General features: G+C 67.4%; 46 protein-coding genes (2 of these 46 running past the window's edge). 26 read left to right on the plus strand and 20 right to left on the minus strand.

All coding sequences use genetic code 11. The features are described 5' to 3' along the window. The 3 genes from metG to nth form a co-directional block, all read left to right on the plus strand. A protein-coding gene (gene metG, locus DOM66_RS16715; RefSeq protein ID WP_110690936.1) for a methionine--tRNA ligase crosses the window boundary here: on the plus strand, positions 1-41 show its 3' portion. 2035 nt of this gene lie to the left of the window's left edge; only the last 41 of its 2076 coding nucleotides appear in the window; its start codon lies beyond the left edge, outside the window; it ends in the stop codon at positions 39-41. 143 nt (positions 42-184) lie between these two features. After that, positions 185-1153 carry an RnfABCDGE type electron transport complex subunit B gene (locus tag DOM66_RS20025; RefSeq protein WP_110690937.1) on the plus strand — a complete coding sequence of 323 codons (969 nt, stop codon included), beginning with the start codon at positions 185-187 and terminating at the stop codon, positions 1151-1153. Between the two features lie 112 nt (positions 1154-1265). Beyond that, the gene (gene nth / locus DOM66_RS16725) at positions 1266-1904 is read left to right on the plus strand and encodes an endonuclease III (RefSeq protein WP_110690938.1); all 639 of its coding nucleotides are present in this window, start codon (positions 1266-1268) and stop codon (positions 1902-1904) included. Between the two features lie 185 nt (positions 1905-2089). Here the strand turns inward: nth and DOM66_RS16730 are convergent, their stop codons facing one another. The 5 genes from DOM66_RS16730 to DOM66_RS16750 form a co-directional block, all read right to left on the minus strand. Next, positions 2090-2731, minus strand: coding sequence for a DUF1161 domain-containing protein (locus tag DOM66_RS16730; RefSeq protein ID WP_157959084.1), 642 nt, complete (start codon positions 2729-2731; stop codon positions 2090-2092). Positions 2732-2858: 127 nt separating this feature from the next. Further along, positions 2859-3521, minus strand: coding sequence for a glutathione S-transferase (locus DOM66_RS16735; RefSeq protein ID WP_110676813.1), 663 nt, complete (start codon positions 3519-3521; stop codon positions 2859-2861). Between the two features lie 86 nt (positions 3522-3607). Next, positions 3608-4669 carry a tRNA-queuosine alpha-mannosyltransferase domain-containing protein gene (locus DOM66_RS16740; protein ID WP_110690940.1) on the minus strand — a complete coding sequence of 354 codons (1062 nt, stop codon included), beginning with the start codon at positions 4667-4669 and terminating at the stop codon, positions 3608-3610. A gap of 189 nt (positions 4670-4858) precedes the next feature. Further along, positions 4859-5167, minus strand: a complete 309-nt coding sequence (locus tag DOM66_RS16745) for an HlyU family transcriptional regulator (protein ID WP_110690941.1) — start codon at positions 5165-5167, stop codon at positions 4859-4861. 51 nt (positions 5168-5218) lie between these two features. Beyond that, a complete protein-coding gene (locus tag DOM66_RS16750; protein WP_110676818.1) occupies positions 5219-6439 on the minus strand; it encodes an argininosuccinate synthase in 1221 nt (406 codons plus the stop codon). A 317-nt stretch (positions 6440-6756) separates the two neighbouring features. On the opposite strand from DOM66_RS16750, the gene rnt reads away from it, so the two are divergent. Beyond that, complete coding sequence (rnt, locus tag DOM66_RS16755; protein WP_110676820.1) at positions 6757-7422, plus strand: ribonuclease T; 666 nt, start codon at positions 6757-6759, stop codon at positions 7420-7422. A 173-nt stretch (positions 7423-7595) separates the two neighbouring features. On the opposite strand, the gene grxD is transcribed toward rnt, so the two are convergent. Continuing rightward, the gene (gene grxD, locus DOM66_RS16760) at positions 7596-7940 is read right to left on the minus strand and encodes a Grx4 family monothiol glutaredoxin (protein WP_110676822.1); all 345 of its coding nucleotides are present in this window, start codon (positions 7938-7940) and stop codon (positions 7596-7598) included. 582 nt (positions 7941-8522) lie between these two features. Here grxD and argF point away from each other — a divergent pair. Then, on the plus strand, positions 8523-9440 hold the full coding sequence (gene argF, locus DOM66_RS16765) for an ornithine carbamoyltransferase (protein WP_110676824.1): 918 nt from the start codon (positions 8523-8525) through the stop codon (positions 9438-9440). 127 nt (positions 9441-9567) lie between these two features. Here the strand turns inward: argF and DOM66_RS16770 are convergent, their stop codons facing one another. The 3 genes from DOM66_RS16770 to DOM66_RS16780 form a co-directional block, all read right to left on the minus strand. Further along, on the minus strand, positions 9568-10218 hold the full coding sequence (locus DOM66_RS16770; RefSeq protein ID WP_157959085.1) for a VTT domain-containing protein: 651 nt from the start codon (positions 10216-10218) through the stop codon (positions 9568-9570). A 120-nt stretch (positions 10219-10338) separates the two neighbouring features. Continuing rightward, positions 10339-11835, minus strand: a complete 1497-nt coding sequence (trpE, locus tag DOM66_RS16775; protein WP_110676958.1) for an anthranilate synthase component I — start codon at positions 11833-11835, stop codon at positions 10339-10341. A 220-nt stretch (positions 11836-12055) separates the two neighbouring features. Then, a complete protein-coding gene (locus DOM66_RS16780) occupies positions 12056-12721 on the minus strand; it encodes a phosphoglycolate phosphatase (RefSeq protein ID WP_110676960.1) in 666 nt (221 codons plus the stop codon). Positions 12722-13007: 286 nt separating this feature from the next. Between DOM66_RS16780 and DOM66_RS16785 the strand changes: the two genes are divergently transcribed. Further along, a complete protein-coding gene (locus tag DOM66_RS16785) occupies positions 13008-14306 on the plus strand; it encodes an NAD(P)/FAD-dependent oxidoreductase (protein WP_110676828.1) in 1299 nt (432 codons plus the stop codon). 21 nt (positions 14307-14327) lie between these two features. Here the strand turns inward: DOM66_RS16785 and DOM66_RS16790 are convergent, their stop codons facing one another. From DOM66_RS16790 to DOM66_RS16795, 3 genes are read right to left on the minus strand one after another with little or no spacing between them, the layout of a single operon-like run. After that, on the minus strand, positions 14328-16679 hold the full coding sequence (locus tag DOM66_RS16790) for an ATP-dependent DNA helicase (RefSeq protein WP_110690943.1): 2352 nt from the start codon (positions 16677-16679) through the stop codon (positions 14328-14330). Beyond that, complete coding sequence (locus tag DOM66_RS20045; protein WP_342588215.1) at positions 16676-17128, minus strand: VRR-NUC domain-containing protein; 453 nt, start codon at positions 17126-17128, stop codon at positions 16676-16678. Before DOM66_RS20045 ends, DOM66_RS16790 begins: the two co-directional genes overlap by 4 nt. A gap of 39 nt (positions 17129-17167) precedes the next feature. After that, positions 17168-18412, minus strand: coding sequence for a PDDEXK family nuclease (locus tag DOM66_RS16795; protein WP_342588212.1), 1245 nt, complete (start codon positions 18410-18412; stop codon positions 17168-17170). Between the two features lie 243 nt (positions 18413-18655). Between DOM66_RS16795 and DOM66_RS16800 the strand changes: the two genes are divergently transcribed. Continuing rightward, positions 18656-20299, plus strand: coding sequence for a dihydroxyacetone kinase subunit DhaK (locus DOM66_RS16800; protein ID WP_110690944.1), 1644 nt, complete (start codon positions 18656-18658; stop codon positions 20297-20299). Positions 20300-20476: 177 nt separating this feature from the next. On the opposite strand, the gene DOM66_RS16805 is transcribed toward DOM66_RS16800, so the two are convergent. The 3 genes from DOM66_RS16805 to rpe are packed head-to-tail and all read right to left on the minus strand — an operon-like array spanning position 20477 to position 22292. Next, the gene (locus DOM66_RS16805) at positions 20477-21223 is read right to left on the minus strand and encodes a ParA family protein (protein WP_110690945.1); all 747 of its coding nucleotides are present in this window, start codon (positions 21221-21223) and stop codon (positions 20477-20479) included. 36 nt (positions 21224-21259) lie between these two features. Then, positions 21260-21598: a GIY-YIG nuclease family protein gene (locus DOM66_RS16810; protein WP_342588213.1), complete on the minus strand. Its 339-nt coding sequence runs from the start codon at positions 21596-21598 to the stop codon at positions 21260-21262. Between the two features lie 4 nt (positions 21599-21602). Further along, complete coding sequence (gene rpe, locus DOM66_RS16815) at positions 21603-22292, minus strand: ribulose-phosphate 3-epimerase (protein ID WP_110676840.1); 690 nt, start codon at positions 22290-22292, stop codon at positions 21603-21605. Positions 22293-22548: 256 nt separating this feature from the next. On the opposite strand from rpe, the gene ggt reads away from it, so the two are divergent. The 7 genes from ggt to DOM66_RS16850 all read left to right on the plus strand — a co-directional run bounded on the left by ggt (position 22549) and on the right by DOM66_RS16850 (position 30097). Next, positions 22549-24291 carry a gamma-glutamyltransferase gene (ggt, locus tag DOM66_RS16820; protein WP_110676842.1) on the plus strand — a complete coding sequence of 581 codons (1743 nt, stop codon included), beginning with the start codon at positions 22549-22551 and terminating at the stop codon, positions 24289-24291. Between the two features lie 35 nt (positions 24292-24326). Further along, the gene (locus DOM66_RS16825; protein WP_110676844.1) at positions 24327-25481 is read left to right on the plus strand and encodes an MFS transporter; all 1155 of its coding nucleotides are present in this window, start codon (positions 24327-24329) and stop codon (positions 25479-25481) included. Positions 25482-25651: 170 nt separating this feature from the next. Further along, positions 25652-26677, plus strand: a complete 1026-nt coding sequence (gene cysP, locus DOM66_RS16830; RefSeq protein WP_110676846.1) for a thiosulfate ABC transporter substrate-binding protein CysP — start codon at positions 25652-25654, stop codon at positions 26675-26677. Next, positions 26674-27528 (plus strand): sulfate/thiosulfate ABC transporter permease CysT, encoded by an 855-nt coding sequence (cysT, locus tag DOM66_RS16835; RefSeq protein ID WP_110690947.1) that lies wholly within the window; start codon positions 26674-26676, stop codon positions 27526-27528. Before cysP ends, cysT begins: the two co-directional genes overlap by 4 nt. Then, positions 27528-28355, plus strand: coding sequence for a sulfate ABC transporter permease subunit CysW (gene cysW, locus DOM66_RS16840; protein ID WP_110676850.1), 828 nt, complete (start codon positions 27528-27530; stop codon positions 28353-28355). The genes cysT and cysW overlap by 1 nt, the downstream gene beginning before the upstream one ends. Further along, a complete protein-coding gene (locus DOM66_RS16845) occupies positions 28352-29434 on the plus strand; it encodes a sulfate/molybdate ABC transporter ATP-binding protein (protein ID WP_110676852.1) in 1083 nt (360 codons plus the stop codon). Before cysW ends, DOM66_RS16845 begins: the two co-directional genes overlap by 4 nt. A gap of 69 nt (positions 29435-29503) precedes the next feature. Then, on the plus strand, positions 29504-30097 hold the full coding sequence (locus DOM66_RS16850) for a YajG family lipoprotein (protein WP_110676854.1): 594 nt from the start codon (positions 29504-29506) through the stop codon (positions 30095-30097). 136 nt (positions 30098-30233) lie between these two features. Here DOM66_RS16850 and DOM66_RS16855 read toward each other — a convergent pair whose 3' ends face one another. The 3 genes from DOM66_RS16855 to DOM66_RS16865 form a co-directional block, all read right to left on the minus strand. Next, positions 30234-30869 carry a class I SAM-dependent methyltransferase gene (locus DOM66_RS16855; protein WP_110676856.1) on the minus strand — a complete coding sequence of 212 codons (636 nt, stop codon included), beginning with the start codon at positions 30867-30869 and terminating at the stop codon, positions 30234-30236. 85 nt (positions 30870-30954) lie between these two features. Further along, the gene (locus DOM66_RS16860; RefSeq protein ID WP_110676858.1) at positions 30955-31575 is read right to left on the minus strand and encodes a TIGR04211 family SH3 domain-containing protein; all 621 of its coding nucleotides are present in this window, start codon (positions 31573-31575) and stop codon (positions 30955-30957) included. 291 nt (positions 31576-31866) lie between these two features. Next, positions 31867-32196 (minus strand): DUF1820 family protein, encoded by a 330-nt coding sequence (locus tag DOM66_RS16865; RefSeq protein ID WP_110676860.1) that lies wholly within the window; start codon positions 32194-32196, stop codon positions 31867-31869. Between the two features lie 249 nt (positions 32197-32445). Between DOM66_RS16865 and miaB the strand changes: the two genes are divergently transcribed. From miaB to DOM66_RS16900, 7 genes are all read left to right on the plus strand, one after another. Further along, positions 32446-33795, plus strand: coding sequence for a tRNA (N6-isopentenyl adenosine(37)-C2)-methylthiotransferase MiaB (gene miaB, locus DOM66_RS16870; RefSeq protein ID WP_110690948.1), 1350 nt, complete (start codon positions 32446-32448; stop codon positions 33793-33795). A 239-nt stretch (positions 33796-34034) separates the two neighbouring features. Then, positions 34035-35039, plus strand: a complete 1005-nt coding sequence (locus tag DOM66_RS16875; RefSeq protein ID WP_110676961.1) for a PhoH family protein — start codon at positions 34035-34037, stop codon at positions 35037-35039. Next, positions 35036-35506 carry an rRNA maturation RNase YbeY gene (gene ybeY / locus DOM66_RS16880; protein WP_110690949.1) on the plus strand — a complete coding sequence of 157 codons (471 nt, stop codon included), beginning with the start codon at positions 35036-35038 and terminating at the stop codon, positions 35504-35506. Before DOM66_RS16875 ends, ybeY begins: the two co-directional genes overlap by 4 nt. A gap of 380 nt (positions 35507-35886) precedes the next feature. Beyond that, the gene (locus DOM66_RS16885) at positions 35887-36780 is read left to right on the plus strand and encodes an HlyC/CorC family transporter (RefSeq protein ID WP_110676866.1); all 894 of its coding nucleotides are present in this window, start codon (positions 35887-35889) and stop codon (positions 36778-36780) included. Positions 36781-36853: 73 nt separating this feature from the next. After that, complete coding sequence (gene lnt, locus DOM66_RS16890) at positions 36854-38338, plus strand: apolipoprotein N-acyltransferase (RefSeq protein ID WP_110690950.1); 1485 nt, start codon at positions 36854-36856, stop codon at positions 38336-38338. A 333-nt stretch (positions 38339-38671) separates the two neighbouring features. Then, positions 38672-40039: a 2-oxoadipate dioxygenase/decarboxylase HglS gene (gene hglS, locus DOM66_RS16895; RefSeq protein ID WP_110690951.1), complete on the plus strand. Its 1368-nt coding sequence runs from the start codon at positions 38672-38674 to the stop codon at positions 40037-40039. A gap of 137 nt (positions 40040-40176) precedes the next feature. Continuing rightward, positions 40177-41535 carry an MFS transporter gene (locus DOM66_RS16900; protein WP_188115209.1) on the plus strand — a complete coding sequence of 453 codons (1359 nt, stop codon included), beginning with the start codon at positions 40177-40179 and terminating at the stop codon, positions 41533-41535. Positions 41536-41711: 176 nt separating this feature from the next. Here the strand turns inward: DOM66_RS16900 and DOM66_RS16905 are convergent, their stop codons facing one another. After that, on the minus strand, positions 41712-42260 hold the full coding sequence (locus DOM66_RS16905; protein ID WP_110676872.1) for a zinc ribbon-containing protein: 549 nt from the start codon (positions 42258-42260) through the stop codon (positions 41712-41714). A gap of 290 nt (positions 42261-42550) precedes the next feature. Here DOM66_RS16905 and leuS point away from each other — a divergent pair, with 290 nt between their 5' ends. From leuS to holA, 3 genes are all read left to right on the plus strand, one after another. Next, positions 42551-45136 carry a leucine--tRNA ligase gene (leuS, locus tag DOM66_RS16910; RefSeq protein ID WP_110690952.1) on the plus strand — a complete coding sequence of 862 codons (2586 nt, stop codon included), beginning with the start codon at positions 42551-42553 and terminating at the stop codon, positions 45134-45136. Between the two features lie 94 nt (positions 45137-45230). Further along, positions 45231-45719, plus strand: a complete 489-nt coding sequence (locus tag DOM66_RS16915) for an LPS-assembly lipoprotein LptE (RefSeq protein WP_157958865.1) — start codon at positions 45231-45233, stop codon at positions 45717-45719. Between the two features lie 13 nt (positions 45720-45732). After that, positions 45733-46791, plus strand: a complete 1059-nt coding sequence (gene holA, locus DOM66_RS16920; protein WP_110676876.1) for a DNA polymerase III subunit delta — start codon at positions 45733-45735, stop codon at positions 46789-46791. A gap of 94 nt (positions 46792-46885) precedes the next feature. Here holA and DOM66_RS16925 read toward each other — a convergent pair whose 3' ends face one another. Then, on the minus strand, positions 46886-54280 hold the full coding sequence (locus tag DOM66_RS16925; RefSeq protein WP_245392474.1) for a carbohydrate-binding protein: 7395 nt from the start codon (positions 54278-54280) through the stop codon (positions 46886-46888). An 820-nt stretch (positions 54281-55100) separates the two neighbouring features. Between DOM66_RS16925 and DOM66_RS16930 the strand changes: the two genes are divergently transcribed. Together DOM66_RS16930 and DOM66_RS16935 are read left to right on the plus strand one after the other, a co-directional pair. Further along, positions 55101-56840: a type I secretion system permease/ATPase gene (locus DOM66_RS16930; RefSeq protein ID WP_110690954.1), complete on the plus strand. Its 1740-nt coding sequence runs from the start codon at positions 55101-55103 to the stop codon at positions 56838-56840. Next, on the plus strand, positions 56837-57671 hold the 5' portion of the coding sequence (locus tag DOM66_RS16935) for an HlyD family type I secretion periplasmic adaptor subunit (protein ID WP_110690955.1). Its footprint extends 503 nt past the window's final position; 835 of the gene's 1338 nt are visible here — the first part of the coding sequence; it begins with the start codon at positions 56837-56839; its stop codon lies off the right edge, out of view. Before DOM66_RS16930 ends, DOM66_RS16935 begins: the two co-directional genes overlap by 4 nt.

A 57671-nucleotide genomic window follows, 5' to 3' on the forward strand; every position in this document is an offset into this window, starting at 1 on the left:
CGCCGGATAGCGGCGCCCAGCCTGGCAGCCGCGTGACCTGAGCCCTGCGCTGACACGGCGCCACTCCCCGTCGCGCGCGGCCTTCCGGCCGCGCGCTGTCGTTTCAGGCCGGCGCCAGCGACGCCTCGAAGCGCCAGCAGCAAGGGGCTATAATGAGGCGCTTTTCCCGACCCGGAGCCTGCGCTTGTCCCTTGCCGAGATCAGCGTCGAACGTATCGACGCCGAACTGCCCCAGACCCAGTGCGGCAAGTGCGGCCACCCGGGTTGCCGCCCCTATGCCGAGGCGATCGTCGCCGGCGAAGCCGTCAACCGCTGCCCGCCCGGCGGCGAGGCGACCCGAGACCGCCTGGCAGCGCTCACCGGTCGCCCCGCGCTGGCGCTGATCGAGCCCGCCCAGACACCGCTGCTGGCGGTGATCCGCGAGGCCGAGTGCATCGGCTGCACCAAATGCATCCAGGCCTGCCCGGTGGATGCGATCCTCGGTGCGGCCAAACAGATGCACAGCGTGATCGCGTCCGAGTGCACCGGCTGCGAGCTGTGCGTGGCGCCCTGCCCGGTCGACTGCATCGATCTCGTCGCGCATCCGCAGTGGCAGAACGCCACCGATACGGCCGAGCGCCAGCGCTATCTCGACTGGCGTGCCGCCAACGGGCGCCGGCGCTTCGAGGCGCGCAATCGCCGCCTGGTGCACAAGGCCGAGGAGAAACGGCGCAAGCGCGAACGCCGCCTGGCCGCCACCCGCGCCCAGGCCGAGACGGCCGCGCCCAGCGCGGCGGTGGACGCCACCGCCCTTAAGGCGCAGCGCGCCACCCTCAGTGCCAAGGCCAGACGTCTACAGCGTCAGCGGGATCAGGCCAGCGGCGAGACGCGGGCCGCCCTCGACCAGCGCCTGGCGGCACTGGAAGCCCAGCGGGCAGACATCGAGCGCCAGCTGGGGAGCACGCCATCGGCACCCGCCGCCCCGACAGTGCCGCATATCGCCGTGGCCGCCGCCGAGCAGGCGCTGCGCAAGGCGCGGCAGACCGCGGCCCGGCTTGAGCGTGAGGGCAAGCACGCCGAGGCCGAACGCGCGCGGGCGCAGGTCAGCGAAGCCGAGACCCATCTGCGCCAGGCCCGCGGGGCCAAGCCGACGTCACACGAAACGGCCCCTTGAATCTGGCCGAGCGGTGCTGGCCCATGAACGTCAGCCAGCACATTCAGCCCAGAAAGCCCAGAAAGCCCAGGCCAGCGAATCCGGCCCGAGAGAGCCACAGCGAGATAGCCGCATGAACGCGAGCAAGCGTGAACAGATCTTCGCCCGTCTGAAGGCGCACAACCCCAACCCGACCACCGAGTTGAACTGGACCACACCGTTCGAGCTGCTGGCGGCGGTCCTGCTCTCGGCCCAGGCCACCGATGTCGGCGTCAACAAGGCCACCGCCAGGCTGTTCCCGGTGGCCAACACCCCGCAGGCGATCATCGATCTCGGACTCGACGGGCTCAAGGAGCACATCAAGACCATCGGCCTCTACAACACCAAGGCCGAGAACCTGATGAAGACCTGCCATATCCTGGCCGAACACTACGCGGGAGAGATCCCGCGCACCCGCGCCGAGCTGGAAGCGCTACCCGGCGTGGGGCGCAAGACCGCCAACGTGATTCTCAACACCGCCTTCGGTGAACTGACGATGGCGGTCGACACGCATATCTTTCGCGTCGCCAACCGCACCCGCATCGCCCAGGGCAAGAACGTGCTGGAGGTCGAGCAGAAGCTGCTGCGCCACGTACCCAAGGCGTATCTCAAGGATGCGCATCACTGGCTGATCCTGCACGGCCGCTACACCTGTCTGGCGCGCAAGCCGCGCTGCGGCAGCTGTGTGATCGAGGATCTGTGCGAGTATCCCGACAAGGTCGAGATCGCCTGAGCGCGGTGATGCCGGCGCCTCACCGCGCTAGGGTTTGTACGAAAAGTCGGCGAGCGAAGAGACGACAGCAATCGGCGAAAACGGACCGATCCGTCGCTCCAGTTCACGGGGTGTCAATGAGCGCTTCGAGCCGATGTCTAACGCCGTATTGCCAAGCACAGACTGCTTCCGTACGGAGCCTCGTCTCAGGGCGAGGTGGCCGGCTTCAGCGTATCCCGCACCCGCCCGTCCGCGTCCTGGCGACCCAGGCCATCGGCGGGTTGCCCTTCTGCCTTGGCGCTGCCCGTCTCGGGCGTCGGCGCCTCGGGCTGGGAGACCGCGCTATCGGCCGCCCCGGCGTTGGAGGACTCATCACCGGCAGTGTCAGTGTCGCCCATGGTCGCGGCGGAGGGCTCAGCCTGGGATGGCTCGGCACCCGCTGCCGGCCTGTCCGAGCCAGCCGCAGCAGCATCCGAGGCAGGCGCCTCCGGCGTCGAGACGGCAGCCGGCGCACTGCTCTCGGTCGCGCCGTGGCGGCTGTAGACGATCTTGCGTGTCCCCCCATCACAGCTGCCCACCACTTCGGCACCGGCATGCGGCTCACCGGCCCGTACCACGCCGCCCTCGACCTGCGCGTTATCGACGATCTCCAGCAGGAAGTGGCGCGCCCCATTGGCGCGAATCGTCTGCTCGATCTGCGTCTGCAGCTTGCTGCAGGCCAGGCGAGCCTCCGGCTGCTGGTCGAACGGCGAATCGCTCTGCTGCGCCTGGGCCCAGGCGAGCGACGACAACAGACTGATACTGCTCAACCCCGCCACGACGGCGAACTTCCAGGTAAAAATACGCATAGATACTCCTCGATCCATGGCAAGGCACGGAGGGCTGAGAGGGGAACACCCTCTGACAAGACCGGCAATTCGCGCAGACAAGACAGAGCCGATCATCCCGTCTCGCCCGACCGGGATGCGCAAGGCCTCACAGCCGCAGCTCCCCGCCTCTCTCGATCGCTCTCTGATAGGCCGGACGGTCGCGCATCTTCTGCAACACTTTTCTGATATGCGGACGCTTGGAGAGGTCGGCACGACTTTCCGCCGCCAGCAACGGGAAACTCATCTGAATGTCGGCCGCGCTGAAGGTCTCTCCTGCGAACCACGCATGCTGGCTCAGTTCACTCTCCCAGTAATCGAGATGCCTCTCGAGCTGGGGGTCGAGGAACTTCTGCCGGACCCCGTTGGCCAGCAGCTTGCCGATGGGCCGAATGACCGCGGGCACGGGCGGCTTGCCCAACTTCGAAAAAACCAGCCTCATCACCAGCAGTGGCATGGCCGAGCCTTCGGCGTAATGCATCCAGTAGGTGTAACGCAGCCGCTCCGGCGTATCCGCCTCCGGCACCAGGGCTTCGCCATGATAGCGGGAGACGAGATACTCGATGATCGCGCCGGATTCCGCGACCGTATGGGCGTCATCGGTAAGGACCGGCGACTTGCCGAGCGGATGGATCCGTTTCAGCGCCGCCGGTGCCAACATGGTCTCGGGGTCGCGTCGATAGACCTCGATCTCGTATTCGAGTTCCAGCTCTTCGAGCAACCAGAGAATCCGCTGGGAGCGGGAGTTTTCCAGGTGATGAACGACGATCATGGGCAGGGCATCCTTGGCCGGCAGCGCGAACTGAGCTTAACGATAGGGGGTTATCGGGTTCGCCGCCACCGGCATGATTCGCCCGGTCAGGCGCTGGCCCCCAGGCCCAGCACAGCGGCATAGGCATCACGCCAGTGCGGCCACTGCCAGGCGCGGGCGTCGGGCAGCGCCGGGCGCTGCTCGGGATGACGCAGCCACTGCCCCAGGCGCATGGCCAGCGCCTCGCTATCGCCGCGATAACGGTAGGCGTCATCGTAGTAGTCGGGGAAGCAGAGCCGGTCAGGCACCAGCGGCACGCATCCGCGGGTCACCGCCTCCATGATCGCCAGCCCCTGGAATTCATGATCGGTGGTGGAGACCACGATGGCGCTCGACTCGAGCATCCGGGCATAAACGTCGCTCGGCTGCTCGCCCCAGCACACCACGCGCTCACCCAGCCAGTCGCGGGCCTGATCGAAGATCGCCGGGCGGTTGCGGAACTGCTGGCCCATCACGGCGACCTCGAACGCCACCTCCTCCTCGATCAGCCGCGCCAGCGCGGCAAAGAACGCCTCCGGATTCTTGTCGTACTCCCAGCGGTGGTTCCACACGATCCGGTGGCCGCCGTTCGCCGGGCGCTGCGCCATCGTGGGCAGCGGTACCGGCAGCAGCTGCGCCCGCTCGGCCAGGCCGTCGAGCCACGTCGCCGGACACACCCGCCCCGGCATACGGGCGAGAAAGGCGCGCACGCCGTCACAGAAGCTATCGCGGTTGTAGCGGCTGTTGAACACCACGCTATCCGCCGCCAAGGCGGCATAGAGATTGACCATCATCGGCTCGGGGCGCGGCGTCTGGTGTGCGGAGGCGGGAAAGGCAAACTGGTTCTCGTGGAAGTAGACCACCTTGTGCGCCAGACCCAGCGCCGGGCAGAGCCCGACCAGAGTGGCCAGATCCACCATCGAGGTCGCCACCACCAGATCGTAGGTCTGTGCCAGCGCCGCCTCCTGGGTGACCTGCCAGATCAGCGGGTTGGCACGGATCGACCAGGCGAAGTGGCGCGGCGGCAGCTCCAGGCGCGTCCACTCGACCTCAGGGAAGGCGTTCATCAATCCATCGGCCCAGACCCGATGGCTCACCGCGGCGTAGGCGGACAACAGTAGCGCTTTCATGAGTCCATCTCGGGCAAAGGCTTTCTCCCGTCAAGGTTGTCTCGGGCCAAGGCTTCGACTCGCCAAGACGCTCACCCGCCAGGGACCTTGTCGAGCAGAGACGTGCACTCCCGTCGAGCGCGCCGGTTGGCACAAAAGACGACGGCGCCCGGAGGCGCCGTCATCGGTTGGCCAGGGGAATGGCCGGGCTCAGTGCGCCTGCTCGAACATCGCGTCACCGATATCATCGATATAGCGCTGGCTCTTGCTCACCATCAGCGCCACGCAGGCGTCTTCGCCGGGCACCACGTCGGAGCGTTCGAAGCGCCGCTCGCGCACCTGACCATCGTCGCCGGGCTTGCGAATCCAGCCGCTGACCCGGTACTGACCGTTGGCCGCCTGCGGCGCCGGCACGATCAAGAACCCCTTGTACTCGACCGCCTCGCGCTCCTTCTGCGGCTTGGCGCTATCCGCCGTGCGCTCGCCACCCAGCAAGCCGGAGAACAGTTTCTTGAGCATGGCAACCTCCCCTCGTGCGATGACCGGCGCGGTATCGCGCCGGTCTTGGCCTCAGCTGGCGGAACGGCCCTTGCCGGCGGCGATGCGCAGACGCAGGGCGTTGAGCTTGATGAAGCCCTCGGCGTCTTTCTGGTCGTAGGCGCCGGCATCATCCTCGAAGGTCGCGATCGACTCGTCGAACAGCGACTGCTCGGACTTGCGCCCCACCACTGTCGCGCTGCCCTTGTAGAGCTTGACCCGCACCACGCCGTTGACGAAGGTCTGGGTCTCGTCGATGGCGGCCTGCAGCATGCGACGCTCCGGGCTCCACCAGTAGCCGTTGTAGATGGTCTTGGCGTACTTCGGCATCAGCTCGTCTTTCAGATGGGCCGCTTCGCGATCCAGGGTGATCGACTCGATGGCGCGGTGGGCACGCAGCAGGATGGTGCCTCCCGGCGTTTCGTAGCAGCCCCGGGACTTCATGCCGACATAGCGGTTCTCGACGATATCGAGACGCCCGACACCGTTGTCGCCGCCGAGCTGGTTGAGCTTGGCCAGCACCTCGTGCGGCTTCAGACGCTCGCCGTCGATCGCCACCACGTCACCCTTCTCGAAGGTGAGTTCGAGATAGGTCGGGGTATCCGGCGCCTCTTCGGGCGACACGCTCCAGCGCCACATCTCCTCCTCGGCCTCGGCCCACGGATCCTCGAGAATGCCGCCCTCGTAGGAGATGTGCAGCAGGTTGGCATCCATCGAATAGGGCGACTTCTTCTTGCTCTTGGAGAAGTCCACCGGAATCTGGTGCTCTTCGCAGTAGTTCATCAGCTTCTCGCGGGAGGTGAGATCCCACTCGCGCCACGGCGCGATCACCTTGACCCCCGGCTTGAGCGCGTAGGCCCCCAGCTCGAAGCGCACCTGGTCGTTGCCCTTGCCGGTGGCGCCGTGGGAGATGGCGTCGGCGCCAGTCTCGTTGGCGATCTCGATCAGCCGCTTGGCGATCAGCGGACGCGCGATGGAGGTGCCCAGCAGGTACTCGCCCTCGTAGATGGTGTTGGCGCGGAACATCGGGTAGACGTAGTCGCGCACGAACTCCTCGCGCAGGTCCTCGATGTAGATCTCCTTGACCCCGAGCGCCTGCGCCTTGGCGCGAGCGGGCTCGACCTCTTCGCCCTGGCCGATATCGGCGGTGAAGGTGACTACTTCACAGGCATAGGTCTCCTGCAGCCACTTCACGATCACGGATGTATCAAGGCCGCCAGAATAGGCGAGGACGACCTTCTTGATATCGGACATGCGGCAACTCCTTGGGTGTGACGTCTCGAGGGGTATGACACCCCGAGCGCTCGAACGGCTCGCGCCGAGCGTGGCTGATGGTGGCACTGCAGCCCGCGGCGGGCGGCACGGGCTGCTGTACGCGTGAATCGATCCCGGATTATAACGCCCCCGCCCCCGCGCGAACACCGAGTGGCGGGACGCCGAGGCCCGAAACTGCTAGACTTTTCGCCACTAACGTCAGCGCCACGGCGGCCGTCTCACAAGAACGTGCCACGCGGCGCTGCTTCGATTCGGGCGGTGCCATCGCCGCCACCCCAGGCAACGGGAGTACTTGCATGTCGGACGCCAGCACGAGAGAGCTGATGGCGCAGCGTTTTCGTGGATATCTCCCGGTGGTGGTCGATATCGAGACCGGCGGCTTCAACGCCGCCACCGATGCCCTGCTCGAGGTCGCGGCGGTGCCGCTGACGATGGACGAACAGGGCAACCTGCTGCCACTGGAAACGCTCTCCTTCCATGTGGTGCCATTCGCGGGGGCCAACGTCGAGCAGTCGGCGCTGGACTTCACCGGCATCGATCTCGACAGCCCCTTCCGCCAGCAGATCGCGGTGAGCGAGAAAGAGGCGCTGGACGGTCTGTTCAAGCCGATCCGCAAGACGATCAAGTCCCATGGCTGCACGCGGGCGATTCTGGTCGGGCACAACGCCGCCTTCGATCACGGCTTCTTGAACGCCGCGATCCAGCGCTGCGGCATCAAGCGCAACCCGTTCCACCCCTTCTCGAGCTTCGACACCGCCACCCTGTCGGCGCTGGCCTACGGTCAGACCGTGCTCGCCCGCGCCTGCCAGGCCGCCGGCATCGAGTTCGACAACGCCGAGGCGCACTCGGCCAGCTACGATACCGAGCGCACCGCCGCGCTGTTCTGCGCCATTGTCAACCGCTTCAAGGATCTCGGCGGCTGGCACCTGGCGATGCGGGAGCAGGGCTTCGAGGATATTTGAGCCCAGCCCGCCCTGCCTCTCCATTACCCGCGCTCGCGGTCATCACCTCGAGCGCGCCTTGCATGTCTCGACTCGCCAGGCTGAAAACGCCTCTCTAAAAACGCCAACGCCGCCCCGAATCCGGGGCGGCGTTGGCGTTCGTACCTAGACTCGCGGCCGGTGGCCGCTTTTCCTCAGCTGTCGCTGGAAGCTTCCGCCGACTTCGCCGCCGCTTCCTTCACCATCGGCTCGAGCTCACCGCTCTGGTACATCTCGACGATGATGTCGCAGCCGCCGACCAGCTCGCCGTCGATCCACAGCTGCGGGAAGGTCGGCCAGCTGGCGTACTTGGGCAGCTCGGCACGGATGTCCGGGTTGTCCAGGATGTTGACGAAGGCGAAACGCTCGCCGCAGGCCATCAGCGCCTGCACCGCCTGGGCGGAGAAGCCGCACTGCGGCAGCTGCGGGGTGCCTTTCATATAGAGCAGAATCGCGTTGTCGCCGATCTGCTGCTTGATGGTGTCGAGGGTATCGCTCATGGGACGTCCTTTGACGGGACGAGCGCGAACACGGCGCCCGTCGCGTGGCTACAGATGAAGTTTGACCGTGAGGCTCATTCTACTGATGACGTGGCGCGAAAACACCCCTGCCCCGGCGATCGCCGCCCCACGCCTGCTCGGCGCCGCCACCGCGGGCCATTGCGCGGCTGCGGGGGGCTGGTTAGGATGAAGGATCTCGCACGAACCGGCAGGCAGCTCCGCCGGTGACGGCGCCGTTCAGCGAACCGTTCCGACGGCTTTTCGCTCACGGCGCTTTTTTTCTTTGCAGGGCTCTCCCCCCGCGGCCGCTACCGCGCGATGCTGGGTCTGCTCTGCAGCGAACCGGCCGCCGCCACCCGGCGACCGGCATTCGAGTTTGCCGCGCGGCGCGAGGGGCGCTGCCGCAGAATTAGTGAAACGCTGGATAAATCGCCGAACAGGATGAAGGGCAAGGCGCCCGGAACGCAGAAAGCGAGACATAACATGAGGTTAGGCGAGCTTTCTAGTACCGCGTAACGCAGCCATTCGCTTGTGCAGGCATTTATGCAGTGATTCCTTGGCCAAAACGAACGGGAACTGCCCATGAGCGCACGCCACTTTCTGACCCTGCTGGATCTCTCCCGCGACGAGCTCGCCTATCTGATTCAGCGCGCGATCAAGATCAAGAACACACTGAAGACCCAAGGGCCGACCTATACGCCCTTCAGCAATCGTACCCTGGCGATGATCTTCGAGAAGTCCTCGACCCGTACCCGGGTCTCGTTCGAGACCGCGATGGCCCAGTTCGGCGGGCACGCGCTGTTCCTGTCACCGCGCGATACCCAGCTCGGCCGCGGCGAGCCGATCGGCGATACCGCAAGGGTGCTTTCGGAGATGGTCGATGCGGTGATGATTCGCACCTTCTCCCACGATGGTCTCGAGACGTTTGCCGCCAGCAGCACGGTGCCGGTGATCAACGCCCTCACCGACGACTACCATCCGTGCCAGCTGCTCGCCGATGTCATGACCTGGACCGAGTGCCGAGGCCCGGTCAAGGGCAAGACCGCGGTGTGGATCGGCGACGGCAACAACATGTGCCACTCCTGGATCAACGCCGCCCGTCAGTTCGACTTCCAGCTGCGCATCTGCTGTCCGCAGGGCTATGAGCCGCGCCAGGACATCCTCGACGCCGCTGGTGATAACGCGCTGATCGTGCGCGACCCCGCCACGGCCGTACGCGGTGCCGACCTGGTGACCACCGACGTGTGGGCCTCGATGGGCCAGGAGGAGGAGCAGGCCAAGCGCGAGCGCGATTTCGACGGCTTCCAGGTCACCGAAGCGCTGCTCGACCAGGCCGCCGCCGACGCCATCTTCCTGCACTGCCTGCCCGCGCATCGCGGCGAAGAGATCAGCACTACCCTGCTCGACGACCCGCGCGCGGTGGTGTGGCAGGAAGCCGGCAACCGCCTGCACGCGCAGAAGGCACTGATCGAGTTCCTGCTGCTGGGCCAGGTCGACTGAACCAGGCCGACTAAACCAGGCCGACTGAGCCAACACGCCCCACATCACCGCCGGCCCCAACGCCGGCGGTGATGCCGGCTCCACAGCGAGCCGGGCCTTCAACGTTTCTTCGCCGTCTCTCTGCCATCTATTCGCCCTGCGCCGCCCGCCGTGTCAGGCGACGTCGACGTGCCTGACGCCAGGCCAGCAGCGACACCGCAATCAGCGCGAGCGCCGCCAGCGCCCCCAGGGCCTGCCCCAGATCCCCGCTCAGGGCGGACTCTCCCAGGACCACAAAGGCCACCCCGTAAGGGCCTGTGGTCAGCAGCGCCACCGTGAGATAGATCGAGCGCGGCACACCGGCCACACCGAGGGCGTAGTGCTTGATGAACATCGGCACGCCCGGCACCAGCTTGATCAGGAAGGTGACCCGCCAAGCGCTGCGGCGATCTACATCGAGCTCCGCCAGCGCGGGAAAGCGCCGCTGGAGCAGCTGACGTAGACGCGGGCGCAGGCGGCTGTGCGCGATGGCGTAGCAGAGCAGCAGATTGCACAGCGTCGCCAGCGCGGCCACGGCGAGGCCGCCGGCCACGCCGAAGCGCAGCCCGGCGACAATGAAGAAGGGGGTCATCGGCACGCCCAGCGCCGGCAGCACGATCATGGCAAGGGTGAACGGCAGCAGCTGCAGCTCCTCGAGCCAGCCGTGGGGCACGCCGCCGTGCGCCGCGAACAGCACGCACAGGGCGACGCCGAGCCCCGCCGCCAGGGCCACCCGCCACCAGCGCCAGGCAAGTTTCATGGCGCGCTGCCGCGCGGCGGCGACAGCGGATCGGGGATCATCGGGGAGAGCGGAATCGGCATGTGTCATGCCTCCCGATGGAAAGCGACAAGCATGACACGCAGATGACAGCCGATGGCATCACTCGAGGTTGTCGAGCCCCTTCTCCGCCATCGCCACGGCGCGGAACAGCGCGCGGCGCTTGTTGAGCGTCTCCTGCCACTCGTCGTCGGGGTCGGAGTCGGCGACGATGCCGCCACCCGCCTGCACGTGCAGCTCGCCATCCTTGAGCACGGCGGTACGGATGGCGATCGCCATGTCCATGTTGCCGTGCCAGGAGAGATAGCCCACCGCGCCGGAGTAGATGCCGCGCTTGACCGGTTCGAGCTCGTCGATCACCTCCAGCGCGCGGATCTTGGGCGCCCCGGAGAGCGTGCCCGCAGGGAAGGTGGCACGCAGCACGTCCATCGCCGACATGCCGCCACGCAGCTTGCCGGTGACGTTGGAGACGATGTGCATGACGTGGGAGTAGCGCTCGATCGCCATGCGATCGGTCACCTCCACCGTCCCGGTCTGACTGATGCGACCGATGTCGTTGCGCCCCAGATCGATCAGCATCAGATGCTCGGCGATCTCCTTGGGATCGGCCAGCAGCTCCTCCTCCAGCGCCTTGTCCTGGGCCGGCGTGGCGCCGCGCGGGCGGGTACCGGCGATCGGCCGCACCGTGACCTCGTCGCCCTCCAGCCGGGTCAGTATCTCCGGCGAGGCGCCGATCACGTGATGATCGCCCAGATGGAGGAAGAACATGTAGGGCGACGGGTTGAGGCTACGCAGCGCGCGGTAGAGATCCAGCGGCGGCGCCTGATAGGGGATCGACATGCGCTGGGAGGGCACGCACTGCATCAGATCGCCGGCCAGCACGTACTCCTTGATACGTGCCACCGCCTCCTTGTAGCCCTGCTCGCTGAAACTGGCGTGGAAGTCGTGCTCGGCCACGTCGTTGCGCCCGGTGCCCGGGCTCAGGGTGTTGAAGGTCGCACTACGCAGCTTGAGCTCGAGCGCTTCGAGCCGTTCCCAGGCCGAGGCCAGCGCATCGGCCTCCTCGGGGTCGGCGTGGGTCCACAGCTGCAGCCGGCCGGAGAGGTTATCGAACACCACCAGCTCGTCGCACACCATCAGCAGGATGTCCGGCACCCCGATCGGGTCGGGCTTCTCGGCGGCGCGCTCGCTGCGCAGACGCGGCTCGATGTAGCGAATGGTGTCATAGCCGAAGTAGCCCACCAGACCGCCGTCGAAGCGCGGCTGATCATCCAGGTGCGGCACCTTGAAGCGCGCCTGGAACTGCTCGATCCAGGCCAGCGGATCGGCCACCTCGGCGACCCCATGCTGCTCGCCGTCGACCAGGTGGCGCACGGTGAAGCCGCGCACCTCGACGCGCTCGCGGCTGGGCAGGCCGATGATCGAATAACGCCCCCACTTCTCCCCGCCCTGCACCGATTCGAGCAGGAAGGTCCAGGGGGCATCGGCCAGCTTGAGATAGGTCGACAGCGGCGTGTCCAGATCGGCGAGCACGTCGCGGGTCACGGGAATACGGTTGTAGCCGGCTTGCGCCAGCTCGGCAAAACGCTCGGGGGTCATCGTCATGAGACCGGGCTCCAACAGGGGAAATCAGCGACAGGCAGATACGGCAATCGGGCTGACAGTCACCATCGCCAACGCTTGACGTGGCGCATCAGGGCGCTGGAACACACGGGGCGTCGGCTATCCGGTTGCATGCGGGGCTCGGTCCAGAGAAAAGGGCGTGAAAATGGTGGCTAGCGGCCGGCGCCAAAGCGGGCGCGGGGCCGGTCGAAAAACCCTAAACGAGTTCCTGAAGCGATTCAACTAGACCGTCGGGGGCGCTCGCCGCCACCGGCTCGCCGTGATTGTAGCCGTAGGGCACCGCCAGGGTACGAAAGCCGGCACGCTTGCCCGCTTCGATATCGTGGCGCGAGTCCCCCACCATCAGGCAGTGATGCGGCGCGATCTCGAAGTGCGCGGCCAGATGCAGCAGCGGCGCCGGGTGCGGCTTCTTCTCGGGCAGCGAGTCGCCGCCCAGGGTCAGGCGGAAGTAGTCGCGCAGCGCCAGCGCCTCGAGGATCGGGTCGATGAAAGCCGCCGGCTTGTTGGTGACCAGCGCCAGCACCAGGCCGCGCGCGTCGAGCGCGTCGAGGGCCTCGCGGACCCCGGGGAACACCCGGGTACGCGCACAGGGGGCGGCACGGTAGTGCGCCAGGAAGCGCGCATGGGCGCGCGACAGCGTCGCCTCGTCGGCAGCGCTGCCGCCCGCGTCCGCGAGCGCCCGGGCCACCAGCAGGTGCGAACCATTGCCGACCCAGTCGCGCACCTTGGCCTCGCCCGCGGGCGGCCACGTCAGGTCGCCCAGCATGGCGTCCACCGCCGCGGCGAGATCGGGAACGGAGTCGATCAGGGTGCCGTCGAGATCGAAGGCGATGAGGCGGATGTCGTCGAGCAGGGGCAGCATCGTGTGCAGTCTCCAGAGGCGGCGCCGCAGCACCATTCGCGGGTGCCAAGCGGCAGCGATGGGCGTATCCTACCGGCTATACTTTCGTCGAGTCGACCGGCCTTTTCGTGACTGTGATCCCTGCTGTAGCCCTCCGCGTCATCTCATCTGCCACGGATCGCGTCATTCCACTTCATCCCGCGCTCGCTCACCGTATCGGCCGCGGCCGCCGGGCAGCGACGTCACTCGACGCCAGCGCAGACACTTTCCCCTTCGTTTTCATCGCTTCCGCAAGGAGTCTTCTGCCATGACCACACCGCGTATCGTGGTGGTCGGTGGAGGTGCCGGCGGCCTCGAGCTCGCGACCCGCCTGGGCCGCAAGCTGGGCAAACGCCAGCGCGCCGACATCGTGCTCGTCGACCGCAACCCCACCCACATCTGGAAACCGCTGCTGCACGAGGTCGCCACCGGCACCCTCGACTCGGGTCTCGACGAGGTCTCCTATCAGGGCCACTCGAAGCACAACGGCTACCGCTTTCAGCGCGGCACCCTGAGCGGCATCGACCGCGACGCCCGCACCATCACCCTGGAACCGATACACGACGCCGACGACGTCGTGGTGCTGCCGGCACGCCAGATCGCCTACGACTACCTGGTCCTATCGGTGGGCAGCGTCTCCAACGACTTCGGCACCCCCGGCGTGGCCAAGCACTGTCACTTCATCGACAGCCCGCAGCAGGCGGAGGAGTTCCGCCGCAACATGCTCAACACCTTCCTGCGCTACAGCGATCCGGAACGGCGCACCCACCCCAAGCTGACCGTCGGTCTGGTCGGCGCGGGGGCCACCGGGGTGGAGCTCGCGGCGGAGCTGTTCGGCGCTTCGAAGATGCTGCACAGCTACGGCTTCACCGCCCTCGACAGCGGCAAGCTCGAGGTGCACCTGATCGAGGCCGCCCCGCGTGTGCTGCCGGCGCTGCCCGAACGCATCAGCCGCGCGGTGCACGGCGAGCTCGAGCGCCTGGGGGTCAAGATCCATGTCGATACCCGGGTCACCGAAGCCAACGAGCACGGTTTCATCACCGCCGATGGCGAACCGCTGATGACCGACCTGAGCGTATGGGCGGCAGGTATCCGCGCCCCGGCCTTCCTCTCCGAGCTGGGCCTCGCCACCGAGCGCAATCATCAGCTCAAGGTGCACCAGACGCTGCAGAGTCTCGACGACGAACGCATCTTCGCCTTCGGCGACTGCGCCGCCTGCCCCCAGGACGACGACAAGCGGGTGCCGCCACGGGCCCAGGCGGCTCATCAGCAGGCGACCCACTGCTACCACAACCTGCGCGCGGCGATGGCCGGCAAGCCGCTCAAGCCGTTCGTCTACCATGACCGCGGCTCGCTGATCTCGCTGGCACACTTCGAGGCGGTCGGCAGCCTGATGCGCGGCACCTCGGCGCGCAGCCTGTTCATCGAGGGCCGGCTGGCGAAGCTGTTCTACGCCTCGCTCTATCGCATGCACCAGATGGCGATCCACGGCCTGTTCAAGACCGGCATGACGGTGGTCGTGGACGGGCTCAACCGTTACCTGCGCCCCAAGATGAAACTGCACTGAGAGGGGGTGCCCCGCGCTCGCTCAGTCGAGCCGGGGCTCGGGCCACCAGGCCGGCAGCAGCGCCCGCGCCCGCGGTTGGGCGAAACGGTCGTCGAGCAGTTCGATGACGCCGCGGTCGCTGGCGGTGCGGATCACTCGCCCGGCGGCCTGAATCACCTTCTGCATGCCAGGATAGAAGTAGGTGTAGTCGTAGCCGCTGCCGAGCAGTGCCTGCAGGCGTTCGCGCATCTGCTCGTTGACCGGGTTGACCTGGGGCAACCCCAGTGTCGCGACGAAGGCACCGATCAGCCGCTCGCCGGGCAGATCGATGCCCTCGCCGAAGATCCCCCCCAGCACGGCAAAGCCCACCCCTGCCCCACCACTCTCGAAACGCGCCAGAAAGCTGGTCCGGGCGGCGTCATCCATCCGCGCTGCCTGGCGCCACTGCGGCACCTCGGGGTGACGCTGGGCCAAACGATCGGCGACCTGCTCCAGATAGGCGAAGCTCGAGAAGAAGGCGAGATAGTTGCCGCGGCGCTGATGGAAACCCGCGGCGATGCGCGCCACCAGAGGTTCGAGCGAGGCCTCGCGATGGGCGTAGCGGGTCGACAGCCGGGTGGCGATGCGCACCTCGAGCTGGCCGGCGGCAAAGGGCGAGCCCAGCGCCAGCCAGGGTGCTGCGTCGGGCACCCCGAGCAGATCGCGGAAGTAGCCCTGGGGCGAGAGCGTGGCGGAGAACAGGGTACCGCCATGGGCGGCGGCGAAGCGCGCGGCCAGAAACGGCGCCGGCACCACGTTGCGCAGGGTCAGCATCGCCCCGGCCCGGCGCTGGCGTCCGCGCGGCGGCTGCCGGGTCAGGTCGCACAGGGAGTGGTTGCCGAACGTCTCGGCCACCCGGCACAGATGCTGCGCCTCGAAGGAGAAGCGCTGCAGCTCGCCGTCCAGCGCGATCGGCTGCTCGCTCTGATACTCGACGATCCGTGATACCGCGTGCTGCAGCGCGGCGATCAACTTGCCCGGCAGACGCTCGAGCACGCGGTAGTCGCGAGTCGTCCCCGCCTCGTCCAGTTGCTCCGCCAGATCCTGCCAGGCCGTGGCGACCCGTGCCAGCGGGCGCTTGAGCGGCGCCGGCAGCTGCGGCATCAGGCGTCGAAAGGCGGCGTGATCGAGGGTCGCGGTATACATCCCGCGGCCGCGCTCGACCAGGTTGTGCGCCTCGTCCACCAGAATGCCCACCTGCCACTGCTGCTGCAGGGTCAGCGCGTAGAGCTGGGCGTGCAGATCGAAGTAGTAATTGACGTCGGCGACCACCACATCGGCCCAGCGCGACATCTCCTGCCCCAGGTAGTAGGGGCAGACCTGGTGTTCGAGGGCCACCGCGCGCAGGCCGGCGCGGTCTAGCCAACCGCGCGCGGCCGCATCGGTCCGCGCCGCCGGCAGGCGGTCGTAGAAGCCCGCAGCGAGCGGGCAGGCTTCGCCATGGCACGCCTTGCCGGGGTGCTCGCAGGCCTTCTCCCGCGAGGTCAGCGTGAGCACCCGCAGCGGCAGCGCCGGTGTCGCCTCCCCCGCAGAAGACCCTGCGGGAGCTGGCGCCTCGGCGCAGGCCGCTGACACCCCGGGCGGACGCGCACCGAGCTGTTCCAGGGCTTCCAGCGCCAGCTGCTGGCCGGTGTTGCGCGCGGTGAGAAAGAACACCCGGTCGAGCGGTTCGCCGGGCATCGCCTTGAGCATCGGGAACAGCGTCCCCAGCGTCTTGCCGATGCCGGTGGGCGCCTGCAGCAGCAGCCAGCGCCGGGTGTGGGTGGCCTTGTAGACCGCCTCCGCGAGTTCGCGCTGGCCGGCGCGGAAGTCGGCGAACGGGAAGTTCAGCGCCACCAGCGCGGCGTCGCGCCGGCGGCGATGGGCCAGCTCCTGCTGGGCCCAGGCCAGAAAGCGCTGACAGTGGGTCTCGAACACCTCGCGCAGCTCAGACGCGCTGCAGCGCTGGCTGAGCGGCGTCTCGCGCTGGCTGGCGATATCGAAATAGACCAGGGTCACGTCGAGCTGATCGAGCCCCCGCGCCAGGCACAGCAAGTGACCGTAGACCTGAGCCTGGGCCCAATGCAGGGCGCGCTGGTTGGCCGGCTGGCGCGCCAGATCGCCGCGGTGGGTCTTGATCTCCTCGAGCCGGTTGGCATCGGGATCGTAGCCATCGGCGAGTCCGCGCACCTCGAGATGCGCATAGTGCCCGGCGAGCGCCACCTCACGCTCGTAGCGCTCGCCGCGGCGCTCGCTCACCACCCGGTGGCCGGCGATGCCCTCCTGGGCCGAAGGCGATGGCGTGAAGCGCAGATCGAGATCCCCCGCCTTGGCCGAGAACTCGCACAGGGCGCGCACCGCGATACGGTAACTCACGCCGAGCGACCACCCGGAGCGCGCGCCAGCGGCACGCCGCCATCCTCTGCCGTCGCGTCCGGCCCGCTCGCCGCGGCGTCCAGGCTCTGCTCCTCCCAGCTGACATAGCAGACGCTGACCGGCATGGCGTGCTCGGCGCAGAAAGCGAGCCAGCGCTTCTGGTTGTCCTGCAGGCGGTCCCCGGGTCCCTTCACCTCGATCATGCGGTAGCGCGCCTCACCCGGCCAGAACTGGATCAGATCCGGCATGCCGGCGCGGTTGGCACGAATATCGCCCAGCAGACGCTCGAACCACAGCCGCAGATGGCGCGCAGGAAGACACGTCAGTGCCAGCTCCAGCGTGGTTTCGTCGAGCGCCCCCCAGGCCACGAAAGGCGACTGTATGCCGTGCTTGGCGTGAAAGCGCTGACGCACGATGTCGCGATAGTCATCACGCGCCAGCGTCGCCAGGCAGGCCGCGAACTGCGCCTGGCGCCGGGTGTGGAAGTCCTAGTCGAAGAGGTCGGCGGGGCCGCTGTGGAACGGGTGGAAGAAGGCCCCCGGCAGCGGCGCGAAGATCGCCTCCCAGCAGAGCAGGCCGAAGAGCGCATTGATCAGGGTGTTCTCGACATAGATCACCGGCGCATCGTCGCGGCTCAGATGCGCCGCCACCGCGCCCTCGACCCAGCCGCTACGCGACAGCGTCAGTGTGATGCGCTCGGGCTCGGCCGGCACTGCGGTGTCGCGCCGCGGCAACCCCAGCTTGCGCCGCAGACGCGGTACGATGCGCCCCAGCGCCTGGGCCTCGGCGGCACTCACCGGCGCGGCCTCGGCACGCTGGGCCAGTTGCCAGGCATCGTCGAAGCGTGCCAGGCGTTCGAGCACCCGAACCCGGCGTAGACGCGCTTCCGGCGCGGCACTGTCGTGGTAGAGCGCCAGCGCCTGCTGCAGCTCGCCGTGGCGCTCACAGCGATAGGCGAGCTTGTAGAGCAGCCGGCCACGGCGCCGCTCCAGCCAGGGGTTGTCGAAGGGCTCACGCGGGATCGCGGCGAGCAGGTCAGCCAGCGGCTCGTCGGCGTCGAAGCGCTCGCGGCAGCGATGCAGATGGTGGTAAGCCTCAAGTTCACCGCGCCGCGAGAAGGCCCGTGACGATGCCGCCAGGGGAACGGACTCGAAGCGGTAGACGCCCAGATCCGCGAGCACGAACTCCGACCACTGCTGACGCAGGTTACCGAAGAACATCAGCCGGAAGCGCTCGCCGATGGCATCGACGGTCAACCGGTAGTGGGTATCGTCGAGGCTCGGCAACCATGCCGGCAACGCTCGCGGCGCCGGCGACTCGGCCGCCAGCGCCTCGCGCCAGGCCGTCTTGCCCGTGCTGCGCGAAAGCCCCAGCTCGGCCAGCCACGGCGCCAGGTCGGCGGCAAGCTCGCTTTTGGTCGTCAAGGCGAAGAGTGCCGGCAGCGCCAGCTCGGCATCGGTCTCGACCCAGCCGGCAGCGATCAGCGGCGCCGCCGCCGTTTCCGTGTCACCGATCTCGGCATAGCACAGCCGGCTGGCGCGGAAGTCGACGCCCTTGCGCATCACCATGCGCACCAACAGCGCCCGGGAGGGCCGCGGCAGCGCCTCGAAGGCGGCGATGAAGTCACGCTCCTCGACCGACAACAGGTCGGCGTAACGCGACCCGAGCCAGTCGAGCACGGTGTGGAAATTGGCCAGGTAGTAGAACGGGTCGTCGAGCGTGGGCAACGCCATAGGGGAGTATCGCATGGAGAGTGGCGAGTGAACTGGCTAAGCATACAGGTTCCGGCCTCGCCATCGAAGTCGCCTCGGCGCCATCCGGTTCGGCGGCGAGCGCTCGAAGCGCATGCCTATCTGGGCTAACCTCGGGGTCTGAGCGGGCCGACGCAATACCGCCATACCGGGTGGCGACGCCCTGCTCCTCTTCGTTCTCCACCTCGGCCATCGTCCCCGGGCCTGCCACTGCAGGAGTCCATCATGCAGCATTTCTACAACGCCGCCGACACCCTGATCGATGACGTCCTCGCCGGCGTCAGTGCGCTGACGGACGTGCGTATCGCCGAACCCAGCCAGCATCTGCGCATTCTGGTCCGCGCCGACTGGGATCGCGAGCACCACGGGCGTGACCAGGTCGCCCTGCTCTCCGGCGGTGGTGGCGGCCACGAGCCGGCCCACGCCGGCTTCATCGGCGAGGGCATGCTGACCGGCGCGGTGGTCGGTGGGCTGTTCGCCTCGCCCAGCGTCGATGCGGTACTCGCCGCGATTCGCGAAGTGTGCGGCGCGGCCGGCTGTCTGCTGATCGTCAAGAACTACACCGGCGACCGGCTCAATTTCGGCCTCGCCGCCGAGCAGGCGCGCCAGGAGGGCCTGGCGGTGTCGATGGTGATCGTCGGCGACGATATCGCCCTGCCCGATGCGCCCCAGCCCCGCGGCATCGCCGGCACCCTGATCGTGCACAAGCTGGCCGGCTGGCTGGCAACACAGCAGACCCCGCTGGAGACCTTGAGCGAACGCGTCGACGCCGCCCTGCCGCGGATCGCCTCGCTGGGGCTGGCGCTCTCCCACGCCGCTCGCCCGGGCGAAGCGAAGGCGCCCTGCGCCCCGGAGCTGGGCCTGGGCATTCACAACGAGAGCGGCGTGCGAAGAGTCGAGCCGGAGAGTGCCAGCGAGGCGGTGGAGACCCTGCTGGCGCCGCTCACCGAGACTCTCTCCGCGCGCGGTTACGCACCACCCTACGTGGCCCTGCTCAACAATCTGGGCGGCGCCGCCGAACAGGAGATGCAGGTGCTCGCCGCCAGCCTGTTGGTCAATCGCCGCGGGCTGGCGCTCTCTGGCGTGATCGGGCCGGCAGCGATGATGACGTCGCTCGATATGCAGGGCTTCTCGATCACGCTAGTGGCGGCCGACGACGATCTGGTCAGCGCGCTCGCCGCCCCGACCACCGCGCCCGCCTGGCCGGGGCTGAACACCCCTTGCGCGCCGGCCCGCTTCACGCCCCAGGTCAGTGAGACAACTGTGCCCGAGCATGTCGAGCGCGACGCCGCGGTGGAGACACGCCTGCATGCGGCAATCGAGATTCTGCGCGACTCACGCCAGGCGCTCGACGACCTGGATGCCCGCAGCGGCGATGGCGATGCCGGCACCAGCCTGGCCAGCGGCGCCGAGGCCGTCGCCAGACGGCTAGACGCCGGCCAGCTCGAAAGCGCCCGGCCGGGCGCGCTGTTCGGCGCCATCGGCGCCTGCCTCGCCCGTGACATGGGCGGCTCCAGCGGCGTGCTGCTGTCGATCCTGTTCACCGCAGCGGGGGCCGAGCTGGCCGAGAACGACGATCTCGCCGCGGCACTGGCGGTGGGCATCGAGCGCATGCAGCGCTACGGCGGTGCGGCACAGGGCGACCGCACCCTGCTCGATGCGCTGATACCGGCGGTGGAGACGCTGCGCGAGGGTGGCGATCTGGCGCTGGCGGCCGAGCGCGCGCGGGAAGGTGCCGATGCCACCGCGACGATGGCCCGTGCTGGCGCCGGGCGCTCCGCCTATCTGCCGGAGAGCGCCCTGCAGGGGGTGACAGATCCCGGTGCCGAGGCGGTGGCGCGGGTACTGGGCGCGCTGGCCGAAGCCTGAACGCGCGGGCTGTCTACGGTGCCCGATGCCGCACCCTGTCTATCTATGGCGCCCGATGTCGCGCCCTGTCTATCTATGGCGCCCGGTGCCGCGCCCTGGCTATCTATGGCGCCCGGTGCCGCACCCCGTCTATGGCGCCCGATACCGCGCCCTGTCTATGCCACCCATCGCTGCGCCTCAGGCGTCGAGATCGGCCTTGAGCTCGCGCCACAGCTGGCGGTACGCCAGGGTCGCGCGGCTGCGCGGTGCCAGGTCGGCCAGCGGCCGACACTCGAGGCTCATGCGTTCGACATCGCTGGCATAGGGAATCCAGCTGCGCATGGGCCGGCCGAGTGCCGCCGGGGGTGAATCGATCCAGTCGCGGTGCAGGGTGCGCCGCCGGTCGACCAGATTGAAGAAGGGCGAGAGCCGCTCGCGCTGACGCTTCTTGAGATCGAGATGATCGAGCATGCGCGAGAAGGCCTGCACCGAGAGCGGGCTGGGGATGGTCGGTACCAGGATACGGTCGGCGGCGCGGATCAGCTGCTCCGCCAGTGTCGAGAGCCCCGGCGGGCAGTCGAGGATCATCAGCCCGTACTCTTCGCCGAACGGTTCGATCAGCCGCTTGAGGTGCTTGTCACCATCGGCGCTGGCGTCGAGCAGGCGATCCAGCTCGCGCAGGCGGATATCCGCCGGCAGCAGGTCGAAGCGCTCCCAAGGGGTGTGCTGCACCTGCTCGCCGAGCGGTGACTTGCCGGCGAGCAGCTTGGAGACCTTCTTGCTCAGCCCGCTCTCGCCGCCCAGTACCCAGGTCGAGGCGCCCTGGGCGTCGAGATCCCACAGCAGCACCGGCACCCGATCGCGATTGGCTTCCCGGGCCAGATTGACCGCCGCCGAGGTCTTGCCCACTCCGCCCTTCAAGTTGTGCAGCGCCACGACCTTCATGCTCTCGACCACCCAACATTAACATATCGTTACAGTTTAGGGGCTTGGGCTCTCTGGCGTGATGACAATTCGATGACAATCGTTGTCACGCTGCGCCAGCCAGTGCCGCTTCTGTGCCGCGCCAAGACGCTTGATCGCCGCCTCCCGCTTGAGCGCCTCGCTCTGGCTACCCACTCGCTCGACGTGACGCAGCGTCAGTGGCCCGCGCCCACGCAGCGCACGTGCCCCCTTGCCTCGACTGTGCTCGGCGAAGCGCCGCGCGACGTCGGTGGTAATGCCGGTATAGAGCGCGCCGGCGGCGGTCTCGATCAGATAGAGATACCAGGGGCGGTCGGCGCCCCCCGCCTCGCGGCCGCACTCGCTCACTGCCGCCACGCCCTCAATCCAGGCTCGCGAGGGCGCTGCGCATCTCGCCGAGCACGCCATCGTAGCGATTCGGGTCGTCGAGGCTGCGCGCCTTGAAGATCGACGAGCCGGAGACGAAGGTATCCGCGCCGGCGCGGGCGATCTCGGCGATGTTCTGCGGCGAGACACCGCCATCGATCTCCAGCCGGATCGGCAGCCCGCTGGCATCGATCCGGCGCCGCGCCGCCTGGAGCTTGTCGAGCGCGGCGGGAATGAACGACTGGCCGCCGAAGCCGGGGTTGACGCTCATCAAAAGGATCATGTCGAGCTTGTCCATCACGTAGTCGAGATAGGAGAGCGGCGTAGCCGGATTGAACACCAGCCCGGCCTTGCAGCCACGGCTCTTGATCAACTGCAGCGAGCGGTCGATATGCTCCGAGGCTTCCGGGTGGAAGGTGACATAGCTGGCCCCGGCGTCGATGAAATCACCGATCAGTTGATCCACCGGCTTGACCATCAGATGGCAGTCGATCGGCGCGGTGACCCCGTGCTTGCGCAGCGCCTCGCAGACCATGGGTCCCATGGTCAGGTTGGGCACGTAGTGGTTGTCCATCACGTCGAAATGGATCATGTCGGCGCCGGAGGCCAGGACATCATCCACTTCCTGTCCCAGGCAGGCGAAGTTGGCGGAAAGAATCGAGGGAGCAATCTTGAAATCACGCATGTGACGCAGAGTCCTGACAGTGAAGGGCGTGGCATGGGCCTCGGTATGCCTGCATTCTAGCAGCCCTCGGCGACGCTGCGGTTAGCCGATCGTGCGCTCACGGGCTATGCTCGGCCAGACACCGCGGCGGATGGGCCATCCGCCGGCGCTGACGGTCTTGCTGCCTCTATCTGGATCCCGACCTCCAGAGCCCTACCCGATCGGCAGCCAGACCCAGACCACAATCAAAAACAGCATCAGGATCAGGAGCCCTCCCATGTCCTCACGCGTTCGCACGACCGTCCGGCGCTGGCTATCGATCAGCCTCTCCACACTCTATCTGGGCGCCGCCCCGCTGGCGCTGGCTGATTCGGCGATTCTCGAGGGCGAGCGTTTTCATCCGCAGGTGGGTGAACACGGCATGGTCGCGACCAGCCACTACCTGGCCTCGCAGATCGCCCACGACGTTCTCGCCAAGGGCGGCAATGCGGTGGACGCCGCGGTCACCGCGGGCTTCGCGCTGGCGGTGACCCAGCCGCGCTCGGGCAATATCGGCGGCGGCGGCTTCATGTTGATCTCCGACGAGCAGCGCGACGAGGTGATCGCCATCGACTACCGCGAGAAGGCGCCCGCGGCGGCCTACGCGACGATGTTCCAGAACGACCAGGGCGAGGCGGTGCCGCAGCTGTCGCGTTTTACCCACAACGCCTCGGGCGTGCCCGGCACGGTGGCCGGCCTGGCCCTGGCGCTGGACAAGTACGGCACGCTTAGCCTGGCGGAGGCGCTGGCGCCGGCGATCACCCTGGCCGAGGAGGGCTTCAGCGTGCCGCCGCGCTTCGCCGAAGGGCTCGAGCAGGCCCAGGATCGACTCAAGCAGTGGGACTCCACGCGCAAGGTCTTCTACAAACCCGACGGCTCCAACTATCGCGCCGGCGAGCGCTTCCGCCAGCCCGATCTCGCCGCCACGCTCAAGCGCATCGCCGCCAAGGGCCCGCGCGAGTTCTACGAGGGCGAGACGGCGCGTCTGATCAGCGCCGAGATGCAGCGCCACGGCGGCCTGATGACCGCTCAGGATCTGGCCGACTACCAGCCCAGGATTCGCCAGCCCGTACACGGCAACTATCGCGGCTACGATGTCTACGCCATGAGCCCGCCCTCCTCCGGCGGCGCGCATATCGTGCAGATGCTGAATATCCTCGAGGGCTACGACATTCAAGCCATGGGGTTCAACTCGGCGCGCACCATTCATCTGATGGCCGAGGCCATGCAGCGCGCCTACGCCGATCGCGCCAAATATCTGGGCGACCCCGATTTCGTCGACGTGCCGCTGGCCGGGCTGACCTCGCCGGCCTACGCCGCCAAACTGCGCGCCGAGATCCCCCTCGACCACGCCACCCCGAGCACCGAGATCGCCGCCGGCAACCCGCTGCCCTACGAGTCCAACGAGACCACGCACTTCTCGATCGCCGACGACAACGGCCTGGCGGTCTCCAACACCTATACCATCAACTTCAGCTACGGCTCGGGCATTGTGGTCGACGGCGCCGGCTTTCTGCTCAACAACGAGATGGATGACTTCTCGGCCAAGCCGGGTGCCCCCAACGCCTACGGTCTGATCGGCGGCGAGGCCAACAAGGTCGAGCCGCGTAAACGCATGCTGTCGTCGATGACCCCGACCATCGTCAAGAAGGATGGCAAGAACTTCCTGATCACCGGCAGCCCCGGGGGCTCGCGCATCATCACCACGACCCTGCAGGTGGTGATGAACGTGATCGACCACGGCATGAACATCCAGAGCGCGGTGAGCGCGCCGCGTATCCACCACCAGTGGCTGCCCGACGAGATTCGCATCGAGGATGGCATCAGCCCCGACACCCAAGCCCTGCTCGAGGCGATGGGCCACACGCTCAGCCAGCAGGCGGCGATGGGCGCGGCCCAGTCGATCCTGATCGAACCCGACGGCACCTTCACCGGCGGCGCCGATCCGCGCCGTTCGACCTCCTCTGCCATGGGGCTTTGAGTGCAGGCTCGCCGCGTCCCGGGTAGCCGGTGCTGATGTCACGCAGGCCGTGGCTGCCGATCGTGGTGATCGCGCTGGCCGAGTGGTTCGGCACCACGCTCTGGTTCACCCCCAACGCGGTGCTCGCCGAGCTGCGCCAGGCGTGGGCGCTGGATGCCGACGACCTGGCCTGGCTCACCGGCGCAGTACAGGTGGGCTTTCTGCTCGGCACCCTGGGGATCGGGCTCAGCGGGCTCGCCGATCGCCACGATGCCAGTCGGGTATTCGCCTTTTGCGGGGTGATCGGTGCCGCCAGCAATGCAGCGCTCGCCTATGCCGGCGGTCTGGGCCCGGCGGTGGCGCTGCGCCTGATCACCGGCATGGCGCTGGCCGGTATCTACCCGGTGGGGATGAAGCTGATGGTGGGCTGGGCCCCCACCCGAACCGGTGCGGCGCTGGCATGGCTGGTCGGCATGCTGGTGCTGGGCACCGCGATGCCGCACCTGCTGGCGGCCCTGGAGCTGCGCGGCGGCTGGCAGCTGACGCTCTGGCTGGCCTCGCTGCTGGCGCTGATCGGCGCCGCCGGCGTGGCCTGGCTGGGGGAAGCGCCCCGCTCTGACCCGCACCCATCGCGCCCGCGGCTAGGTGGGTTGGCGGCCTTTCGTCTCGCTGAGTTCCGCCGCGCCGCCTGCGCCTATTTCGGCCATATGTGGGAGCTCTACACGCTGTGGGCGCTGCTGCCGCTGCTACTCCGACATGCCCTGCCCGGGCTCTCCGCGACCGGCGTGGCACTCTCGAGCTTCACCCTGATCGCGGTAGGCGCCCCCGGTTGCTGGCTCGGCGGCTGGCTGAGCCAGCGCCATGGCAGCCTGGCGGTGGCGCGCTGGGGCCTGGCCGGCTCGGCGCTCTGCGCGGCGCTCTACGCCCTCACCGCCGGGATCCTGCCCACCGCGGCGCTGATCGCCCTGCTCGGTAGCTGGAGCCTGCTGGCAGTGATCGACTCGCCGCACTTCTCGGCGCTCTCGGCGCGCGCCTGCCCCGCCTCGCTGGTGGGCAGCGCGCTGACCCTGCAGAACGCCATTGGCTTCGCCATTTCGGCGCTATCGATCGGCCTGCTGCTGCCGTGGCTGCCCCTGCTCGGCCAGTCGCTGGCCTGGCTGCTGCTGCCCGGCCCCCTGCTCGGCCTCCTGGCACTGGGTCGCCCCCGCTGAGCGTCCTCGACGCCCGCTGCATCGCTTATAGAAGGCATGCGCATCGTTATACCCAAATGACATAGATAGTCATATTGTAATTCCATATGGGTTTATTTAGCCTGCTCCGCTAGCCACACACGATAAGAGCGCCGCGTGCGCCACAAGCCATCACCATTCAGGGAACCCACATGCTCCGACTCGCCTCGTCTCGCCGCTGGTTCGCCGCCTCCACCCTGGGTCTGGCCCTCGCTCTGGGCAGCATTGGCCCGGCACAGGCCGATCAGCCGCGCGAGCTGCTCAACGCCTCCTACGATATCGCCCGCGAGCTGTTCGCCGCGGTCAACCCCAAGTTCGTCGACTGGTGGCAGCAGCAGCACGACGAGCAGGTGAGCGTGAAACAGTCCCACGGCGGCTCCTCAACCCAGGCGCGCTCGATCATGCAGGGCCTGCGCGCCGACGTGGTGACCTTCAACCAGGTCACCGACGTCAACGTGCTCGCCGATGCCGGGCTGGTGGCCAAGGATTGGCAGGCGCAGTACCCCAACCACGCCTCGCCCTACTACTCGACCACCGCCTTCCTGGTACGCAAGGGCAACCCCAAGCAGATCGAGAACTGGGACGACCTGGCGCGCGACGACGTCGAGCTGGTGTTCCCCAACCCCAAGACCTCGGGCAACGGCCGCTACACCTACCTGGCCGCCTGGGCTTACGCCGATCAGGCCTTCGACGGCGACAAGGCCAAGATCGAAGCCTACATGAAGCGCTTCCTGGGTAACGTCGAGGTGTTCGACACCGGTGGCCGCGGCGCCACCACCACCTTCGTCGAGCGTGGCATCGGCGATGTGCTGATCACCTTCGAGTCCGAGGTCAACAATATCCGCAGCGAGTATGGCCAGGATGGCTACGAGGTGGTGGTGCCGCCGGTGAGCATCCTCGCCGAGTTCCCGGTGGCCGTAGTCGAGGAGTACGCCGAGCGCAACGGCAACCTGGATCTGGCCAAGGGCTACCTGGACTACCTCTACACCGAAGAGGCCCAGCGCCTGCTCGCCGGTTTCAACTACCGGGTCAACGACGAGGCGGTGGCAGCGGAGTTCAGCGACCGCTTCCCGCAGACCGAGCTTCTGCGCGTCGAAGACGTCTTCGGCAGCTGGCCCGAGGCGATGAAGACCCATTTCGCCAGCGGCGGCGAACTGGACCAGCTGCAGCGCCGATGATCGCCGCGACCCTGCGTCGGCGGGCCAGCCGCCGTGTCCTGCCGGGCTTCGGGCTATCGCTGGGCGTGACGCTGACGTTCGTCTCGCTGATCCTGCTGCTGCCCCTGACCAGCCTGGTGGGGCAGCTGTCGCAGCTGAGCCTGTCGCAGTACTGGTTTCTGATCAGCGACCCGCGCATCCTCGCCAGCTACCGGGTGACGCTGCTCGCCGCGGCCGTAGCGGCGCTGTTCAACGCTGCCTTCGGGCTGCTGATGGCCTGGGTGCTGGTACGCTACGAGTTCCCCGGCAAGCGCCTGGTGGATGCGCTGATGGATCTCCCCTTCGCACTGCCCACCGCGGTCGCCGGGGTCACCCTGGCAACGCTCTACTCGAGCCAGGGCTGGGTCGGGCGCTGGCTGGAGACGCTGGGCCTGCCGATCGCCTATACTTGGGTGGGCATCGCCCTGGCCATGGCCTTCACCAGCATCCCGTTCGTGGTGCGCACGGTGCAGCCGATCCTCGAGGATCTGCCGAGCGAGGTCGACGAGGCCGCGGTGACCCTGGGTGCCCGCGATGGCCACGCCTTCCGTCGGGTGATCCTGCCCCACCTCTGGCCGGCACTGGTCACCGGCACCGGGCTCGCCTTCGTGCGCTCGCTGGGCGAGTTCGGCGCGGTGATCTTCATCGCCGGCGGCAAGCCATTCGAAACCGAGATCACCTCGCTGATGATCTTCGTCAAGCTGCAGGAGTACGACTATGCCGGCGCCACCGCGGTGGCCTCGATCGTGCTGGCGACCTCGCTGGCGCTGCTGCTGGTGATCAATCTGTGGCAGGGGCGCTTCACTCGCCGCCTGCATGGAGGGGGAGCCTGATGATCCGTATCGGTGATGCCCCCGGCGTGCGCCGGCTGCTGATCGGCGTGGCGCTGGTGCTGACCGCGCTGTTCCTGCTGCTGCCGCTGGTGGCGATCTTTGCCCAGGCGCTGATGGGTGGCATCGATCTCTACTGGCAGAACCTGAGCGACCGCTACACCCTGGCGGCGATCGGACTGACCCTGCTGGTGACGCTGCTGACGGTGCCGATCAACCTGGTGTTCGGGATCTTCCTGGCATGGCTGGTGACCCGCTTCAACTTCCCCGGACGGCGCCTGCTGCAGACGCTGATCGACATCCCCTTCGCGGTCTCGCCGGTGGTCGCCGGGCTGGTCTATCTGCTGCTCTACGGTCGCAACGGCTGGCTCGGGGGCTGGCTCGACGGCTACGATATCCAGATCATGTTCGCCTGGCCGGGCATCGTGCTGGTGACGATCTTCGTCACCTGCCCCTTCGTCGCCCGCGAGCTGATCCCGTTGATGCAGGCCCAGGGCGCCCGCGAGGAGGAAGCCGCGGTGACCCTGGGCGCCTCCGGCTGGACGATCTTCCGCCGCGTCACGCTGCCCAAGATCCGTCACGCCCTGCTCTACGGCGTGATCCTCACCAATGCCCGTGCAGTGGGCGAGTTCGGCGCTGTCTCGGTGGTCGCCGGGGCGATCCGTGGACAGACCAACACCCTGCCGCTGCAGGTCGAACAGCTGTATCAGGACTATAATACCGTCGGTGCCTTCACCAGCGCTTCGCTGCTGGCCCTGCTGGCCCTGCTGACCCTGGCCGCCAAGGCGGCACTCGAATGGCGCGCCGCGCGCCGGGAGAGCCTCGCATGAGCATCCGTATCTCGCAGATCGACAAGACCTACGGCGCCACCCGCGCGCTGGAGCCGATCGACCTCGACATCCGCGATGGCGAGCTGATCGGTCTGCTAGGCCCCTCGGGTTCGGGCAAGACGACGCTGCTACGCATCGTCGCCGGTCTCGAGCAGGCTGATGGGGGCACGATCCACTTCGGCGAGCGCGAGGTCACCCAGGTGCACGTGCGCGAGCGCCGGATCGGCTTCGTCTTCCAGCACTACGCCCTGTTCCGCCACATGAGCGTGTTCGAGAACGTCGCCTTCGGCCTGCGCGCGCTGCCGCGGCGCCAGCGCCCTTCGAACAGCGATATCCGTACCCGCGTCATGCAGCTGCTGGAGATGGTGCGCCTGAGCGCTTTCGCCGAGCGCTTCCCGGCCCAGCTCTCCGGCGGCCAGCAGCAGCGCGTGGCGCTAGCCCGGGCCCTGGCGCTCAAGCCCGACGTGCTGCTGCTCGACGAGCCGTTCGGCGCGCTCGACGCCAAGGTGCGACAGGAGCTGCGCCGCTGGCTGCGCCACCTCCACGAGGAGCTCGGCTTCACCAGCCTGTTCGTCACCCACGACCAGGAGGAGGCGCTGGAGCTCTCCGACCGCGTGGTGGTGATGAGCAACGGCCGGGTCGAACAGATCGCCACCCCGGATACCCTCTACCGCGAGCCGGCCAACCGCTTCGTGTTCGAGTTCCTCGGCGAGGTCAACCGGCTGGAGGGCGACGTCGCCAACGGCCGCCTGACCTGCGGCAATGCCAGCGTCAGCGTGCCGGGGGTCGAGCCGGGCCGCCGTGAGCTGCTGCTGCGCCCCCACGAGGTGCATCTGGCCGAGCATGCGATCCCCGCGGCGCACCTGCCGATCACCGTGGCGGCGATCGTCCCGGTAGGGGCCGAAGTGCGCCTCGAACTCGAGGCCGACTGGCTCGAGGAGCCGTGGCTGGCCAGCGTCAGCCACGCCGAGTTCGAGCGCCTGGGCATCACCCGCGGGCGGCGGCTGTTCGCCCTGCCCAGCCGGCTGCACGGCTTCGATGCCGCCGGTGCGCAGAATGTCGCGCTGCCGGTCGGCTGAAGCGCTACGAGCGCCCGCGCAAGCCGTCTATACTGGGCGGGTCCTTCCCCGCAGATTCGAGAGGTAGTTATGCGTCAGTGGTTTGCGCTCAAGTGCGTGGCGATTCTTGGGGTGCTCGGCCTGCTCGCCGCCTGCGCCCAGAGCCCACAGATTCTCTCCGTACAGCCGAAGGTGAGCGGCGGCTTTCCGCACACCGGCAGCGGCCAGACGGTGACCCTGAACGTGGTCGACGGGCGTGACGACAACGTCATCGGCACCCGCTCCGGCACCGCCTCGGCCACCTCGACCATCACCGTCGAAGCCCACGATGTGATCCCCAAGCTGCAGGCACAGGCCGAGAACGCGCTGCGTAGCATGGGCTTCAATCCCACCACCCAGGAGAGCGGCGGCCCCTCGCTGACCCTGACCCTGTCGGAACTCGACTACGCCCGCGGCAGCGCCGACGAGCCGCTGCTCGGCGCCTCCCAGCTGCAGGCGATCATCACCGCCAAGGTGGAGAACGGCAGCAACACCTATACCGGCCGCTATACCGCCAAGCGCAAGCAGAGCTACGCCTTCAAGCCCGATTGGGACACCAACAACCGTATGGTCAGCGAGCTGCTCAGCAGCGCCCTGGACCGCACCTTCCGCGACCAGCAGCTGGCCAACCTGCTGGCGCGCTGAACGCCCTGCATCGTGAACGCCCTACATTGGGCACGCGCAAACATTGGGCACCCGCAAACGACGACGCCCGCAGCCGGAAGGCCGCGGGCGTTGTCGTTTGCAGCATGATCGGCAGGGTCGTCGGGGGAGCCATCCCTCAGCCGCAGGGCCCACGTCGCATCAGATGCCATACCGTCTCGCAGGCCCCCTTGGCGTCCGGCTCACCCGGGCCAGCCAGTCGCTGCAGCGCGAAGTTAGGACCCAGCAGGCGCTCGACCTCTTCGGCGTCGACGCTGTAGGGCGGCCCCCGCTCGCCATTGGCATGGGTCAGGGTGACCAGCAGCCCCTGGGTGCCCGGCAGGAATAGCTGAGCCAGATGGTGGGCGTAGCGCTGCCGCGAGGCACGCGGCAGCGCGATCAATGCGGCGCGGTCGTAGAAAGCCGCGAGTTCGGCCGCCTGCTCGACGTGAAAGCGGAAGAAGTCACCGCACCACAGCTCGATCCGCCCCTGACGCACGCAGGAGAAACCGGCCTGGGCGTAGCGCAGCGCCGGCAGCGCCCCCTCGCCGATGAACTGATCCACCGCCAGCGGCGATAGTTCCACCCCCAGCACCGGATACGCCTGCGCCGCCAGCCAGCGCATGTCGTGGCTCTTGCCACACAGCGGCACCAGCACCTTGGCGCCGGCGGCCAGCCCCAACCGCGGCCAGTGGTCTACCAGGGCAGCGTGAGGGGCATCACGATGAAACCCGATACGCCCCTCGCGCCAGCGTCTCAGCCAATCGATCTGCATCCGCCCTCGCCCTCTCTCTTCACCACCGGGCCCGAGGCCGCATCACCGCCTGGCCCGAGGCCCCGGCGACGCCTGACAGGCGACCTTAGAACCAGCGGTCGCGCTTGCGCCGGCGGCGCGGCAGATGCGGCACGATCAAGCCCAGGATCAGACCCGCCCCGGCGACCCCGCCGCCGTACATGAAGTAGCGCATCAGCAGATCCTCCTCCTGGGTGTCCAGACGCGCCTGCATCTCGCGCATCTTGGTCTCCGCCTGGGAGTAGGCCTGACTGAGCTGGTTGTTGCTCGCCTGCAGTTTGTCGACCTGCTGCTGGCGGCTGGCGAGTTCGCTGCGCAGATCCGCCACGCGCTGGTTCCACTCACCGTCGATACCGTCGAGGCGCTTGGTCAAGCTGGCGACCTTGTCTCGCAGCGCCGGCAACTGCTGTTGAGCACTCGGCGTGTCCTGCACGAAGCGCGACTGGATCCACACCTCGTCACCATCGGGGCCACGCACTTGGGTGTAGTCGCCCTGGGTCTGCAACACCGTGACCGGATCGCCACTGTCGAGGGTGCCGACGATACGGTAGCCGTCGGTGGGGCCACTGCGCACGAAGGTGGGCAGCTTGTCGCTGACCCAGTGGTCGGTCTGCGCCGAGACACCGGCGGAGAACAAAAGCGCCGCGCCCACGGCGCAGCCCATCGCAACATTTCGCATTTTCAACATGTCGTCGTGATCTTAGTGGCTAATGGATAACGGTTCGGCTTCGTTCCACGCGACGATGAGCGGCCTCCGCGTCCTGCAGAGGCTTCGTTGGGCCGCGGGCGACGGGCGCCCACAGCGGTTGTCCGGTTGCTGGACTGCCGTCCCGCACGCCTCCCGGGGAGACATCCACACTTTCTGTGGATAACGTTTGGGACAACTGGTTTCATGTCGTCGTCATACTCCGGTCATCTCGGCGCTGGCGACAGATTGATGAATTTCTGATCAATGCCGACGCCTGCACCAAGCTCGACCTCAGCTATCGTCGCGCGGCGGCCACGCCATCGGGCGCGGAAATTCGGCGACATTGCCCTCGGCCTTGACCGCCTTGGCCGCCCCGCCACGCTCGACCTCATCGATGCGCACGATCGCGCTGTAGGGGATGTAGCTGCGGCTGACGCCGTCGAAGGTGCGCCGCAGCTTCTCGGCGCTGGGATCGACAACGACCTTGCTCTGATCCTCGAAGACGAACGCCTCGACTTCGATGAATCCCCACAGGTCACTCTGAAAGATCTCGCGGGCGTAGAGTTCCCACACCTCCCCCTGGTTGTGGAAGACCACCCGATAGACCGGCTTGAACGACATAGACGCAAGACTCTCCGACATCACGGCGCCCGGCGCCATCAGCACAGACCGGGTCGCAAATAGGCGCAAGGGTATCACAGCCGGATGGGCTTGCGAGCGCCACGGGTTGGCCGCCAGCCGCCGGCAGCCGTATAATGCCGCGTTCGCGACGATAGCGACCTCGCTCGACGGCGACACTCCGCCGCGCGAAACGCTCTTTTATCTTTCCCCACGAGTACCGGTGACGCGCGCATGGCCGCAACGCAACCCATGACGAAGAAGCTCTTCATCAAGACGCACGGCTGCCAGATGAACGAGTATGACTCCGCCCGCATGGCGGATTTGCTCGGTGAGTCCCACCGCCTCGAGATGACCGACGACGAGCGCGAAGCGGACGTCATCCTGCTCAACACCTGCTCGATCCGCGAGAAGGCGCAGGAGAAGGTGTTCCATCAGCTCGGCCGCTGGAAGAAGCTGAAGGCCGCCAAGCCCGACCTGGTGATCGGCGTGGGTGGCTGCGTGGCCAGCCAGGAAGGCGAGAACATCCGCAAGCGCGCGCCGCACGTCGACATGGTGTTCGGCCCGCAGACCCTGCACCGGCTGCCGACCATGCTCGATGCCCGCAGCAAGAGCGCAACGCCGATCCAGACGGTGGATGTCACCTTCCCGGAGATCGAGAAGTTCGACCACCTGCCCAAGCCCAAGTCCGACGGCGCCACCGCCTTCGTCTCGGTGATGGAGGGGTGTTCGAAATACTGCACCTTCTGCGTGGTGCCCTACACCCGTGGCGAGGAGGTCTCGCGTCCGTTCGAGTCGGTGATGGAAGAGGTCGTGCACCTGGCCGAACAGGGCGTGCGCGAGATCAACCTGCTGGGGCAGAACGTCAACGCCTACCGCGGCCGCGACGCCGAGGGCGACGAGATCGACCTGGCCGAATTGATCGCCTGCGTGGCCGCCGTGGACGGCATCGACCGTATCCGCTTCACCACCTCGCATCCGGTGGAGTTCTCCGACAGCCTGATCGAAGCCTACGCCGATATCCCCGAGCTGGTCAGCCACCTGCACCTGCCGGTGCAGTCGGGCTCCGATCGCATTCTGGCGGCGATGAAGCGCGGCCATGGCCGCGACATGTACATCGACAAGCTCGAACGTATCCGCGCCCTGCGTCCGGACATCAGCTTCTCCTCGGACTTCATCATCGGCTTCCCCGGCGAGACCGACGAGGATTTCGCCCAGACGATGGATCTGATCCAGCGTATCGGCTTCGACGCCTCGTTCAGCTTCATCTACTCCAAGCGCCCGGGCACTCCGGCCTCTTCGCTGCCCGACGACACGCCGGAAGAGACCAAGAAGCAGCGTCTGGCGCTGCTGCAGACGCGGCTCAATCAGCAGACCCAGCAGATCAGCCGACGCATGGTCGGCAACGTCGAGCGCATCCTGGTCACCGGCTTCTCGCCCAAGGACCCGGGCCAGCTCTCCGGGCGCACCGAGAACAACCGTGTGGTCAACTTCCGCGCCGACGACCCGACCCGCCTGATCGGCCACTTCGTCGACGTCTCGATCACCGAGGCGCTGCCCAACTCGCTGCGCGGCGAGCTGGTCTCCGACGTTCGCCATTGAGCCACCCCGCCACCGCGGCCATGCGCGGCTCATCCCGAGCCGCGTGGGCCACTGCCGGCCGCGGGTGCTGCGCTCCGCGGATGCGGGCGATTGGTTATCCTGGAGCATTGCCCCCGCGGGAAGCGTCGCAGTAAGCTGACAGCCTCCACTTCACACCATCGACGGATCCTTCTGCGTTGACTCAAGACCAACAGTCCGCCCAGCGCGTCGTGTCACTGACGCTCGAACCCAACGATCCCATGCGCCTCGCCAGTCTGTGCGGGCAGCGCGACGAACATCTGAAGCTGATCGAAACGCGCCTCGGGGTGACGCTGCGCAATCGCGGCAACACCTTCCAGCTCGCCGGCCCCGACGCCAGCGTCAAGGCCGCCGCCAACGTGCTCGAACACCTCTACCGCGAGACCGAGGCCGAAGAGCTGCTCCCCGACACCGTCCACCTCTATCTGCAGGAGTCAGGGGTCGAGGCGCTCGAGGAGGAGAGCGGCGATCTCGAGGAAGGCGGCATTCTGATCCGCACGCCGCGGGCGCTGATCAAGCCCCGCGGCTTCAACCAGCAGGGCTATGTCGCCAGCATTCGCCGCCACGACATCAACTTCGGCATCGGCCCGGCGGGCACCGGCAAGACCTATCTGGCGGTGGCCGCGGCGGTCGAGGCGCTCAATCGCCAGGAAGTCCGGCGCATCCTGCTGGTGCGTCCGGCGGTCGAGGCGGGTGAGAAGCTCGGTTTCCTGCCCGGCGATCTGGCGCAGAAGATCGATCCCTATCTGCGCCCGCTCTACGATGCGCTCTATGAGATGCTCGGCTTCGAACAGGTCAACAAACTGATCGAGCGCCAGATCATCGAGATCGCCCCGCTCGCCTACATGCGCGGGCGCACGCTCAACAACGCCTTCATCATCCTCGACGAGAGCCAGAACACCACGCGCGAGCAGATGAAGATGTTCCTGACGCGTATCGGCTTCGGCTCCACCGCAGTGATCACCGGCGACGCCAGCCAGGTCGACCTGCCGCGGGGGTCGAGCTCCGGCCTGATCCATGTGCTGGAGGTACTGCGCGACACCGCCGGTATCGGCATTACCCAGTTCGCCCCCAAGGACGTGGTACGCCACCCGCTGGTGCAGCGCATCATCGAGGCCTACGACCTCCACGAAGCCAGCGAGGAGGCCGCCGATCGCAAGCGTCGCGAAGAGCGGCGTCAGGCGCGCCTGGAGGCCAGCGCCGCGCGTGACGGTGGCGCCTCGTGAACCTCGAGATCGACCGTCAGGTCGCGGTGGCCGACGCGGCCACCGCCGAGCTGCCCAGCGCCGCCGACCTCGAGACCTGGATCGGGCGGGTGCTCGACCACGCCGAGGAGTCGCGCCGCGAGCTCACCGTGCGCTTCGTCGAGCGCGACGAAAGCCGCCAGCTCAACCGCGACTATCGCGGCAAGGACAAGCCCACCAACGTGCTCTCGTTCCCCTTCGAGGGGCCGCCGGGCATCGAGGTGGGGCTGCTCGGCGACCTGGTGATCTGCCATGCCGTGGTGGTCGCCGAAGCCGCCGAACAGGGCAAGTCCTGCCACGATCACTACGCCCATCTGGTAATACACGGTTGCTTGCATTTGCTCGGCTATGACCATATAGATGACGCAGAGGCCGAGCAGATGGAGGCGTTGGAGCGCACGCTGCTGGCCGGGTTTGGCATTGCCGACCCCTATTTAGAAGACAGATAGTCAGACGATTCGCAGGCGCGCGCCAAGGCCGGTGCGACAGCGGCCAGGCGGCGTCTACCGAGGCGCGGGCCATACCGTCGCCACGTGATCGCTGACCGAATCGACCGCCCAGGCAACCACATCGAGCCCATGCCGACATCGACGAACGCCGCTCCCTGCTGGGAGCGTATCGACGCAAGCCCGTCCCAACCGGCCGATCCCACCGACGAGCCTCCGCCACGCTGCGCCCGGATGCAGGGACGCGGCCCAGGTTCCGCTACCGCCCCAGTGGCGGCAAGACAACATCACCGACACGCGCTCACGGGCCGACTTGGGTCCGCGAGCGCTTTTCGTTTTCGTACCCAGCCCCAACGGCATCCGAGGACAAGAGACTCCCACTCATGAGCGAAGACCGATCGAGTAGCCAGAGCAGTCGATCCTGGCTGGAAAAACTGATCAGTACCTTCTCGAGCGATTTCGACGAGCCCAGCTCCCGCGAGGAGCTACTCACCTTCCTGCGTGAAGCGGGCCCCAAGCTCAACCTCGACCAGGACGCCCTGACCATCATCGAGGGCGCCTTCCAGATCAGCGACCAGCAGGTGCGCGAGGTGATGATCCCGCGCTCCCAGGTCACCGCGGTGTGCGTCGACCAGCGCCCGGAGGATTGCCTGCCGATCATTCTGGAAACCGCCCACTCGCGCTATCCGGTGATCGACGACAATCTGGATGACGTCCTCGGCATCCTGCTGGTCAAGGATCTGCTGCCGCTGCTCAAGCGCAACAGCCAGGAGCGCGAGACCTTCTCGCTGCGCGACGTGCTGCGTCCGGCGATGTTCGTGCCCGAGTCCAAGCGTCTCAACAGCCTGCTCAAGGAGTTCCGCGATACCCATAACCATATGGCGATCGTGGTCGACGAGTATGGCGGTACCGCCGGCATCGTCACCATCGAGGATATCCTCGAGCAGATCGTCGGCGATATCGAGGACGAACACGACACCGACGAGGAGGAGGACATCCGCGATCTCGGCGACGGCACCTTCGCAGTGCGTGCGCTCACCCCGATCGAGGATTTCAACGAACAGTTCGGTACCGAGTTCTCCGACGAGGAGTTCGACACCGTCGGCGGGCTGATCATGCAGCGCTTCGGCCACCTGCCGCGACGCAACGAGCATACCGATCTCGGCGAGTGGCGCTTCACCGTGCTCAATGCCGACAACCGGCGCATCCGGCTGCTGCAGGCGCGCCCGGTGCCGGCAACGCTGGAGCAGGAGCGCGCGCGCCACCTCGAGGACTGACGCGCACGGCAACCGCCGCGACGCCGTCGAGCGACTCTGATATAAGGGGCACTTTGCGCAAGGAGTGCCCCCAATGCCCGCCGCTCTGCCCCTCATTTCCGCCCGCCGCCCGTGGCCGGCCTATCTCGCCGCGCTGGTCGCCGGGGTGCTGGCCACGCTGAGTTCCGCCCCCTTTCATCTATGGTGGCTGGGGCCTATCGCCGTCGCCCTGGTGGCCCTCGATCAGCACCGCCTCACTCTGGGTCAGGCCACCCTGCGCGGCTGGCTGTTCGGGGTCGGGCTGTTCGGTAGCGGGGCCTCATGGGTCTACGTCTCGATCCACGACTACGGTTACACCGGCATGCCGCTGGCGCTGTTTTTGACCGTACTCTTCGTCGCTACCCTGGCGCTGTTCCACGCCCTGCTCTTCGGCCTCTACCGCCGCTTCACCACGCCGCGCTGGGCCGTGTTGAGCTTCGCCGGTGCCTGGGTGCTGGGCGAGGCCTTTCGCAGCTGGGCCTTCACCGGCTTCCCCTGGCTGCTGCTGGGCAGCGCCCAGGTCGATTCGCCGCTGGCCCCCTGGGCGCCGATCGGTGGGGTCTATCTGCTGTCGCTGATCGTGGCGCTATCCGGCACCCTGCTGGTGGCCTTCTGCCGCCGCCGCTGGTGGGCCGCGGCGCCCCTCGCCGTGCTCTGGCTGCTGCCGCTGGCGCTGCCGACCCACTGGACCCAGCAGGCCGCCGACCCGCTGCGCTTCGCGCTGCTCCAGGGCGACCTGCCCCAGCTCAGCAAGTGGAGTGCCGAGGGCCAGCGTCAGGCGGTCAACACCTATACCCGCATGACCCGCGAGCTGCCCGACGACGTCGATGTCATCGTGTGGCCGGAGACCGCGCTGCCGATGCTGGCGCAGCAGGCGCTGCCCTATCTGGAGCGGCTACAGGCGACGCTGCCGGCGCAGAGCGCACTGCTCACCGGCATCGTCCAGCGCGATGCCGACGATCACTACTACAACGCCATCATCGGCGTCGGCGCCACCCGCGGCGAGTACCGCAAGGTGCACCTGGTGCCGTTCGGCGAGTACCTGCCACTCGACTCCCTGCTGCGCGGAGTGATCGACTTCTTCGACCTGCCGATGTCGAGCTTCAGCGCCGGCGCCGACTCGCAGCCACCGATCCTGACCCACCGCATCGCCATCGGCAGCGCCATCTGCTACGAGATCGTCTACCCGGACCTGGTCGCCGAGCGCGCCCGTGACAGCAATGTGCTGCTCACGGTCTCCAACGACACCTGGTTCGGACACTCGATCGGCCCGCTGCAACATCTGCAGATGGCCCGCCTGCGGGCGCTGGAGAACGGCCGCTACGTGGTCCGCGCGACCAGCAACGGTGTCACCGCGATCATCGACGACCAGGGCCGGCTGCGCGAGCGCGCGCCTCAGTTCACCCCCGCCAGCGTGGTCGGCGAGGTGGTCCCGATGACCGGGCTGACCCCGTTCACCCGCACCGGCAGCTGGCCGGCCTGGGGGCTTGCGCTGCTGCTGCTGCTGCCGGGTCTGACCCGCCGCTTCCAGCGCGCCTGATACCTTGGAGGTGTTTCCAAACTTTCTGACGATGGGCGCCGGAGGGCAGGGCAAAGCGAGGGTCCTTTGCCAGGGATGGCAAAGGTAGCGCCCAGGGAGGGATTCACAGCGCCCTCGCGACGCCCTGCCCCGGATAAGCCCACGTCGTCTAGCGATTGTGGAAGGCGCTCTAAGCCGGGTCGAGAGAGGCGGCGGCGTCAACGCCGTCATTTCCGCAAATGCGACCCGGCTTTATCGATTGGGCCCGACGCGCCCACACGCCCTTGTCAGCCCGCCCACGATGGCGAAGGATGGGAACCTGAACTCATCCTTCGCGTATCGAGCCATCCCATCATGACGCTTTCCCTGGTATCCCCCGACGAGGTTCGCACCGCCTTTTCGCAGGCGATGTCCGACATGTACCGCCACGAGGTGCCGCAGTACGGCACCCTGCTCGAGCTGGTCGCCGACATCAACGCCAAGACCTTGGCGGCGGACCCCGAACTGGCGCAGACGCTGGCTGCAGGCGGCGAGCTCGAACGCCTCGACGTCGAGCGCCACGGCGCCATCCGGGTCGGCACCGCCGAGGAGCTGTCGCTGCTGCGCCGGGTCTTCGCCCTGATGGGGATGGAGCCGGTCGGCTACTACGACCTCTCCCAGGCCGGCGTCCCGGTGCACTCCACCGCCTTCCGCCCGGTCGACGAAGCGGCGCTCAAACGCAATCCGTTCCGCGTCTTCACCTCGCTGCTGCGCCTCGAGCTGATCAGCGACGACGACCTGCGGCGCCAGGCCACCGCCATCCTCGCCGGGCGCGATATCTTCACCCAGGAGGCGCGCGAGCTGCTCGAACTCGGCGAACGCCAGGGGGGCTTCGATGCCCACCAGGCCGAACGCTTCGTCGGCGCCATCCTGGAGACCTTCCGCTGGCACCATGACGCCACCGTGGATCACGCCACCTATCAGGCACTGCACGACGCCCACCGCCTGGTGGCCGACGTGGTCTGCTTCCGTGGCCCGCACATCAACCATCTGACGCCGCGCACCCTGGATATCGATGCCGCCCAGGCGGCGATGCCCGCCTACGGCATCGACCCCAAGGCGGTGATAGAGGGTCCGCCGCCACGGCGCTGCCCGATCCTGCTGCGCCAGACCAGCTTCAAGGCGCTCGAGGAGTCGATCCGCTTTGCCGGCCGCGACGACGGGACCCATACCGCGCGCTTCGGCGAGATCGAGCAGCGCGGCATCGCCCTGACCCGAGCCGGTCGCGAGCGCTACGACGCTCTGCTGGCGCGCTCGCGCGAGTTGCCGCCAGCCGCCGACAACGCGGCCCACCAGCGTCAGCTGGGTGAGGTTTTCACCGATCTCCCCGACGATCTCGACAGCCTGCGCCAGCAAGGCCAGGCCTACTTCCGCTATCGCCTGAGCGATACCGGCCACGCCGCCCTGGCCGCAGGCGAGACGCCGCCGGCGGACCTGGACGCCCTGATCGCCCGACACTGGGTCGAGGCACTGCCGATCACCTACGAGGACTTCCTGCCGGTCAGTGCCGCCGGGATCTTCCAGTCCAACCTGGGCGACACCCGCCACGCCGCCTATGCCAGCGAGTCGAACCAGGCCGCCTTCGAGCTGGCACTGGGGCGTCCGGTGCTCGACGAGTTCGACCTCTATGCGCGGCTGGAGGAGGACTCCCGCGAGCGGCTGCGCCAGCAGCTGGGGCAGTGAGCCTGGCCGGCGCCAAGGGTGCCGGCCGCCCCTTCCCGAGGTCGCAGCGGGAACACTCTTCGTCGCTGGCGCAGCGCGCGCGCGAGGCGTTCGGCTCTAGGCTTGAGGGCTAACCCTCTGCTTGCGAGTGACCGCACGTGCCCAACAACAACAATCACCCCGACGCCGAGGTCGATATCTCGACGCTGCGCAAGGTGATCGCCGCCTCGGCGATCGGCAATTTCGTCGAGTGGTTCGACTTCGCCGTCTACGGCTTCCTCGCCGTGGTGATCGCCAATCACTTCTTCCCGCCCGGTGACCCGTCGCTGGCGCTGCTGCAGACCTTCGCCGTGTTTGCGGTCTCCTTTGCCCTGCGCCCCCTCGGCGGTATCTTCTTCGGCATGCTCGGCGATCGCATCGGCCGCAAGCGGGTGCTGGCGATGACCGTAATGCTGATGGCCGGCGCCACGACCCTGATCGGCCTGCTGCCGACCTACTCGAGCATCGGCCTGCTGGCGCCGCTAGCCCTGGCCCTGGCGCGCTGCATCCAGGGCTTCTCCGCCGGCGGCGAGTACGCCGGTGCCTGCGCCTTCGTGATGGAGCACGCACCGCGCAGACGCAAGGCGCGCTACGGCAGCTTCGTGCCGGTCTCGACCTTCGCCGCCTTCGCCACCGCGGCGGCGCTCACCTACGCCATCAGTACGCTGCTCTCGGAGCAGGCCATGACCGACTGGGGCTGGCGCTTGCCCTTCCTGATCGCGGCGCCGCTGGGGCTGGTCGGCCTCTACATGCGCATGCGACTCGACGAGTCGCCGGCCTTCCAGGCGCTCAAGGCACAGCACGCCGTGCCCCACTCGCCGCTGGGCGAGACCCTGCGCTCCCACGGTGCCACCATCGTCTGCCTCAGCGCCTTCATCTCGGCGACGGCGCTGTCGTTCTACATGTTCACCACCTACTTCACGACCTACATGCAGGTAGTGGGGGGAGCGACCCGCACCACGGCCCTGCTGGCGAGCCTGGGAGCGCTGCTGTTCGCCGCCGCGCTGTGCCCATTGGTCGGACGCTACGCTGACAGGGTCGGGCGCCGGCGCACCATTCTCTCCGCCGGCATCGCGCTGATCGCGGCGGTGTTCCCGGCCTACACCCTGGCCGCCAGCGGCGAGTGGCTCTCGTCGATGATCGGCGCCGCGCTGATGGCCGTCGGCGCGGTGATCTGCGGCGTGGTCACCGCAGTGCTGCTGTCGGAGCAGTTCCCCACCCGGGTGCGCTATACCGCCTCGGCGCTCTGCTACAACGTCTCCTACACCATCTTCGGCGGCACCGCGCCGCTGGTCGCGACCTGGTTGATCGACAGCACCGGCCACCCTCTGGCTCCGGCCTACTACCTGATCGCGATCACGCTGCTGGCACTGTGGGGCGGTATGCGCCTGCCGGAGACGGCGGATCGCGCACTGGATGCCGACGAGTCGACCTGGCGCGAGGTCGCGCCGGACACAGAGCAGCCGTTACCCCGCTGAGGTGGTCGTCGAAGCGAGATCATCGGGGCACCAGAGCGCCGAGAGATAGGCATGGCGGCCCGCCCCGCAGCGGTCCCCGAGTATCGGGAGCGCCGCGGAGACGGTTTCCGCGATAAAAGTGCCCGTCAGCGGGCGCGGCAGGCGCCGGGCCGTGGCCCGGCCCGGCCCGGTCGGGATCAGTCGGTGGCGGGGCGCGGTGCGCCAGAGTCGCGCTGGAAGTAGCGGTGACCGCAGGCGTGGCACGCCTCCAACCGCTTGACCTGGGTGAAGGTGACGCTGGCACTGCAGTGGACGCAGCTCATGCGGCCGGGCAGCGCGATCTCGCCGGCGGTGTAATCGGCACGCGCCGCTTCGAGATCGTCCTCGAAGCGTTCGCGGTCGATGGTGGTACGATCGGCGATCGAGAACAGCGCTTCCGAGACCCGCCGCGACAGCACGTCGAGATCGATACCCAGCCAGCTCGCCACCCCTTCGCCGCCCTTGGCCAGGAACTGACGAAAGTCGCGCATGTCGCGCTCGACCCAGGCGCGCAGCAGGGCCATCTCATCCTTGGTGAACTCTTCGAACTCGGACTCGAAGGCCACCGCCTCGTCGAGTTCGCGCTGAAAACTCTCCCAGGAGAGCTCGCCACCGCCATCTTTCAGCCGCGTGAGGACACGTTCGTAAGCCTCGCTCAGGCGTGAACGCTCCTGCGGGTCCTGCGGCGCTGATTGATGTTCTGTCATGGCCATCTCCTTCTACATTGACCGCTACATGTCCGGCGCGTCGCCTTTTCGTACAAAGTGTCAGCGACGCCCGCTTTGTCGCCGCTCACGGCACGCTCTTCAGAGCCGCGGCGGTGTCTGCTGCTGCGCCGGCCGGCATCGCACGCCCCTACCTGCCGCAGCGGGTCTGGGGTATGCTTGTGGGCCTGAAAATCGACGCCGGCCCCGCACTTTCCGTCTCTTCAGAGTATAGCTTTTCGCGGGACGCCTGGCGCTCTCTCACGCCGAACGCAAGGTGCATGACCGAACCGATGGACGCCCACTACAACCCGCAAGCGATCGAACGCGCCGCACAGCAATTCTGGAACGAGCATCAGAGCTTCAAGGCGAGCGAGGATCTGACTCGCGAGAAATTCTACTGCCTGTCGATGTTCCCCTACCCCAGCGGCAAGCTGCACATGGGTCACGTGCGCAACTACACCATCGGCGACGTGGTCAGCCGCTTCCAGCGCATGCGCGGCAAGAACGTGCTGCAGCCGATGGGCTGGGACGCTTTCGGCATGCCGGCGGAGAACGCCGCGATCAACAACGGCGTAGCCCCGGGCAAGTGGACCTACGCCAACATCGACTACATGCGCAGCCAGCTCCAGGCGCTGGGCTTCGCCTATGACTGGGACCGTGAATTCGCCACCTGCGACGTCGACTACTACCGCTGGGAGCAGTGGTTCTTCGCCAAGCTGGTGGAGAAAGGCGTGGTCTACAAGAAGATGTCCACGGTCAACTGGGACCCGGTCGACCAGACCGTGCTCGCCAACGAGCAGGTGATCGACGGCCGCGGCTGGCGCTCCGGCGCGCGGGTCGAGCGCAAGGAGATCCCGCTGTGGTTTTTGAAGATCACCGACTATGCCGATGAGCTGCTGGCCGATCTCGACAAGGTCGAGTGGCCCGAGCAGGTCAAGACCATGCAGCGCAACTGGATCGGCAAGTCGCGCGGCGTCGAGCTCACCTTCGATGTGGCCGGCGCGGACCTCGCCGCCGAGCTGCGCGATCTCGATGTCTACACCACCCGCCCCGACACCCTGTTCGGCGTCACCTATGTGGCGGTCGCCGCCGGCCACCCGCTGGCCAAGCACGCGGCCACGAGCGATCCCGCCCTGGCCGAGTTCCTGATCGAGTGCCAGCAGGGGGGGAACTCCGAGGCCGAACTGGCGACCATGGAGAAGCGCGGCCGCGATACCGGGCTGCGTGCGATCCATCCGCTCACCGGCCAGGAAGTGCCGATCTTCGTCGCCAACTTCGTGCTGATGGAGTACGGCACCGGCGCGGTGATGGCGGTGCCGGCCCACGACCAGCGTGACTGGGAGTTCGCCACCAAGTACGACCTGGCGCTGGCACCGGTAATCGCCGACGCCGACGGTCAGGCCCCCGACCTGAGCCAGGGCGCCTATGTCGAGCATGGGCGTCTGATCAACTCCGGCGAGTTCGACGGGCTCGAGTTCGAAGCGGCGTTCGATGCCATCGCCGCCAGGCTGGAAGCCCAGGGCCGCGGCAAGGTCAAGATCAACTACCGCCTGCGCGACTGGGGCGTGGCGCGTCAGCGCTACTGGGGCGCACCGATCCCGGTCAAGTACGGCCCCGAGGGTCAGACCGTACCGCTCACCGACGCCGAGCTGCCGGTGGCGTTGCCGCTGGAAGTGGAAGTCGACGCCTCGGGCTCGCCGCTCAAGAAGATGCCGGCGTTCTACGACCTGGGCGATGGCTGGACCCGCGAGACCGATACCTTCGACACCTTCATGGAGTCCTCCTGGTACTACGCGCGCTTCTGCTGCGCCGACAATCCGGAGGCAATGCTCGACGAGCGTGCCGACTACTGGCTGCCGGTGGATCTCTACATCGGCGGTATCGAGCACGCCATCCTGCACCTGCTCTACGCCCGCTTCTTCCACAAGCTGATGCGCGACGAGGGCCTGGTCGGCAGCGACGAGCCGTTCCAGCGCCTGCTCACCCAGGGCATGGTGATCGCCGAGACCTTCTACCGCGAGTCCGCCAACGGCGCCAAGCAGTGGTTCAATCCGGCCGACGTGGAGGTCGACCGCGACGACAAGGGCCGCCCGCTGCGCGCCCGCCTCGGCAGTGACGGCGAGCCGGTGGAGATGGGCGGCATCGAGAAGATGTCGAAGTCGAAGAACAACGGGGTCGACCCGCAGGCGATGATCGATCGCTTCGGCGCCGATACCGTGCGCCTGTTCATGATGTTCGCGGCCCCGCCGGAGCAGTCGCTGGAGTGGTCCGACTCCGGTGTCGAGGGCGCCCACCGCTTTCTCAAGCGGCTGTGGAAGCTCACCGCCGACCACCTGGCCGCCGGCACTCCGGCCGCTCTCGACGTGACCGCCCTCGACGACGCGGCGATCGATCTGCGCCGCAAGACCCACGAGACGATCGCCAAGGCGGGAGACGACATCGGCCGCCGCACCACCTTCAATACCGCGATCGCCGCGGTGATGGAGCTGACCAACGCCCTCGGCCGCTACGCCGATACCTCGCCCCAGGGGCTGGCCGTGGCCCGCGAAGCGCTCGAGGCGTGCGTGCTGCTGCTGGCACCGATCACTCCCCACGCCTGCCATGCGCTGTGGCAGTCCCTCGGCCACTCGGATCCGGTGATCGACGCCGCCTGGCCGGAGGTCGACGAAAAGGCGCTGGTCAAGGCCAGCATCGAACTCGCGGTGCAGGTCAACGGCAAGCTGCGGGCGCGCCTCGACGTGCCCGCCGATGCCGACAAGGCAGCGGTCGAAGCCCTGGCCATGGCGGCGGAGAACGTCCAGCGCCATCTCGAGGGCAAGAGCGTACGCAAGGTGATCGTGGTGCCGGGCAAGCTGGTCAATATCGTCGCCAACTGACCCCCGCACCCGCGCAACCCGAACCATTGGGCGGATGGGATCATCCGCCCCCGGCACCGCCCTGGCGGTGCCGCTCTCGACAAGGAGTTATCTGATGATGCGTCGCCCCGTAGTGATCGGTCTGCTGGCGTTGGCTGTGACCACGCTGGCGGGCTGCGGGTTTCAGCTCCGCGGTCTCGGACAGGCCGAACTGCCCTTCTCCAAGATCGCGCTGAGCGCCAATGTCTCGCCGTTCAGTGAGATCGTACGCCAACGGCTCAAGAGCGCCGGCGCCGCGATCGACGACAGCGCCGATCTGCGTCTCAATCTGGGCGACGAGCAGGTCAGAGATCGCCGCCTGACCCGCGCCGACTCCGGCAGCCGCGAGACCGAGATCACGCTCACCGCGCCCTTCTCCGTACAGCGCGTGGGCGACGGCGCCTACCTGCTGAATCAGCAGCAGCTGCAGACCTCGACCACGGTGCTGCTGTCGGACAACAACCTCTACGCCAGTGACGAGATGCGCAAGCAGACGGTCGAGCGCCTGCGCCGCGAGGCCGCCGACCAGTTGATCGACCGTCTGGCCGCCCTCGATACGCCATGACAGTCTTGACGCCATGAAAGTCTTTCCCGACAAGCTGGAAGCGGCGCTGGCCAAGCGCCTGCCGCCGGTGATCGTGGTCTCCGGCGACGAACCGCTGATCCATATGGAGGCGTGCGACGCGGTGCGCCGGGTCGCCCGGGAGCGCGGCATCGAGGAGCGCGAGGTGCTCCACGTCGAGTCGGGCTTTCAGTGGACCCAGCTGCTGGAGTCGGCGGCGAGCCTGTCACTGTTCGCCTCGAGCAAGCTGATCGAGGTGCGGCTCGGCGGCCAGTCCCCTGGCCAGGAGGGGGGCAAGGCGCTGGAAGCCTACGCCGACAAGGCCGGCGACAGCGACAACGTGCTGCTGCTGAGCGCCCAGCGACTGGACCGCAAGGCGCAGTCCAGCAAGTGGTTCAAGGCGCTCGACAAGATCGGGCTGTTCGTGCCGGTGTGGCCGGTGGATCATCAGCGGCTGGGCTTCTGGATGCGCGACCGCGCCACGCGCCACGGGCTCAATCTGGACATGGACGCAGCGCGCCTGCTCGGTGAGCGCACCGAGGGCAACCTGCTCGCCGCTGACCAGGAGCTGCAGAAGCTGGCGCTGCTGATGCCGCCCAATGCACGGCTGACACTCGAGTCGATTGCCAGCGGTGTCGAGAGCAGCGCGCGCTACGATGTCTTCACCCTCACCGATGCCTGCCTGCGCGGCGAGCGCGAGCGGGTCGCACGCATCGTCGGTGGCCTGCGCGAAGAGGGCATCGAGGCTCCGGTGGTGCTGTGGTCGCTGACCCGTGAACTGCGCACCCTGCTGTCGATCTTCCAGCATCTCGATCAGGGCCAGAGCCTCGACCACGCCTGCAAGGCGCAGCGCCCGATGATTCCCGAGAAACGCCGCCCCGGCTATCAGCAGGCGCTCAACCGCCTGCCGCTGCGGCGGCTGCACAAGCTGTTGCTGTTCTCCCAGCGCATCGATCTGGCGATCAAGGGCGCCGTGCCGCTGCCGGTGTGGGACTGCCTGCAGGATCTGGCGCTGACGCTGGCCGGCGGGCGTGGCCTGCTGGCGGAGATGCCCCACGCCTACCGCGTCGGCTGAGCACCGGCGCCGACGACCCAGGGCCGACGCTCGACGGCCGACAGCCTCCGCATGCCCCGCGGCCCGGCGTGGACACACGCCGGGCCGCGTCGTCTCAGACGATCTCGACGTGCGGGGGCGTGTCGACCCCACTGATCGCGACGTCGTCGCTCATCGCCACTTCATTGTCGAGACTGCTGCTGTCGCTGGTGGCGGACGTCGTATCGCTGGCACTCGGCGTGCCGCTGCCACTCGCGGTCGAGGTACCGGTGGCGGTCAGCGTGAAGTCGCCCAGGTTCATGGCGCCGCCGTTGAAGGTCAGCCGCAGCACCTGCTCCCCCGCCGCCAGATCGAGCGTAACGCCATCATTGCTCTGGTAGTTGTTCCAGCCGCCGGTGTTGATCACGCTGGCCGAGGTCGCGCTATCGTAGACTTGGCCCTCCTGCGCCACGCTGGCGGTGACGCTGCGCCCACCGGAGGTGGTGGCAGCGGCGAACGACAGCTGGTAGGTGCCGGCCTCGGCGACATCGAGGGTGTACTCCACCCACTCGCCGTTGTCGATCCAGCCGATCGCCTCCCCATCGCCGCGAATGTCGACGCCTTCACCGCGGAAGTCCGTGCCCAACTGCGCGTCGCTGCTGTCGTGATAGGCCACCCCTTCGCCACCCTGATCGTAGAGTGCAGCCTGCAGGGTGAACTCGCTATCCACCGTCCAGGGCGTACCGTCGGCATTGAAGGCGCTCTGGCTGGCCGGTGTCAGGGTGAACGACGCCAGGTTCATGGCGCCGCCGTGGAAGGTCAGGCGCAGCGTCTGCTCCCCCGCCTCGAGCATCACCTGATGGCTCTGGGTGGGCAGGAAGGTGTTCCAGCCTCCGGAGTAGCCGACACCGACATCGGCCACGGCGTAGACCCCGCTACCGTGGTCGAAGGTGGCGCTGATCGAGCGCGTGCTGTCGCCCTCGGCCCCCAGGGCAGAGAGGAAGGAGAGATCGTAGACGCCGGCGCTGTCGACCTCCAGGGTGTACTCCACCCACTCACCCTCCTCGATCCAGCCGATGGCGTCGCCATCGCCCTGGATATCGACCCCGGTATCGCGAAAGTCGGAATTGCCCAGCTGGGCCTCGCTCGAATCCTTGTAGGCCAGGTGCGCCGGCCCTTCGTCGAACAGCGCGGCGTCCAGGGTGAGGCCGTCGGCATCCACCGCCCAGGGTGTCTGGGTGTCGTTGAACGGTGAGCGCACCGCCGGCTGGATACCCTGGACCAGATAGACGTTGTCGTTGTAGTCGTAGTTGATCCCGGTGTAGTCCATCACCACGAAGTAGGTGTCGGGAATCGCGTTGTGCTCGCTGTCGTAGGCCTGGAACACGCGCACGGTATAGCCGCGCTCGATACCAGTGTCCGCCGCCGGCGGCGTACTGCCCCCGTGCGGGTTGAGCGAGGGGTCGGTGGAGAGGTTGGCGACCGAGATGCCGAAGACATCGTCGCCGGCCCAACTGTCGGGGATGCGGCCACGGTCGAAGGTGGCAGTGGCGTAGTTGCCGTTGGCGACATGGGGCAGGAACGACTGGCTGTAGAGCGAATCGTGGTTCATCAGCGAGGTGCGCTCACTCTTGTCGCCCGGCGCATGCAGCGCCAGCAGCGCACCGCTGTAGCCGTGCAGCGCCGCCAGCTGGGTCACCTTGGCGCTCTGTGCACCATCGGCCAGCTGCCAGTAGCGCGACAGTACCTCTTCGTCATTGACCGCCCGGTAGAGATCGAAATCCTCCAGCACCGACCCGCCGCCGCCGTCGAGGGTGGAGAGGCCGTCGATGTGGTTGCCGAAGCCGAAGACCCGCCAGATCTCGTTGAGGTTGGGCTCCCAGCCGCCCTCGTCGCGGGCCTGCCAGAAGCCGGCCAGCTGAATCTGGGTGATCGGCGTGTCGGCGTCGTTGGAGTGGAGGGTCAGCGTGCCTTGGAACACCCCATCGTCGGCATTGTTGGCCGGCGGCGTATAGGCGGCGCGGTCGAACAACACGTCTACCGACAGCGCGGCGCCCGGCGCCAGCACGTGCCCTTCGAGGGCATCGGGATCGCTCAGGCGGAAGGGGCCTTCCAGCGTGGCGCCCGTCAGCGTCAGGTCACCGCTGCCCTGGTTGGTGACGATGACCGTACCGCTGTCCTTGTACTCCCGCGCCTCCGGTGCCGACCCGCTGGCGTGGTTATTCTCGAGATAGTTGAAGGCGAGCCGATCGCTGAAGAAGGCGGGATCGGCGCTGACCGCACTGATCTTGCCGTCGGCGACCACGCTGAGCGGCTCGTCGGGCACCCGTAGCAGGTCGATGTCGGGACCATTGGCGTTGGGGGCGGTCACCGCAATGGTATTGCTGCCGGCGGTCAGGGTCACCTGCACGGTCTGATAAACCCAGTCGCTCACCGTGGCGCTCTTGGCCGGGAAGTCGACCGCCGGGTAGTCGCTGCCGTTGACCTCCAGTGCCAGGGGGCGATCGGCCTTGCCGGTGGTCAGCGAGTAGCGGAAACCGATCTCGTAGACGCCGCTGCTGGCGACCTCCACCTGCCAGCTCAGGGTCTGGTCGCCGCTGCCGACGAAGTCGACATAGCCGTCACCGGAGGCGTCGCGGTCGCTGACCGTCGACGGTACCACCACGGCGCCGCCCTCGAGGGTGGCGCTCTCCGCTTCGTAGACGGTATAGCCCGGGGAGCTGTCGTGGACCAGCACCTCGAGCTGGTCGATGTTGGGGCCGGTATTGTTGACCGAGCGCAGCGTGATGCTGTTGGCGCCGGCCAGCAGCGTCGCCGGTACGTCCAGCGTCTGCCAGGTGTTCCAGGCCGTATTGCCGCTGCTGACGCCGGCCGGCGGTGCGAAGCCGTAGGTACCCACGCTCTCGCCATTGACGAACACCTCCAGCGGGCGCTCGCCGGTGCCGCCGTTGGCGTAGCGCACCCGCAGTACCGCATCGCCGGCGTCGCCCGTCGCGACATCGACATTGAAGGTGATGAAGTCGTTGTTGGTGCTGCCGAAATCGGCGTAGCCGCCGACCACGCCGTCGCTGTCGTCGGTGTTGCCATCCACGCCATAGGCGCCGGGGCGCACGCCGGAGGCGGTGCCGACATTGGCCGACGCCGGCTCGGGGTTGTCGCCGTCGCGGATCACGATCTGGGCGCCGGCGCCGCTGGCGATCGTCGCCAGGGTGTCGTCCTCGGCCTGGATCGTGGCCACGCTCTTGAGATCGTCGCCCGGCACCACGACGTCACCGGGGACCGGATCGAGACGAATGATCTGGCTCTGGCCATTGGTACGATTGAGCGTCATGAGATAGAGCTGTCCTGTCAGCGGGTTCTGGATGATGTCCAGCGGGTCGACGAAGCTGATCACCTTCCCATCGGGGTCGCGTAGCACGCTGTCGCCGCTGACCTTGCCGTCGGCATCCAGCGTGATCCAGCGGACGTCGTCGCCGCCGGAGTACTCGACGAACAGCAGACTCCCCTTGAGCGTGGCGCCGAAGACGCCGCTGGTGTATTCGATCGCGCCGTTGGGCGAGCGGTTGGTCCCCAGCGAGTAGATATCCTCACCGCGGTAGTTGGGGTCGGGCTGGGTGCCCACCGGATACTCGTCGGTCTCGTTGAGATCCTTGCCGCTGGTCGGATTGCCGCCGTTGAGTACGTACTCGTCATGCAGCGGATTGGGATGGCCGTAGTAGCCGCCCTTCTCGATCTGGAACAGGAAGTCGTCTTCGATGCCGACATTGATCAGCCCCTCGTCCACCGCCGTTGCCGGGTCGTCCGGCGTGCTGCCACCCGCCGCAGAGCCGTTGGTGGGCAGGTAGAGCGAGCCGTTGGAGTGCCACACCAGGTCGTAGGCGTTGCGAATGCCGGTGGCATAGATCTTGAGCACCGCGTCGGCGGCATAGGGGTCGTAGTACTGGATCAGCAGATTGCCGTCGGCATCCTGCATGCTGGCGGTGCCGTCGGCGGCGAACACCAGATACTGCCCCCCACCCATATCGATCGGGCCATTCTTGAGGTCGCCGTCGCTATCCGGATAGCGGGTGTTGGAGCCGTCGCTGGGCAGCGGCTCGGTGGAGACGTCGAAACCGCCGGGGGGCGCCTCACGGTAGGGGTCGATCTCGAGCACACTGGCATTGAGCAGGCGCTCTGGCCGATTGCCCCAGGCGCTGTCGTCCTGGCCCATGGCGGTGTTGGCCCCCTGGGAGACATACATCAGATAGGGCGGCACATCGGGGTTGGTGAGCGCGTCGTAGGCCGGGTTGGCGTGGAACACCAGGCTGTTGGTGACGTGGTCGCCATTGGAGCGTGGCAGCCCGGCGATATAGGTCTGGGCGCTACCGCTGAACACGGTATCGTCGGGATCCAGGGTGATCTTGCTCACCCGACCGCTGAAGTCGGGCACGCCGTTGTCACGCCCGGTGAGCGGGATCGGGTAGTTGTCGGTGACCCAGATCACATCGGGATCGGTCGGATCGAAGGTCAGGCCGATGATGCCGCGGGCGCCGGCGTCATCCTTGAAGTAGTCCAGCGCCAGGGTCTGCTCGTGGGACAAGGCGCCGGTGATCGGATCGATGTCGAAGCGTCTGATCTCGCCGTTCATGGTCGAGACGTAGAGCTTGCTGCTGTCCGGCGACAGCGTCATCGAGGTGAACTGATAGGCGTCGTCCTCGGCGCCGTTCAGCTCCACGGTCGAGTTGAAGGCCACTTCGCTGTCCGGTATCTCGGCCTCGGCGCCGGTGACGAAGGTGGTGGTGAACTTCTGGAAGTCTCGCGTCGGCGCCGAGGTGTCGGTGTTGCTGCCGCGATCCTGGAAGCCATCGATCACCAGGGTGTAGCTGGTGTAGGGGTCGAGCCCGTCCTTCGGCGAGATGGTCAGGGAGTCGAAGCCACCGGTGGTGTTGATGTTGAACGCCACCGCTTCCCCGGTGACGGTGTTGAATAGCCGCACCGAGCCGTCCTGCAGGCTCTCCAGCAGGGCACCGCCGCGCCCCTCCACCACCGAGATGCCGATGAAGATATCGGAGGTGGGATCGATCCCCACCGGCGGGCTGCCGTCGCTCGGCTGCAGGTCGACCTCGACCTGGTTCTGACCGACCCCGGCCACCGCGCGCGGATCGGTGAAGTGGGCGTAATCCAGCGGTGCGGCGCGATCGTCGTCGGGGGTGAGATCGGGCAGCGGCTGGATCTCGAGGTACTGGATCTCGGTATTGGCGCTGTCGGCGCCGAGCGAATCCAGCGTCAGACGGCCGTCGGTGACATGCACCACCTTGGTGATCAGCGTGGAGCGATAGCCCTGACTGTCGTCGGCGGGGTTGGCGTCGGCGGGGAAGTCGTCCGGGCGCATCGGCACCAGGCGCCCGAACGCCTCGCCCTCGGCGTTGATCACGTTGACACTATCGTACTGGCCACCGCTGTCGCCGAGCGAGACGGTCACTTCGTAATAGCCGTCGTCGAGGGCGATCTCCCAGCCGGCGTGCTGGGCATAGCCCGGCTTGGCGAAACCGGCATAGGTCGCCTGCAGGCCATCGACGCCGGCCAGCGCACCCGCGCGATTGCCCAGCGCATCGGGGTCCTGGCCGCTGATGCCCATCGGCGTGGTGCCATTGGCGGTGCCGTCGGCGATCGACGCCTCGGTGACCCAGCCATAGGCGTGCGTCTTGCCGTCGACCTGGAGCGACTGGGCCCCGAAAGCGAGGCCGGTATCGGCCACGTAGCCTTCGGGGGTGGCGGCATTCGCCGGCTGGAAGTTGATCTTGATCACCGGGCGCTCGCCCGGCTCGACCACCGGATCGACCACATGGTGCACCTCGAGCTTGTCGATATTGGGGCCACCGGCGCTGATGTTCTCCAACCGAATGGCGTTGCTGCCCGCGTTCAGCGCCACTTCGTAGCGCACCTCGGTCCAGTTCTCCCAGCCGCTCGCCCCATCGCCGGTGGAGACAAAGGCGACCTTGCCCTGGGACTCGCCGGCGACGATCACTTTCATCTCCTGGGTGTCGCTGGCGCCGTTGGCGTAGCGCAGCACCAGCGCATAGGTGCCCGCCTGCACCACCGACACCTGGAAGCTGGCGGCATCGCCGACCTGTTCCCCCATGTCGAGATAGCCACTACCGCTGTAGTCGCCCCAGAGCCCATCGCTGCCGGCAGCGGGGTCGCTCTCCGGGTGGCTGGCATCGCGCACCACGGTGTCCGCCGGCGAGCTGCCGTCGTCACGCGCCATCGCTTCGCCCTCGATACTGGCGACCAGGGTCGGCGGCGCGCTCATCTCACCGGCATAGTCGAAGGCGATCTGATCGATGTTGGGGCCGTTGGCGACGCCGCCCTCGGCGGCGCTCGGCAGGCTCAGGGTCAGCGCATTGGTGCCCGCCGACAGTGGCAGCGTCACCTGTACCTCGCGCCAGCTGGACCAGCCGCCGGTAGGCGGAAACGACACCAGCATGGCGGCACCATTGTCCAGGTTGAGCAGCAACGGACGGTCCCCGCCACCGCCATTGGCGTAACGGATGGTGGCGGTATAGAGCCCCTCGACGCTGGGCTCGGCGTGGAAGATGACACTGTCCCCGGCGTTGCTGCCCAGGTCGACATAGCTGTCGCCGATCGCCCCGGCACGATGGTTGCCACCGGCATCGGGATGCGCGGTGTCGACCCAGCGGGTCAGTGACGGGTCCGTGGTGGCGCCCAGGTCATGGATCTCGACCCGGCTGGTATCCTCCGCCTGCAGGGTGAAGCTCGGCGGCATACCCACCGCCGCCTTCACCAGCGACAGGGCCAGGCTGTCGACGTTGGGCCCCTCTGCCAGCAGATTCTCCATGCGGATGCGATGACTCCCGGGCTCCAGCGCCAGGGTCAGCGTCGCATGGTCCCAGGTTTCCCAGCCGGCGCTGCCACTACCGGTGCCGGCGAAGCCGAGCACGCCCTGGGCCTCGCCATCCACCTTGACCGCCATCGGCCGCGAGGTGGTGGCAATGCCGCTGACCGCATAGCGGACATCGAGCTGGTAGGTGCCGGCGGTCTCCACTGTCACGTCGAAGTAGGCGGCATCCCCCACCTGGCTCCCCATGTCGAGATAGCCACTGCCGCTGTGGCCATCCCACAGCCCGTCGCTGCCCGCTGCCGGGCTGCTCTCGCGGTGGTCCGTGTCGCGCACCCCGGTGTCGGCCAGCGAGCTGCCGTCATCGGCGATCAGCGAAGTCCCCTGCAGCGTATAGACATCGCTGGACCAGCCCTCGTCGTTGACGATCTCCAGCGCCTGGGTCTGGGCGCTGCCCACGATCGTGGTACCGGCGCTATTGACCGCCTCGATCTTGAGCAACGCGCCTCCGCGCCCGGTGTCACCATCCAGCGCCACCCAGTAAGGGGTGATGAAGGTGCTGTGCTGCTGCTGGTTGCCGCCGGCATCATCGAGCGTGACCACGACCCCTCTGACCTGACTGGCGCTGAAATCGGCCCCGTCGAGCGGCGTCACCTGCAAGCGATAGCCGTCACCGATCAGATCGCGCGTCACCGCATCGCCAGGCGCTAACGTCCTGACGACGGTTCCGGATTGAGCATCGACAATGGCAAGCGAGAACATGGATAGCGCCCCTACGCAGGAGTGAATGGCCACGGTGCGGCGCTTGGGTCACGCGCGCACAGTTCCGGGAAACGATGGAGAAGGCCCGCCGATCCTGGCGGGCGGATATATCGAAGGCGACCCGATCGCGCGCCAGGCACTCGATGCCGCCACGGCGTGAGTGCGGGGCCGGGGAGTGTCTGAAAAGTCGAAGAGTGCGGCAGTTTTCAGACATCGCCTAAAGTCTGACTCGACGGAAACTAACCCGTCTCCGAAGCCTGCGAAAGTTGAAACTTCTCCCACTCTCGAGGTGAGTTTCAGGAAATGATTGAAGGCGATGGAATGATGACTCCCGGTGCCAAATCCGAGGCCATTGATTTATCGACACTCGAGGCCAAAAACCGCATTAACGTTTCGTTACCAATGCCGGAATAATGAGATCACTCGTGAACGCAGCATGAGAAACATCAGACTATGAAACAGCGCCAAATCCCCGACAATCGGCGCCTCAAGCGCGGTTGTTCTCGGCAGACAGGTATCAGGCGGCCACACGAACCTTCCATCGCGGGATTCAAAAAGCATTGATTATCATGATAAAAAAACCGTTCACGACAACATCGATACCATCCCTAGCGGACAAAGTTCACCGCGGCTCTGGGCTTGCAAATATCTTCACAATCTCCGCATTCTGACGCCGACCAAGCGCCCTTTCCAAGCGCCCCACGCCACTTCACCGGGCCATCACGTGAACCGACCTCCCCCAAAGACAGCCATGTATCAAGCGCTGATCGCTTGCCGAAAGTCGTTTCTCTGCGTGCTGTTCTTCAGCTTGTTCATCAATCTGCTGATGCTGGTTCCCTCAATTTACATGCTGCAGGTCTATGACCGGGTCATCACGACACGCAGCCCCGAGACGTTGACGATGCTGACCCTGGTCGTGCTCTACCTGTTCGCGATCATGGGAGGCCTGGAGGTGGTGCGCTCGCGCATTCTGGTACGGGTCGGCAATCGCTTCGATCGTGCGCTGAGCGAGCCGCTCTATCAGGCCTCGTTCCAGCGCGCCCTGGCGACCGCCGGCAAGCCCTCGGCACAGGCGTTCAGCGATCTGGCCACACTGCGCCAGTTCATCGCCGGCCATGCCCTGTTCGCCTTCTTCGATGCCCCGTGGATACCGCTCTATATCGGCTTGCTGACACTCTTCCACCCCTGGTTCGGTGCCTTCGCGACGGCCGCAGGCATCATCCTGATGGGCCTGGCGTGGATCAACGAGAAGAGTACCCAGGGGCTGCTCGGCGAGGCCAACCGCGCCCACGCGCAAGCCCAGGAGATGGCGGCGAGCAATCTGCGCAATGCCGAAGTGATCCAGGCCATGGGGATGCTGCCCAACCTCCACCAGCGCTGGCAGCAGTGCCAGCAGGCCTATCTGCTGCACCAGTCACGTGCCAGCGACCGCGCCGGGGTGCTGAGCAATCTCTCCAAGACCCTGCGGGTGACCTTCCAGTCGCTGGTGCTGGGGCTGGGCGCGCTGCTGGTCATCGAAGGCAGCCTGACCGGCGGCATGATGATCGCCGGCTCGATTCTGATGGGCCGGGCACTGGCGCCGATCGATCAGATGATCGGCGGCTGGAAGGGCTTCATCCAGGCGCGCGCCGCCCATGCCCGGCTCGACGCGCTGCTGGCGAAGCTCCCCGCCGAGCGCGAGCGCATGCCGCTGCCAGCGCCGACCGGCGACGTGGCGCTGAGCGCCGTGAGCGCCGCCCCGCCGGGGGCCCAGGCGGCCACGCTGCACGAGATCGCCTTCCACTGCGTACCGGGTGAACACATCGCCATCGTCGGCCCCAGCGCCGCCGGCAAGTCGACCCTGGCACGCGTGTTGCTGGGCGTCTGGCCGGTGCAGCACGGCGAGGTGCGCCTGGGCGGCAGCGACATCGCCCAGTGGCCGCGGGAACGCCTCGGCCCGCATCTCGGCTACCTGCCCCAGGATGTCGAGCTGTTCGACGGCAGCATCGGCGACAACATCGCCCGCTTCGGCCAGCTCGATCCCGCCGAAGTGCTCAAGGCGGCCCACAAGGCGGGGGTCCACGACATGATCCTGCACCAGGCGCAGGGCTACGACACCCTCATCCAGGGCAGCGGCGGCGTGCTCTCCGGCGGCCAGCGCCAGCGCCTCGGGCTGGCGCGGGCACTCTACGGCTCGCCCTGCCTGGTGGTTCTCGACGAGCCGGATGCCCACCTCGACACCCTCGGCGAGCGCGCCCTGATCGCCTGCCTCGCGCAGCTCAAGCGCGAGGGCACGACGCTGTTCGTGGTCACCCACACTCCGGCCATTCTCGATCACGTCGACCGCGTCATTCAGCTGGAGGCCGGACGCATCGTGCGAATCGACGCCCGCACCCGATCCGATACCCCCACCGCCAGCAGCGGGGTACAGGCGCTGCGCCTGCGCGCCCGCGGCCGTGTCGGCGACGCCGTGGCCACGGCGCGCCCCCCACAGGAGTCCTCGCCCTCATGAGTGCCACCACGCCCCTGTCACTCGGCCCCGGCGCCTCGTCGAGCGGCGCCCCGACCGGCGACCGCACCACCTGCCGTGTCGGCCTCGGTCTGCTGGCGATCGCCCTGGGCGGTTTCATGCTGTGGGCGACCAGCGCAGACCTGGCGGTCGCAGTGGTCGCCCCCGGCACCGTCACGGTCGAGGGTGCGACCAAGAAGATCCAGCACTTCGAGGGCGGCATCGTCAAACGCATTCTGGTCAGCGATGGCGACCACGTGAAGGCCGGCCAGACCCTGATCGTGCTCGACGATACCCAGCCGCTCTCCAAGCTGGCGATCGCCCAGTCCGAGTACCGTATCGCGCTGGCCAGCGAAATCCGCCTCAACGCCGAACAGGCCGATCGTGACAAGCTCGCGTTTCCCGCCAGCCTGCTGGATGACCCGTCGCCCCGGGTACAGGCGGTGATCGACGTGCAGCGCCGGCTGTTCGAGGTGCGCCGCAAATCCCAGGCCGATGCGCTCGCCGCGCTCGACGAGAAGGCACGCCAGATGAACCAGCAGATCGCTGGACTGGAGTCGCTGCAGCGCATCAACCGCTCGCGCATCGCCTCGCTGAATGGCGAGGCCAGCGACTACCGCACACTGTTCAGCGAAGGGCTGGGTGACAACCAGCATCTGCGCGAGCTGGAGCGCCAGGTGCTGCAGTATCGCGGCGAGAATGCCCAGCACGCCGCCGAGGTGGCACAGTTGCGCTCGCAGATCAGCGAGAACGGCCTGCAGCAGGAGATTCAGCGTCAGGAGTACCACCAGAAGGTGGGCGAAGCGCTGAAGACGGTACAGGCGCAGGTGACCG

Source organism: Salinicola endophyticus (assembly GCF_003206575.1).
In the GTDB taxonomy this organism is placed as follows: domain Bacteria; phylum Pseudomonadota; class Gammaproteobacteria; order Pseudomonadales; family Halomonadaceae; genus Salinicola; species Salinicola endophyticus.

Bases quoted from the DNA above. Each gene is read 5' to 3' on its own strand.
- nth (WP_110690938.1), top strand. From the start codon at position 1,266: ATGAACGCGAGCAAGCGTGAACAGATCTTCGCCCGTCTGAAGGCGCAC.
- miaB (WP_110690948.1), top strand. From the start codon at position 32,446: ATGACGAAGAAGCTCTTCATCAAGACGCACGGCTGCCAGATGAACGAG.
- ggt (WP_110676842.1), top strand. From the start codon at position 22,549: ATGTCCTCACGCGTTCGCACGACCGTCCGGCGCTGGCTATCGATCAGC.
- DOM66_RS16735 (WP_110676813.1), bottom strand. From the start codon at position 3,521: ATGATCGTCGTTCATCACCTGGAAAACTCCCGCTCCCAGCGGATTCTC.
- cysP (WP_110676846.1), top strand. From the start codon at position 25,652: ATGCTCCGACTCGCCTCGTCTCGCCGCTGGTTCGCCGCCTCCACCCTG.
- DOM66_RS16930 (WP_110690954.1), top strand. From the start codon at position 55,101: ATGTATCAAGCGCTGATCGCTTGCCGAAAGTCGTTTCTCTGCGTGCTG.
- holA (WP_110676876.1), top strand. From the start codon at position 45,733: ATGAAAGTCTTTCCCGACAAGCTGGAAGCGGCGCTGGCCAAGCGCCTG.
- DOM66_RS16730 (WP_157959084.1), bottom strand. From the start codon at position 2,731: ATGCGTATTTTTACCTGGAAGTTCGCCGTCGTGGCGGGGTTGAGCAGT.
- DOM66_RS16825 (WP_110676844.1), top strand. From the start codon at position 24,327: ATGTCACGCAGGCCGTGGCTGCCGATCGTGGTGATCGCGCTGGCCGAG.
- DOM66_RS16740 (WP_110690940.1), bottom strand. From the start codon at position 4,669: ATGAAAGCGCTACTGTTGTCCGCCTACGCCGCGGTGAGCCATCGGGTC.
- DOM66_RS16865 (WP_110676860.1), bottom strand. From the start codon at position 32,196: ATGTCGTTCAAGCCGGTCTATCGGGTGGTCTTCCACAACCAGGGGGAG.
- DOM66_RS16915 (WP_157958865.1), top strand. From the start codon at position 45,231: ATGATGCGTCGCCCCGTAGTGATCGGTCTGCTGGCGTTGGCTGTGACC.
- DOM66_RS16845 (WP_110676852.1), top strand. From the start codon at position 28,352: ATGAGCATCCGTATCTCGCAGATCGACAAGACCTACGGCGCCACCCGC.
- cysT (WP_110690947.1), top strand. From the start codon at position 26,674: ATGATCGCCGCGACCCTGCGTCGGCGGGCCAGCCGCCGTGTCCTGCCG.
- rnt (WP_110676820.1), top strand. From the start codon at position 6,757: ATGTCGGACGCCAGCACGAGAGAGCTGATGGCGCAGCGTTTTCGTGGA.
- trpE (WP_110676958.1), bottom strand. From the start codon at position 11,835: ATGACCCCCGAGCGTTTTGCCGAGCTGGCGCAAGCCGGCTACAACCGT.
- DOM66_RS16905 (WP_110676872.1), bottom strand. From the start codon at position 42,260: ATGACAGAACATCAATCAGCGCCGCAGGACCCGCAGGAGCGTTCACGC.
- DOM66_RS16850 (WP_110676854.1), top strand. From the start codon at position 29,504: ATGCGTCAGTGGTTTGCGCTCAAGTGCGTGGCGATTCTTGGGGTGCTC.
- lnt (WP_110690950.1), top strand. From the start codon at position 36,854: ATGCCCGCCGCTCTGCCCCTCATTTCCGCCCGCCGCCCGTGGCCGGCC.
- DOM66_RS16800 (WP_110690944.1), top strand. From the start codon at position 18,656: ATGCAGCATTTCTACAACGCCGCCGACACCCTGATCGATGACGTCCTC.
- rpe (WP_110676840.1), bottom strand. From the start codon at position 22,292: ATGCGTGATTTCAAGATTGCTCCCTCGATTCTTTCCGCCAACTTCGCC.
- grxD (WP_110676822.1), bottom strand. From the start codon at position 7,940: ATGAGCGATACCCTCGACACCATCAAGCAGCAGATCGGCGACAACGCG.
- DOM66_RS16855 (WP_110676856.1), bottom strand. From the start codon at position 30,869: ATGCAGATCGATTGGCTGAGACGCTGGCGCGAGGGGCGTATCGGGTTT.
- DOM66_RS16780 (WP_110676960.1), bottom strand. From the start codon at position 12,721: ATGCTGCCCCTGCTCGACGACATCCGCCTCATCGCCTTCGATCTCGAC.
- DOM66_RS16885 (WP_110676866.1), top strand. From the start codon at position 35,887: ATGAGCGAAGACCGATCGAGTAGCCAGAGCAGTCGATCCTGGCTGGAA.
- DOM66_RS16805 (WP_110690945.1), bottom strand. From the start codon at position 21,223: ATGAAGGTCGTGGCGCTGCACAACTTGAAGGGCGGAGTGGGCAAGACC.
- DOM66_RS16770 (WP_157959085.1), bottom strand. From the start codon at position 10,218: ATGAAACTTGCCTGGCGCTGGTGGCGGGTGGCCCTGGCGGCGGGGCTC.
- hglS (WP_110690951.1), top strand. From the start codon at position 38,672: ATGACGCTTTCCCTGGTATCCCCCGACGAGGTTCGCACCGCCTTTTCG.
- argF (WP_110676824.1), top strand. From the start codon at position 8,523: ATGAGCGCACGCCACTTTCTGACCCTGCTGGATCTCTCCCGCGACGAG.
- DOM66_RS16875 (WP_110676961.1), top strand. From the start codon at position 34,035: ATGCGCCTCGCCAGTCTGTGCGGGCAGCGCGACGAACATCTGAAGCTG.
- leuS (WP_110690952.1), top strand. From the start codon at position 42,551: ATGGACGCCCACTACAACCCGCAAGCGATCGAACGCGCCGCACAGCAA.
- DOM66_RS16795 (WP_342588212.1), bottom strand. From the start codon at position 18,412: ATGGCGTTGCCCACGCTCGACGACCCGTTCTACTACCTGGCCAATTTC.
- DOM66_RS16745 (WP_110690941.1), bottom strand. From the start codon at position 5,167: ATGCTCAAGAAACTGTTCTCCGGCTTGCTGGGTGGCGAGCGCACGGCG.
- cysW (WP_110676850.1), top strand. From the start codon at position 27,528: ATGATCCGTATCGGTGATGCCCCCGGCGTGCGCCGGCTGCTGATCGGC.
- DOM66_RS16750 (WP_110676818.1), bottom strand. From the start codon at position 6,439: ATGTCCGATATCAAGAAGGTCGTCCTCGCCTATTCTGGCGGCCTTGAT.
- DOM66_RS16860 (WP_110676858.1), bottom strand. From the start codon at position 31,575: ATGTTGAAAATGCGAAATGTTGCGATGGGCTGCGCCGTGGGCGCGGCG.
- DOM66_RS16785 (WP_110676828.1), top strand. From the start codon at position 13,008: ATGACCACACCGCGTATCGTGGTGGTCGGTGGAGGTGCCGGCGGCCTC.